Genomic DNA, 57,671 nt, shown 5'->3' with positions numbered 1-57,671 from the left:
AAAGCATTTTGTAAATTTTAAACGTGCATGGAAACGAACTCAACAAAAGGGTACTATTTATTTATGGGCAACAGATAGTCAGTATGCAAAATTCATCCGTGAATATGATTTATCAGTAAATGATTATGAGCAGGTGAATAAATCATATAATGCTATTTTCGATAGAGCTAGAAAAGAGAATATCACGCTTCCCATAGGGTTGATGGATATTCACATTCATGATATTCGCAGGACATTTGGTAGTTATCAGGCAATCACAGGAGCGAGCTTACAAATTATTGGAAAAAGCTTGGGGCATAAATCCTCTCAATCCACACAGGTATATGCTCGATTAAATCTTGATCCAATTAGGGCTTCCATTGAAAAAGCAACGCAGGCTATGTTTGATTATTAAAAATATTTTTTTCAATAGTTCAAGTAAAAACTATTAAAATTTAGCTTTATAATTTACTATATTTGAATATTATTAAGTAATTAGAATGATGTAAATCCTAAGGTGTAGAGATGGCTAAAAAGGTTTTGACTTTTAGTGGTATTGTTTGTTTTATTAATGACAGTAGAATTTCTCTTGAAGAATTTAAGACGGTTGTTCATGAAGGCACTTTTGATGAAGTTAATGGGAATAGTGTACAGATTTTTAAATTAGATTATGACAATGATTATTTAAAAGTTTGTTTTTCTGATGGTTCAGCAATGCCAAGAAATCCGAATGTTTATAATAAAACTAAACAAGAACTTGAACCTAATCCAAGAGAAAGTGATCAAATAGAACCAAAGGATTACTTTGCTATTTTTGATTTAAAAACCAGCTATTTATGGTTAAGTAATACGAAGAAAAAGTCGGTTATCCTTGATTATTTTCAGAAAAAATTTGGAAATAAAAAAATTGTATTTAAAGATGTTTATGAAGAGCAAAAATTTATAGACTCTTTAAAAACACTTGATCAAATTAAAATTAGTGCAGCTCCTAATATATTTACGCAAACCAATTCTCTTTCTCAAGCCTTAGTTGATGAAATGTATGGGGCTCACGAAGCTGTACTACATTTAAAATATCAAAATATTTTAGTTGGGGACACTTTATTAGAAAAAGTAAAAAGTATTTTTAAAAATCGTACAAATTTCCAAGGGGTAATGATTTCTGGTAGAGATGAAAAAAATCTCGGTATGCTTTTTAACAACAGTCTTTTTACAAGGAAAATTGATATTAAAGCGAATGTCGATGAGAATGAAATGTTCGACACTCCTGATGTTTTTACTCAAATGATTTCCAAATTAGAAGAAGAAGCTAATGCAAGTAATTAAAACAATAATATTTGAGAGTATGCTTGTAGGAACTTTGTTTATGTTTTCTACATATTGGTATTTTGACAATTCAAAGGCTTTTGGAGATATATTAGCCTTTTTGTCAATAGTTACAGGATTTGTTGTTACAGGTTTATCCATTATTGCAACATCAAGTTTTTCTAAAGAATTGTACAAGCAAGAAGATACAAAAGATAATTCAAAAACTTTATTACATATACTTGTTGAAAAATTTGTAAAATCAACAAAGGCATCGGTAATAACGATTGTTTTAATCTTACTTTATTTTTTTATTGATGGTGCCAAGTTAAAAGTATATGAGTTCTGGGAAACAGAGATTAGTTTTAAACATATTTTAAGTAGCATGATATGGCTCTCAACTGTCTTTTCTGTTATATATTTTGTTTGCTTAATTGATATTTTTGCAAAATTTGTTATTCAAACAGCTAAAAAATAATCTACGACGAAAACTTTTAGAAGAAAAAATAACATCAAAGTTGATCAATATTCTCTTTAATCCTTACTAGTAATTCCTCAAATTCAGGCTGTCCGTTATAATAAAGTGAAGCAGTAGCAACATATCTTGTTTTGAATGCTTCTCTCTGTTCAGGATCATTCAATAAAAATGCTTCATTTTCGGCAATAGGAATATCTAAATCAACCTTTGGAAAACGAGCTTTTTTATGAGCAAGGTATTCATCTGTTCCTATAAAGTCCTGAACCTCTTTATATGCCAATAAAGAATAAACATCATAATATTGTCGCATAAGATTTGCACGGGGTGCAGAACCGCTTTTTTCCTGTCGGTATTTTGTAGCTATAGTTTGCAGTTTTTCAACAAACGTATAACCCGTATGATAACAGGCTATATCAATTGCACGATTATCTATGATTGATATTTTAGGATTGCTAAAAGCTTTATCAAATGCCCAAGAACTGATTGTAATTTGTGTATTTGGTGTAACGGTATCAAATCCTGCTTCAAGTAATATGCCGTCCTTTAATCCGTCTATATGACCTGTTTTAGATTCGTAATGTAATCTGATACCGCCACTTCGATAATAATCTGTATCATCGAAATCATGATCTCTTACAACAGACACAATACCGTCAATTTTAATGTGATCTGCAAGCCAGTCATAATATTCTTTACGAGATTGAACACTTTTTTCTTTGGTGTTTTTAGGATTTTCATTAACCCCCAATTCGGCAGGAGGCTTAATATGAATATCTATATCCTCGGAAAAACGATTTATAATTTTATATCCTTTGGATAAAGATGTACCGCCTTTTAGTTCAAAATCAAATCCTTGTTGCTTCAAACCAAACAAGACGTGCATAATCCAGTAATCTTTTTCAATTAACTGGATTTGAATACCTGTTTCTTCTTCTAAAATACGTAACAGGTCAAGGAAATCAGGGCGGTCATGTAGATATTGCTTAGGCATAGTGTCTTTGCTCTAAAGTATTTAATAATGGGGTCAAAACTTTCTTTGCTCTTGCACCACCATAAGCTTTAACAGTCTTATGCAGTTTTTGAACATCCATCGTTTTAACCTTATTCCGAACTTTGGATAAAACTTCTTTAGTATCTTCTGCAAGGGTATCAAGGTTATTGACTAAATCGACCAATAAGAATTCTTGTGTTACTTCTTTAGGGAAACGAGGTTTAGCATGGAAGAAAAATTTCCTTCCTCCTAATTCAAACTCACCATGTCGTTTACGGTTATACACAACACGTTTGTTATATAGTTGGGTTGTGCCTACACCAAGCTTGTTATAATCATTAGGAGAGGTCAAAAGAAATTTATTATCTTTCAGAAAACTACGAACTAAAACTTTTTCATCTGGTGGTACAGCACCGAAAACAGTTTCTTTCGGGTAATAGTATAGCCCTTGCGAAAGCTTTTGAAGCGTTCCGTCATTCACAAGTTCTGTCAGGTGGCGATCAACTGCATTAGACCATTTCATAAGGTCACTTCTGCGATAGACACTACCACGCTTAAGATGTTTCTTTAATTCGTCTAACCGTTTCATATTATTTACCTTTACAATACAAGTATAGCAATTTATATGCCAATATGCAAGTATTTTAAATTAAAAATCCATGCAAATATAGCAATTAAATATATATGAATTAAGGTTTTATGTATTAATCTATTTTGTTGTTTTGTTTTTTTAATGGGGTGATATAGCATTTGAGACAGTACTGTTATTTTTGTTTTTATGTATGTTGTTTGGTAATACAGTAATGTTATAAATAGGTGATTTTAACCTATAACTATCACTATGATGTTATTTGTATCGTCAAAAAATCTGATAATTATATACGTAAATGAAGTTTGATAATGGAGCTTACCAAATAAGGATTAGCGACTTTAAGAAAACTTTAGTCAAAGGAGGCTTTTCTCTCAAGTCGTTTTAAAACAGTTTTGGCGTCGGTACATATCAGATTTTTAAAGTTAAAATCACTTCTTATCTTCCAACATACGCATCAATCGCTCTACCTGTTGTTTCAGGTATTTGTTTTCTTCTATCAAATGCTCAATATAGTCCTGTGACGAGATATAAACATTTCCGAAGTTCTTAACCTTGCTATAATTATTAAATGTGCTTGTTGCATTATCATCAAGTAAATTGATAAATTCTACTTCAAGAAGTTCTGCGATTGTTTTTAAGCGTTCTAAGTCAAGTTTTACCTGTCCACTTTCAATTTTACTATAAGTACGTTGTGAAATATCCAATTTCTCAGCCATAAACTCTTGACTGTATCCTTTGATTTCACGTAGCGAGCGAATTTTTTTTCGGGTTTCTACCATTTTTGTTCTTGTTTAGACCGTAAAGGTATAAAATATTCTTTTTTGTTCATACAAAAATCAACTGTTTTTGAAGAAGTTTGTATCCGTATTTAATATCCCTAAAACCGTTTTTATGTTTGGATTTTTAATCATTTTAATCGTTGCGGCTTTAATTGTTACAGGACTTTCCTATAACTCTTTGCAAAAATTATCGCAAGATATTAGAGAGAAAGCATCAAATGCTCAGGTCTCTGTTAGTAAAAAATTGGCATTAATTAATCAATTGATTGAAGTTGTCAAAAATTATCAGACAGGTGAACAAATGGTTCATCTCAAGGTGTCTCAAGATGCTACCCAAGGCAACTTAGAGGGAGCTTATCAGCAATCAGGAAGCGTATTTGCAACAATACAGGGAATGGCTGATCGTTTTCCAAACTTAAAGGCAGATTCACAATACCATCGTCTAGTAGATAGTATTCAAGAATGTGAAAAGGACATTCAGTATTGTAGAGAAAAATACAATCAGTCAGTAAAGCTTTATAATACTAAAAGATTGACTATTCCTACGGTTTTTATAGCTAAGCCACTAGGGTTTTCAGATGCACCTTACTTGGAATTTGATCAATCAGGTGTACAAGAAGTTTCTACGTTAAAAAACTTTACAACGGATGACGGAGAACGCTTGCAAAAGATTTTTACTGGTGCAGGAGATAAAATTAAAAATGCTGCAAAAGATATGGGTAAGGCGGGGAAAGACTTTGCTGATAAAATTAAAAAAGAGTCATAGCATAAACTAAATCTAAAAATTATGAGTACAGAAGTAAAAGCAAAGTATAATTTCGAGATAACGAAAGAACGGGATTACACTATAGTATCTTACAGAAAAACACCAATAAGCTATAAGTTAGCAACCTCACAACTTGCTTATGCAATGATAATTCCGGCAGCTATATTAGCTGTTATGATAGTCATACCAATGGGGAAAGACGGGATTTTTTGGGGATTTATGTTCTTTCTCATTTTTACGGTAGCATTTGGATTGATCTATACGTTCATTTTAAATTACTTCCGTACTAAAAAATTACATGAATTTAAAATTGGTGATAGAGATATAATTGTAGGTAAAAAAACTTACAATAGAGAGCATGTACATTCCTTTTTTATACAAAGAACACACATCACATATCAGAACGTTCAGACTGTTCATGAAATTATCGAAAAATCAAACAACAAAATATGCATTCGTTACGGTTCCAACGATGTCGTTTTAGCAAAAGGGTTGGGAGAAAGAGATGCTGAAATCATGTTTGATAGAATAAAAGAAATTACAAATTTGAAATAATCTCAATTAAATACAACAAATTTTAAATCCATATTTATTTAACTCTAACTTATTATGAAACATTACATCTTACTTGCGTTTATGTTCCTTATTGGGACAAGTGCTTTTGCACAAAAAACTCCAACTCCTGAATTTACGGGAAGACCGTATGCTTTAGAAAACAGCACACTATCTGAGCTGGAACGTGTTGATGCCCAACATGAACAAAAACATAAAATGTTAGGATATGCAGGTGTTGAAATTTATTATACGGCATTTACACCGTCTTCAACAGTACAATTTTCAAAATCTAAACTTCCTAAATTCGTGATAAGTGTTGAAAAAGGAGTTGATCCTTCGGATGCATTTACCCTCATCAAAGGCAAAGTAAAAAAAGGAAAGAGAAGTTTTCTTATTTCAACAATGCAGGGAACATTTACAAAAGCAAAATCTACAAATGACGTGCAGGTTACTTTAACCTACAAGAAGATCAAAGATAATTTATACGAAATTATTTTGCCTGATAATGTTGAAACAGGCGAGTACGCATTTGTGCCGAACGGAACAGATGAAATGAGTGCGGGAAATAAAATGAAAATTACCTGCTTTGGTATTGAGTAAATCATTTAAACAACAATTTGTATGAAAAAATCACTTTTACTATTGCTTTTAACGGTCATTTTTATTGGCTGTTCTTCTGATGATTCAGGAGACTCAAACACGAACGGTAATTCATTCAATCCGCCATCATGGATTTTAGGAAAATGGACAACAGACATTAGTTCTGCACCTAGTATTGCTAACAGAAACCTATCATCAACTGAATTAGGGTTTGAATTTAAAACCGATGATTTTTGTTATATTACATCAGGTGTAACAACATGCTTTAAAACTATGTTGGGAACAATTGACGGAACGATTACTGAAGAAAAATCAGACACCCATTATAAAGTCAGTGTTACGATGCAGGGAACAAGCTACAATTATCATTTTGTAAAAGTATCCGATACCGAAATTCAAGAGATTATTTCTGATCCGAACGGATATGTACCGTATTACAGTCAAGATCACGATGATGATGTAACTACTCCATCATTACCAATCACTTTAGATTTCACAAACTTGAATCTTCCCGATGGTGCAACTTCTTTTATTGATCAGGGAATAGAATTTAAAACAGGTAACAGTTACCAAATGGGATGGATTGATTGTATAGAACCTAGCAATTTAGTTATAGAAGTAGTTCCTACAACAAATAATTCACAAGGAGGAATTGGCTTATGGCCAAGTACTCTTATCGCAGATGTCAGCCAATTACCTCATATTGAAAAAGTAATCGTTTCTATTAGCTCATATGGTTTGGGCAGAATAAGTATTTGTGATGAAAATGGCTTGATTGCTGAGCAAGAAATACCAGAGAATGGAGAACTAAATACAATAACGTTAGAAGTAGGAAGCAATCCTAATAGATTATATATTGCCAGTTTGGAGGGTATTGTTCATTCCGTAAGAATTGAATAATTATCACTCATTAACAGGATAATATTCCTTGTATTTAGCATAATGATTATGATATAAGGTATCAATTCCTATTGATTCGAGCGAGTCAATAGGAATTCTTATTTATCAATATCAGTATATTAAAACGAGGATTCAATGAAATTTGATGATCACGATACGTTATTTGACCGAAAAACAGCCGCAAGATATTTGGGTCTAAAAAATCATAATACACTTGCAGTATGGGATTGTACCAAACGCTACAATCTACATCCGATTAAAATCGGCCGTTCTGTCCGTTACCGTAAATCCGTACTTGATGCCTTTATTTTAGGGCAAGAAACAAAATAGTTTCTGAACGGTTTTATTCCGTTCACCAATTTTATCACACATCATATTCTTAGGAGGCTTCGATGAATATCGAGAAAGCTAAAACCATTCCTATTGCCCGAATTTTGGAAAAATTCAATTTAAAACCCATCCGATCATCGGATAAAGAACACTGGTATCTATCGCCTTTCCGTACCGAAAAAACACCAAGCTTTCACGTTCATAATCATAAAAACCTTTGGTTTGATTTTGGCGAAGCAACAGGCGGTGATAGCATTAAACTTGTCCAGATACTTCTTAAACAGCAAGGCAATGATAATTCCGTTTCGGAAGCCCTTAAATGGTTAGACAATAATACCGATAGTAATATTCAATATCATCCATCACATTTACAAGACGAGGGGAGTCAATCTCCTGTCTTACAACTTAAATCTGTTTCATCAATCAAAAATATTGCTCTAAAGCATTACCTTGAAAAGCGAGGTATTCCACTTTCCGTAGCCGAAAAACTGCTCAAACAAATCTCCTTTACCAATGAAAAATCGGGTAAAACAATCTTTGCTTTGGGGCTGGAAAACGAGGAAGAAGCTTTTGAGATACGAAACAGTTTCTTCAAAGGTTGTATTGGACAAAAGAGCATTTCTTTTATTCGTGGTACTCAACCCAAACCGTCAGGCATCAATATTTTCGAGGGAATGTTTGACTATCTTTCTGTTATTACCCAACGGAACGGCAGGCTTTTAAAGAATGATACCATCATTCTGAATTCATTAAACTGCCTGAAACAGATTGTTCCCTATGTGAAAGATTACGGCTATAAATTCGGGTACACTTGGCTTGATAATGACCTTGCAGGTAAGAAAGCAACACCAAAATTGCTAGAGATTTTCAAATCCGAAAATATAGCATTCTGTCCGATGAATTCTTTATATCAACCATATAAAGACGTAAATGCGGCTCATATAGCCAAGTTGGAATTGTAACAATTCCTTTTTAAAAAATACGGTCAGATGATGGAGCAAGGTTCATAACCGAACCCACTCCGTCACCAACTATTATTTTCCTCTGCCTTACAGGCATTCACTCGCCCATCCAAAATAACAGCCGGCTTGTCGTTCAAGCTTCGGTTGGAATTCCCTTGTTCATCAACCTTAACAAAAAGGAATTTCAAAATGACAACTCAAACTTTACCAAAACCGCAAACGAAATACCGTGATATTCATCAAGAGGTCACAGACACAATCATTGCACAGCTTGAAAAAGGTACAATTCCTTGGCGACAGCCTTGGCACGGTCAAACAAGCAAAGGTTTCTTTGATCTGCCTTATAATGCAATCAGCAACAATCATTATCAGGGCATCAATATTCTTCTTCTGTGGGGTGCAACCATTGAAAAGAATTTTGATACTGCCGAATGGGGTACATTCAAACAATGGTCAGAACAAAAGCAAACAATCCGTAAAGGTGAAAAAGGCTCGATGATTGTTTATTACGACACCATCGAAAAAGAAGATGATAAGGGAGAAGTCCAGAAAATCCCATTTCTGAAAGCTTATCATGTATTCAATCGCTGTCAGCTTAACAGCTATACATCGCAAGAAAATGATACAACAAACGAAACTTTACCTTTGGTACAGCGGATTGATGTTGTGGACAGCTTTATAGAAAATACCCAAGCTGTTATCGAACACGGTGCAGATGGAGCTTTTTATCGTCCGAGTGAGGATAAAATTTATATGCCAAATGTTGAGGCTTTTCGTGACACAAAGACCTGTGCCGCAACCGAGGGTTATTATTCTACCTTGTTACATGAACTAGTACATTGGTCAGGTGCAGAAAAACGCATGAACCGTACAAAGGGTAAAAAGTTTGGTGATAATCAATATGCAGTCGAAGAACTGGTTGCCGAGCTTGGCTCTGCGTTTCTGTGTGCCGAATTTGATATTGCCACAGCAGAAAAGGGCGATCACGCAAGTTACATTGCTAATTGGCTGAAAGTTCTTAAAGATAACAAGCATTGCATTGTTACCGCAGCCAGCGAGGCATCAAAAGCGGTTAATTACATGAAGCAGTTAAATTATTAGACAAAAACAAAGCCCGATTTAGTCGGGCTTTGCTTTGAAAAATATAAATAGTAATCCTTTTTTTGTATATTATTTAAATTATTTTTTTTATGTTTTTGTTTTATATGATTAAATTTGCTATATTATTTACTTTCGCTAAGCAGGGATATTTTCTATATGGAAAATAGATGTTTAGGAATGACATTTAGATTGTGTAGATAAAATAATTTTTTATGGTACAATTTATTTGCTAAAATGAAGCGTATTCACTTTAAACAATTATGACGTATCAGAATTCTAAAAGAAAATGAAAAATATAAAAAAACATATAACGATATTAGGGTTCTTTCCAAAGGAAAACACTTCAGGAATTTTTCAAAAGAAATATTCCAAAGCAGATAACTATTCTATTGAAATTGATTTTGAACAACAGATTATAAATTTTGGAAAGAAGATAAAGGGAGAGAGCAAGACCACACAGAACTTTTCTCAGGCTGAAAATTGGGTTGTTTTGGAATGTGTTGATAGATTACTAGAAAAAGGCTATCAACCACAAAATATAACATTAGAGAAAACTTGGAAAACAGGACACGGGACAAGTGGAAGATTAGATATCTTAGTGTCTAAGGATGATGGTTCTGCTTACTTGATGATTGAATGTAAAAACTGGGGGACAGAATTCGAGAAAGAATTTAAAAACCTAGAAAAAAATGGTGGGCAACTTTTTACGTATTTTCAACAAGATAAGAATGCGGATGTTTTGATGCTATACACTTCTAAATTAGAAGGAAATAGTATCGAATATAAAAATATAATTGTAAAAATAGAAGAAGATTACCGACAAACAGGTAACGTAAAAGATTTTTATGAACGATGGAATAAGCTTCCTAAAACTAATGGAGTTTTTGAGAACTGGGTTGAACCTTATGAATTTCAGAGCAAGGCTTTAACTAGAAATGATTTAAAGGTTTTAAAACAAGAAGACAGCGGTTTTATTTTTAATCGTTTCTTGGAAATTCTCCGACACAATGTTGTTTCGGACAAACCCAATGCTTTCAATAAAATATTTACACTTTTCTTGTGTAAAATTGTCGATGAAAACAGGAACCCTGATGAACAGCTTCACTTTCAATGGTTAGAAGGAGAAGATGATCATATTTCTTTTCAGAAACGGTTGACTGACCTTTACAATAGAGGAATGTTAGAATTATTGGAAAAAAAGGTAACTGATGTCAGCGATACTGAATTTGATAAACAGTTTCAGCAAGTCGAAGATCAGTATAAAGATAAATTCAAGGAAATTCTGACAGAAATTCGTCTTAAAAAGAATAACGAATTTGCTATAAAAGAAGTGTATGACGATGTATCGTTTGAAGATAATGCAAAAGTTGTAAAAGAAGTTGTAGAACTTTTGCAAGTTTACCAAATCAGATATAATTATCGTCAACAGTTTTTAAGTGATTTCTTTGAATTACTTTTAACGACTGGATTAAAGCAAGAATCTGGACAGTTTTTTACACCTGTTCCGATCGCTCGTTTTATTATCAAAAGTTTGCCTATTCAGGAAATTGCATTGAATAAAATTGAACAAGGAAATAAAAACGATTTATTACCTACGATTATTGATTATGCGGCAGGAAGCGGGCATTTCATTACTGAATCAATGGAAATTGTACAGGAGTACATTGATAGATTAGATGAAAATCAATACACACCTACCACCAAAAGAGCCATAAAAAAATGGAAGGAAGACCAATTTGATTGGGCAGAAAACTATGTCTATGCAATTGAAAAGGACTATCGTTTAGTAAAAACAGCTAAGGTAAGCTGTTACTTACATGGTGATGGTTTAGCAAAGGTTATTCACGGAGATGGTTTGGGAGATTTTGCAACTTCAAATTATTTCAAAGATTTATTGAAGGTTAATGATAAAACTTATCCGCAAGATAACAAGCAATTTGACATCGTAATTTCAAATCCACCCTATTCTGTTTCTGCTTTCAAAGGAACAATGATGGAAGAGGAAAAAGCTAAACAAGCTTTTGACCTTTACAGTCGTTTGACTGACCAAAGCAGTGAAATTGAATGCTTGTTTATTGAAAGAACCAAACAGCTTTTAAAAGATGGTGGTGTAGCAGGTATTATTTTACCCAGCAGTATTTTAAATAATACTGGTATTTATACCCAAACTCGTGAAATCATTTTAAAATACTTTGATGTTTTAGGTATTACAGAGTTAGGGTCGAGCACTTTTATGGCTACTCAGGTAAATACTGTAACGTTATTTTTGAGACGAAGAAACAATGCAGATGCTATCAATATTGAAGAAGCCGTAAAGAAGCTCTTTACCAATCTTAAAGACGTAACCATAAATGGTATTGAAACTCCCGTTCATAAATATGTCTCTCACGTTTGGGAAGGATTAGTATATGAAGATTATCTTACGTTACTGAGAAAGAAGCCAAATGATGCAGTACGAAAACACGAAATATACCAAGAGTATAACCAAAAAATAAAAGCTAAAGATGAATCCGAAAAATGGAATACCATCTTGGCTTTGGAACAAGAAAAATTGTTGTATTTTATTATTGCGTATCCTCAAAAGCTTGTTTTAGTAAAAACGGGAGAAAAAAATGATGAAAAACGTTTCTTAGGTTATGAGTTTAGTAACCGTAGAGGTAATGAAGGGATTCATTCGGTACAGCGAGGAAGGACAATTGATGAATGCACTCAATTATATGATGCAGAAGTTTTTGATAATCCCGAAAAAGCAAGTACCTATATTTTCAAAGCTTTTCAAGGAGAGTTTGATTTAGATATTGCGGAAAACTTACTACAAAATGTAGGCTATCAAAATTTAGTAGATATGCTTGCTTTTGATAGAGTCACTTTTGAAAAAACCATATCGCTTTCTACTAAAAAAAAAGTAAAAATTGAAAGTAAATGGGAACAAAAACTAATCTCTAACAGCGTGCAAAAGATCGAAGGAAATACTACGAAAATTGAAAAATATAATATCCTTGAAAGTGGTAAATATCCTGTAATTACTCAAGAAAAAGAAAAATTTATTTCAGGATATACCAATCAAAATAATCCTGTTACGGATTTGCCAATAATTTTATTTGGAGACCATTCTTGTAGTTTAAAATATATTGATTTTGAATTTTTTAGAGGTGCAGATGGTACTGTATTATTAAAACCCACAAGTGAATTTATTCCTAAATATTTTTTCAATGTTCTATATTATTCTATATTCGACTTAATAGAGAATCGAGAAAAATATGAACGTCATTACAAGTATTTACAAAACTTATATATCCCACTACCGCCCCAAAATGTGCAAGAAAAAATTGTACAAGAAATAGAAATTTTAGAAAAAATAGATGCAAAATTAAATAAAGCTGTTGAGGAATTGAAAAAAGAAATTAAAAAGTGCCTTAATAAAACTGTTGGGGAAAATAAAAGACTTAAAGATGTTTGCCAATACTCAAATAAAAAAATTGAATCGTCCTTACTTACCCCAATGAATTACATTGGAGTAGATAATATGTTACAAAACATGAAAGGCAAAATTAATTCCAATTTTGTTCCTGATTCAGGCACATCAACAGAATACAAAACAGGAGACATTTTATTGTCGAATATTAGACCATATTTGCAAAAAATTTGGTTTGCAGAGAATGATGGCGGTAGTTCAAATGATGTTTTGGTTTTACAAAAAAAAGATAAAGGCGTTGATTCAAAGTACATTTATTACATATTGAAACAAAAAGAGTATTTTTACTATGTAATGGAAGAGCCTAGGGGAGTTAAAATGCCTCGTGGTGATAAACAACATATCATGGAGTATAAAATAACTCTCCCTAGTTTGCCTGAGCAACAGAAAATTGTTAAACAGATAGAAGAAATCGAAACTAAAATTGCCAAACTCGAAAAAGAAATTGCAGAAATTCCAAAACAAAAAGAAGCGATTTTAAAGAAGTATTTGAACTAACAAATTGCTCAGTTATGAGTAAACTTAATTCCTATAATAATCGGTATATTGTTTTTTGATAAATCATTATACCGATTATCAATTGCCATTATTGATTTAGGCGAGTGCTGCATAAAATCCTGAAACAGTTTTTCAAGATTATAACCCTGTAACATGATTGTGCTGGTTGTGAATTGCAGCGTTATTTTATTTTCTTCGGGCAAGTATTCACCCGAAACCAAATAATTGTAATTCAGAAATATCTGTTTGCCGTCCAGTAGGACGAAACACACATTCCGAACACCTATATAATTTTCATCGAAATAAGTAATATTTTCGGCTTCTTTTGAATCATTCTTTTTTGTCGGATCGCCTGATAAATAATCATCAAGGCGGCTTTTATAATCATAGCTCATAATCACGTGTATAGTTATTGCGGTTGTATTGTTTTGTTACTTCCTGTTTGTTCTGTTCCTTTTGCTGTTCTTTGGTAATCAGATTTTGCCTTACATAATCATGTTGTCTGTGTTCGACCAGTTCCATTGCCGATTGTCGATTACCAAATTCCGATGTGTATTCCAGTAATTGCTCTTTATCATCCGTGTAAATATGCACATCATCACGCCCACGTGATACAGATACATAAAATTGTTTTGCATCCGTAGCCGCAAAGGTTGCGGCAGGCTGATGAATAAAAATCTCATCCACCGTTTTACCTTGCGAGGCATAAGACGTAACACAATGGGCATGACTGATATGCCCAAAATCCTTATCAAGATGATAGGTGTGTTTGCTTTTCGGGTTGATAAGGGTAATACCGTTTTTCTTGGAAACAGATTTGATTTCTAAACTATCCCCATTGTTAAGCCGTTTGTTACCTGTATCAAATCCGTTTCTTGTCACATGAATTTTATCGCCTTTGGCAAGACGGATTTCTTTTTCCTCGAATACATCAAAATTCTTTGACGAGGAAATAGCGATGCTCATCTCTTTGTCTTCAGAATTTCGGATATACAAATTCTTTTCATCGGCATTTTCAACCATCCATGTACTACCACGTTTAACGCCTTTTATATTCTGATTGAACTGCAAAACGTGTCCTTGCTGGTAAGAACGATAATCCGATTTTTCGGCTTCGGTCATATTCAGATTTGAAAGTTTCTTTGCCGATATTTCACGCTTGCCGATTATTCCCTGTTGTTTCAGTTGTTCACGTACAAGACTGGTTACTTCTTCACCCTGTTTATGAGTAGGAGAAATAATCAAGGCTGATTTCCCCTTTTTTATTGTTGCCACATAATCATCGACCAGTTGCATATTGGGTTTTAAGGAATCAATTTCCTTTACGGCACCAAGATTGTCCAATTTATCAAAAGCCGTCTTTACATCACCGTTTGACAAATCCTGTACCGCTTCCCGATACGCTTCTTTGCGTTGACGGTATATTTTATTGACTTCGGCAGTTTTGATGCCGCCAACAGTATTCAGAATACGTAACGCATCACCACGCACCACGCTTGCGTGCTGTCTTGTATCGCCACCCAATATCAATCGGGCATTTTGCTTGTCCGTTATTTGTAACAGACGTTTCATATCGCCTGTACCTAATAATCCTGCCTCATCAACCCAAAGTACCTGGTCTTTGATGCTTTCCTGCATCTTGGTATCGACAAGGAACTTTGCGACCGTTTCAGCATTATCAAAACCCTCATCTTTCAAAACCCCACGTGAAGCCTGTGCCGTAGGGGCAATAACAGTTATTTCTTTTCCAGTAGCCCTGATTTTTTCAGCAGCTTCTTTCATCAACGTTGTTTTGCCCGAACCGGCAGCACCCCGAACAATCGACACACGATTACTGGTGGTCAAAATATGCTCAACCGCATTTTTTTGCTGTCCTGTCACATTCAGGGCAGGGGCTTGTTTATAAAGTGGTATAACTTTGCCAACCCCTTTTCGGGCAAGATTAACCATTTCTTTTTCTTCGGATAAAACCTCTTTGGTCGTACACATAATACGCCCTTTTTCCTTGACCCGAATAATATTCGGGTTTTGCCAAACAGAACGGTCAATTTGGGATATAAGAATATTCTCTTGTCCTGTGGTGTAGCGATAAGCTTCGGCTAATAACCGTCTTTCAGGCATAACAGATGATCGCTCAAAAGCATGATTCAAAGCATATGAAACGGCTTTATCAGGTTCAGGACTGGAATAATTACGTTCTTTTGGCTTTCGGATTGGGGCATTGTATTCGGGGTTATTATCGAGGTTCACGACCGTTTCCAGTTGCCGAATTTGTCTTTTCCATTCCTGCCGAAGTTCGGACATGGACATTCCTTGCTGTTTCCTGCTTCTTGTTCTTGCTCCAAGAGCATCAAGGACTTTGGCTGAATGGATGCCTTTTTCTTCCGCAATACGCCCGATTTCATCGGTACGTTTAGAAAAATAATCAATAACACGTTTAGGAACGCCTTTTATCTCGAATGAGTTTTTAGTCCGTTCAATCTCATACCCTGCCAGACTTAATTTATCGGCAAGGGTCTTGTGAAACCGTGCCTGATAATAGGGCATATCACGTTTTATATCCCGAAATTGGGCTGCCTTATAACTTTTTTCGTCCTCATCCCAAGTCGCATTGAAAACAAAGCAATGAGCGTGTAAATGCGGGTCAGGGGCGTAATGCTCAACAGGTCTTGCCGTCTGATGGGTAAATTCCGCCCAAACCAGCTCACTAGTCTTTCGGTCTTGATATTTACCACCCTTACGCACACGGGTCATAGCATCACGTTCGATTTCTTGCATGGTTTCCGAAACGCTTTGTTCAAACAAATCCATAATATGTCGATCACCACTTAAGGCGTGAACGATTGAAACGGATTTGGGGCAATGGAAATTTATATCATAGCCGACCGTTCGGTTTTCTTTGACACGTTGTGTCAATGTATCGCCATTCTTTGGATGCCTGTTTTCGCACAAGGCAAAAAAATCATCCTTACTCGCATCGATACCTAAACCAAGTCTGTTGACCAATTTGCCCTGAAATTTACCTTTCAGTTCTTGGTCATTGATATAATAATCAGCTTGACTTAAAGCAGAGGAAAAATAACTTTTTGCACCAGCAGCCGATTTGCTTTGTATCATTCTTATCATAAGAATGGTGTTTTATATTATTTCATATTGAAAACGTAAAAATTGATTATCTAATAAAGACAAATAACCGTTCTTAAATAAACCAACATAGCCCGGAAATTATCAGGGCTATGTTAGGGCAAGATATTGTTATTATGATAACGTCTATTAAATAATTTATATCAGACATCTTCCCTAAGCAGTGCTTAAGGGTTATTCGGCATCGGAAATATTGTCATCATCTTCATAAAATTTCTCATAAACTTTTTGTCTCCATTCTTTTGATTTTGGTTTATCCCCATAAAAACGAAAGCCGTCAGATGTCGGTTCGTCAGAAATAAAAGCATCAGATAATTGCTCATTACAGATAATTTCATCAATCTTATCGAGTATGAAATCATCCCCTTTTGCATAGGAAGCTGCATAGCCAATACTATAAGAGATAGAGCATATAATAAGAAACCAACCCAATAGATTTTGATTGATTATAATACAAAGTAGTCCGATTAAAAAAGCGGCAAGCGGTTCAATATAAATTTCAATTTGTCTAACTGAAAACGGTTTTCCTTTATATTTTAGAGATAGGAAAAAGGGTAAAATATCACCGTTTGAAAGGCTGAAATGCTTCATGTCAAATATGTCATTTATATGCTTTATATCTTTGTATCGTAAATACGAAAAGACACAAAATGCGACTATAAATAAATACCAAAGCCAGTATGATTTAATGGTGTCCCAAATTCCGTCTGGACGATCATATCCATAACGAGAAAAAGAAATTGCAATAGGTTGTACTATAAATGGTAGAAGTAGCATAAAAAAAGCAACAAGCGTTGCTGCGGAACGCTTAAAATAGCGTCTTCCCATATTTTTTCTGATAAACACCTCAATAACCAATCTTGGAAATGAGGCTATGCCTAAAAAGAAATCAAAAATCGCATCTTTGATGTCATTTTTTCTAAGTAATACCGATCGAAAGTAAAGGTTTTTTTTCATGAATAAGGGATTTAAAAGTTATATAACTAAGGTTCATATTCTTGATTGAATCGTATTCGGTGATGACTATATCCATCTTGAATGATAAGTCCTTGCACGTGAATATAGCCCGTAACTTTTTTGTCATTTTTATTGCCCCCTGTAAGAAGTACATTGAATGTTTCGGGACGTACAAGTTTAAGTAGTTTTAAAGATACGGTTCGGGTAATGCTAACTTTTCCGTCAACTGTATTCGTTGATTCATTCCAATCTTCTTTATAATCTTCGCCTATCAATTCAGAAGCATATTTATTTGTTTCAATATCCGCATTGGCATGGAATATTTTTGTTGCCAACGTTCCTAAAAAACTCTTGACCTTAAATTCCGCTTTTGCACCGCCCATATTGGCATAGTAGTTAGGTAGGTTCTGCGAGATATAAACTGTAGCAATGCGAGAGCTGCGGGCAGTCGCTTGATATTCGGGATCATATTCGTGCAGGAAATTCTGGGCTTCATCTGCCCAAAGAAAAACAGGACGACCGTTTTCTTTGACATTCCGTTTTTCCATTGCACGTTGCCAGATATATTTAAACATGATTTGTATATCACGCCCGACTTTGTGATAAATTTTGACGGGGAGATTGATGATGATAATTTTACCATTCAGACAATCGTCAGGTGTAAATGTTGATGGCTTATTAAAAAACAGGGAATATACAGGTTCTCTTAGCAAACGATAGAGAAAGCCTGTAAAGGTAAAATCAACAATAGAACGTGTTTTTTCATTTAAATCAGCATAAGTGTTCAAGAAAAATTCTTTGACTGATGCAAATATTCGTGCTTCAGGTACATTTTGTAAAATGGCTTCATGCTGTTCATCCTCAGTCATTTTGGATTGCTCATAAATTCCAATTGTTGAAGACCATCGCACATTTTTTTCTCTAACATGATCAATTGCAAGTAGCATTGCCTTATCAAATTCAACAATCTCATCAGTGTCATTCACTACAACATGATTATTTTTTGTTTTCTTTAAAAATGCAGATTTTAGAACGGTGCGAGCAATGTTATATAAAAGTTCAATAGAAACTTTTTGATATGCAAGCATGCATAAATCAATCGTATTGGAAATAAGCATATCCGAAGCATTTTCCCAAAAAGGATCGTCATTTTTTCCTGTATCTTTTTCTTCACTCGCTCGAATAACGGTTTTTAAAACCTGCATAATATTATCGGTATAAGAGTCTCCATGCTGATTGCTACTTTCGTAATCCATGATGTTGAAGTAATGCTTTCCTTTTGGTTCAGCAATAATCAAATCATTTTCACGATTAGCAATTTTGCAGTACTTTATCCATTCATCTTTTTCATCATGTTTAACGGTTAGAACCAAACCGCCATAACCTTTGGATAAATATTTAAGGGCAAAAAAACGTCCAGAACCAGAGGTTTTACCTGATCCGATACCGCCAAATATCTGCAATCCCTCAACGGAATTACCAATTGTCCAAGGAACTTTTTCTTTCCCAATAAAAAGTATTGGGTCATCTAAGCTATACGAATTCACAAGTAGTTAATTTTAAGACTAATATAAAAAGTAACTATCTCGCAAAGAATAAGTTTGAATCAAATTATTGTAAAGTAATCGTTAGCTAACTAGCGTTCCACAAATGTTCGGGGATTTGTGCTTCAGGATTCACATGTTTCAAACGTTCTGCATCATAGGGAATATCAATCTCTAATAATTCTCCGATAGCCATTTTGAAGAAATTATCTAAAAATTCCCAATCGTAAGTCAATTTGTATTTTACTTTAGCTTCGATAATACGAGCGATATACTCTCTTACTTCGAATTCTTTGGTTTTTTCTATTGTATGCGGATCATATGCATCTTTTGCATAGTGTCGTAACGCTTTTCTTGCTAATGGAGCAAATCTTCTGAACTCATATTTACCGACTAAAAATACAAGGTCACGCATAAACGAGCCATAAATAAATTCACCCGATACGTTATTTCTTTCTTCTGCAACGGCAAACAAATTTTTTTCGTAAGGCATTTTTACCTACCTTTAATGCGATGAATACGAATGAATTATAATGTAAAATTTTATTAAAATCAATTTGTTTTTATGTCTGAAAGACCAATGCCCGATTGGATGATGCAATATGTATCTCATATCGCAACAGAAGAGTGTTACAAAAATTTTCGTGAATTATCAAAGGACTATTATACAGAATTAGATAAGGAAAATATTATAGCAAAACCTGCTCTAAAATTGGAAATGCTTAATATTAATCGTGTAGCTAAACACGAAATATCTAAAGCTGAAGCAGAATACCAAAAATTTAGTATAACTGAAAAATATAAGGAAAAAGCTTCTTATCTAGCTCAAACTTATGGATGTCATAGACCAGACTATCAGGAAGCTATTTATTATAAAACTGATGAGATGAGAAATAATAATCCGCAAGGTCAGTATATTTCTCATGAAGATCCAATAGCAAAAAAAGCGATTGAAAATTATAGGCGAAGATTTCCTGAAAGAGCAGAAAAAAGCCAAGAGAATTTTACAAAGTTCAGAAATAAGGAATTAAAAGAAATTGATGCATCAAAATATAGCACGAATGAATTTAATAAATCCCAAGATAGGTTTGATGCTTTACGGAATTTTCAAAATAAATCATTCGATGATATAGCGGCAAATTTACGAGAAAAACTTAACGCAAATAACAGGGAAATTACTCAGCAACCTAAGGCTGAAGCATCTGAAAATAAAATCATAGATAATATAGTTGAATCAGTAAAAGATATTGAGGGTGCGTCAGATGATAAAAAAGATGATAAAGACAACATAGATAATAAAGATAAGTTAGCTGACGACGATAATGCTAAATATAAAATGTCAGATAGTTATTTTAAAAAAGAAGGTATTACAATTAATAGAAGTGATGGTGACAAAGCTAACCCTGTTGCATCTAAAAGCGTAAGTTATTCAGGAGGAAGACAACAAGAGAATACTCCTGATAAAAGTAAATCACTTAGTAAAGAATAAAATTATTTTATCATGCAGGTAATTTGTCTTGAAGAAAAAGCATTTTATGAACTTGTGGAACAAGTCGTAGAACGGTTGAAAGAAAAAAATAATGTAACACGTGATAAGTGGGTATCGAATGAAGAGGCAATGCGATTATTAAACATCAAATCTAAAACGACATTACAAAAACTACGTGATGAAGGGAAAATTAGATTTACGAAACCAGAAAAGAAGATCATTCTTTATGATCGAGACTCTATAGATGTATATTTAGAAAAATACTCAAAAAACACATTTTAATATGAATGCACATTATGAACATGATGAGGTGACTCCCTCACAAGAATATATAAAAGCATTTAATGAGGGATATTTTATTGCCAAATATAATTCTGAACTATCTTCAAAAACTGTATCAATCAATAATTCTTCAGAGAAAGGAAAAGCTTTTACATTAGGGATGATGCAGGTTGAAATAGAAAAGAAACTAGATAAAAATAACTTTTCTATGTTTAAAACCCAATCAAAATCCAACACAGGTCAGCAAAAAGACAAAGGAAAGGATTATATTGATTTGGAAAAAGAGTAGTAAAAAGTTGTACCTATGTTGTACCAAATGTAAAAGGGCTGAAAGAAAATTTCTTTCAGCCCTTGATTTTACTTGTAGCGAAGACGGGATTTGAACCCGTGACCTCAGGGTTATGAATCCTGCGCTCTAACCAACTGAGCTACCTCGCCAAATGTTGGTTTTTATTCTATTTCTAGAATGCGAGTGCAAAGTTACTATTATTTTCATATAAAGCAAACGGTAAGCTTCTTAAAAAATATTTTTTTATTACCAAAATATGTTTATATTCGAGGAATTATAACTTTTTTAAGTACAGCTATGAAAGAAAAATATGAATTAGAATTTTCAATAAATTCGTCCCCTCAATTGTTATATCAATACGTGTCAGATCCTTCAGGATTAAGCGAATGGTTCGCTGATAACGTAAACTCAAGAGGAGAAGTTTATTCTTTTATATGGGGAGATTCGGAAGAAAAAGCAAGAGTAGTAACGCGAAAAGCAGACGAAAGAGTTCGTTATAGATGGCTGGATGAAGAGGGAGATGATACCGAATATTACTTTGAAATAAAAATAATACGCGATGAATTGACCAAAGATGTAACCATCATCGTGACTGATTTTGCAGAAGTAGACGAAATAGATGAATCAAAACAGTTGTGGGAAAATCAAATCATGGATTTAAAACAAGTGTTGGGTTCTGCCTAATTTCCATAAAATATAACTTATATTTGCCGTTAATAGTAATCACAAATTCAACCTATGATTAATGTTAACGGCAAACTTGTTTCTACTACAGTCCTAGCAATAGAAAGTAACCGCGGTTTCTTATATGGAGATGCTGTTTTTGAAACAGTACGCGTGCTTGATAAAAAAGTACTATTCGCTGAAGATCACTACTTCCGATTGATGTCTTCTATGCGAATCATGCGTATGGAAATTCCCATGCACTTTACCTTAGAAAATTTTCAAGAAGAAATTATACAAACAGCAAACGCGATGCAAGTAGAAGCAAAAGCTTTCCGCGTGCGCTTTACGGTCTATCGAGACGCAGAAGGAAAATACTTACCGAAAGAAAATAAAAGCATCGGATTCGTCGCTACAGCTGAAGCATTAACCGAAGCGGTCTATACCTTCCAAGAACAACCCTATGAAGTGGAACTGTACAAAGATTTCTACGTAGCAGCTAATTTACTGTCAACCGTAAAAACCACTAATCGTGCAGTCAATGTACTAGCGAGTATTTTCGCTGCTGAAAACGACTACCAAAACTGCTTGTTAGTCAATGACAAGAAGAATATTATTGAAGCAGTGAACGGTAATTTGTTTGTAGTGAATCAAAACGTCATTAAAACCCCTCCATTGGACGAAGGTTGTATAAAAGGAGTAATGCGCAAGCAAATCATAGAACTCCTTGCAAAACACCCAGAATACACCTTAGAGGAAGGAGCAATCTCTCCATTCGAATTGCAAAAGGCAGATGAAATCTTTATCAGCAATGTAATTGTAGGAATACAACCTGTAACCAAATACAGAAAAAAAACTTTCACTACCCAAGTTTCTAAAGACTTAATCGATCGCTTAAATGCAAAAATTCGATTAATGTAGATTTTTTTTGGTGCTGAGAGAAGAGAATGGGAGAAGAGTAAAATTTTGAATATAACAAGAGAAGGCTTGCAATTGCAAGCCTTCTCTTGTTATATTAGTTTACAGTAATCAGTTTAAAAAAGAAAGTTAATTTAATGATTGAAAAAATCACCCATTTCTCTTTTCTCTTTTCCAAAAAAATCAATTTAAATTCGGGTTTTCTGGTGCATTGGACCAAATACTAAAATCCTTTCCCAGTGTTTGCATGGCTTGTTTCCAATACGACTTTGTTGCTTGTTCAAAGAGGTTGAAAGGAAGTGTTATCGTCTTTACCCAATGTTGGTTGGAGAGTTCCATTTCCAATTGTCCATTATCCCAGCCAGCATAACCCATAAAGAAACGCACATCCAGATGGGTGAGTAGTCCCAATTCAATATGATGAAAGATAGCGTTAAAATCACCACCCCAATACAACTGATCGGTAATGGCAATGCTATCAGGTATTAAATCTGGACATTGGTGAATGCAAAACAAGCGATCCGACTCAACAGGACCTCCGTGATAAACAGTAAAAGCACCCGTACTCTCTGGCACGAGTTCACTCAACAAATAAGGGGTTGGTTTATTCAAGATAAAACCCATGCAACCATCGAGGTTGTGATCGGTTAATAAAATCACAGATTGGTTGAATTCGAGGTCTGTCGGATTGTAAGCAGAGGGAAGTGCAACCAAGTAATCTCCTTTGTTAATCTCGTGTCTTGTCATAGCAATAAGGCATAAAAAAAAGTCTCATTATACAATATAATAAGACTTTTTTAATTTTTTACTATTTAGATATGTTTATATTACATAAACAAAGTCAGTAACTACTTGTTTACAGATCCTTCTAATTCAGATCCAGCTTTAAATTTAACTACTTTTTTAGCAGCAATTTTAATTGTTTTTCCAGTTTGAGGGTTTCTTCCTTCTCTAGCAGCTCTCTCAGATACTGACCATGAACCGAAACCTACCAATGAAATTTTGTCTCCTTTAGCTAATGTAGATTCAACGTTAGATAAGAAAGATTCTAAAGCTTTTTTAGCTGCAACTTTACTGATCTCTGCATCTTTTGCGATAGCATCAATTAATTCTGTTTTGTTCATAATAATTTTTTTTAAAGGTTAACTTTATTAACGTTCTTATTACAAATTTAGGGTTATAAAGTTATAAAACAAGCTTTTTGTAAAAAAAAAACGCCGTATAATATCTTTTTTTGTGTTAAGGTTCTATATGAAGTATGTCTTTGTAATAGAATGAGTTATAAAACGATAGTGTTTTCGCTAAATTTTTGTCCATTTAATACTTCGTTTACCAGCATCATTTTCTTGCCTGGGAGCTGTAATTTTATCACCTGCAAGAAGCCCTTTTGAACGGCTATTTGTATCGTTTTTTTAGCTGTAATGACTTGACCAATAGGTAGTTGGTGTTGTTCTTCTTCGAAATAAGCTTCGTGTATTTTAATGCTCCATTCTTGCTGTGTATCGCGGTCTTCAAGCATACACCAAGCTGCTGGATAAGGGCTTAGCCCGCGAATAAGCTGTTCAATCTCTGGTCCTGGTTTGGAAAAGTCGATTTTGCAGTTGTCTCGGTTTAATTTATAAGCTGTTTTCGTATCTTCTGCGGGTTGATGTACCACTTTTACCTCACCTTGTTGGATTAATTCCAGGGTTTCAACTACGGTTTCAGCGCCCAAGACCATTAAGCGATCGTGAAGTTCTCCTGCTGTTTCTTTTTCGCCAATTGTCGTTTCTTTCTTTAAGATAATAGCTCCAGTATCAATTTTCTCATCAATGAAGAAGGTCGTAACGCCTGTTTTCTTTTCTCCATTGATAATGGCCCAGTTAATCGGTGCTGCTCCTCGGTAATCGGGTAATAAAGAGGCGTGTAGATTGAAGGTTCCATATTCTGGCATTTGCCACACCACAGCGGGTAACATTCTGAAAGCTACTACTACTTGTAAATTGGCCTGATACGAAGCTAATTCACGTAAAAAATCCTCGTCTTTTAAATTCGTCGGTTGTAAAATAGGTAAGTTTTTTTCTAGTGCATATTCTTTTACCGCAGAAAACTTTAATTTTTGACCTCTTCCTGCTGGTCGATCAGGGGCTGTAATCACAGCTACAATAGTGAAGTTATGTTGATATATCGCATCGAGAATGCCAACCGCAAAATCAGGGGTTCCCATAAATAGGATACGTAAGTCTTTCATCAGAGTAAAGTATATTGATTTTTGTTATTTAATTTAATTTTTTGCTGTTCAGATAATTGCTGAATCACGGTGATAATATCTTGTATATCGAGTGATAGATCTGCTTCCATTTCTTTGGTAGTGGCTGCTTCTTTGCGCTGTAAGTACAAGATTAAACGCTCTCTTTTTTTCGCTAAATCATCCGTAGGTTGCTTTCGATTGGCCTGTATACAGGTAGAACAACTGCCGCAATTGTGCTCCATCGTTTCATTGAAATAGTGCAGGATGATTTTGTTCTTACAAATATCGTCATTTTGTGCGTAAAAATAAATAGCGCGATACTGTTCGAGTTTGAGTTTATTCTGCTGATCCAAAAAGGGAAAAGTGCGGTAAATCGTTTTATCCTCCTCCCATGCTTCGAGAAAGGTAAGCTCCAAATCGTGTTCTTCGGGTGTGAAAATACAAAGCTCTTCTTGATGCCAGGTTTGCAAACACTCCTGCACAAATAAAATTGGTTCCTGAACCTGTTCACTGATGAAAGCCAAGTTAATTGGCGTGTTGTATTCGTGTATACCTGGATAGTGGCGGATAATCTGTAGTAAAACATTTTCTTGTCGTTCATTGTCATACACATAATCCAGCAATTCACTACTACTTACTGTAAATTGAACTTGCGTCTTGTTATTCGAATTGGGAGTTAGTTTACAAATCCCTTGACGATCTAAGAATTGCAAGGCATTATAGGTCAGGGAATAGGGAAATTGATAGTGCACACAAAACTGATTGAAACTAAAAGAGTAGGAGGTATTGTACCCTTCCCCTAAACCAATACTTAAATAGTTGTTGAGTTTGCGATAAACCAGCTTTAAAAAGGCTTTGTCAAACAAATTGTCTTTGGTCCAGTCTTCGACGGATTTAGGTTCATTTGGAGCAAGTAGTAAAGATGCAAATGCCCTAGATTCATCGCGCCCTGCACGTCCTGCCTCTTGGTAGTAATTTTCTAAGTTGTCTGGCAGTTGCAAGTGAATGACATTGTGGACATTCTTTTTGTCAATCCCCATGCCAAAAGCATTGGTTGCTACCATAATCGGTGTTTTTTCTGCCACCCAATCGTCTAGCCTTTTTTTCTTCTCAAACGTGTTTAACCCCCCGTGAAAAAAATTCGCCTTGAAGTTTTTCTGGTTCAATTGCTGGGCTAATACCTGGGTTTCTTTTCTATTGCGGACGTAAATAATCGTGGGAAAAGGATTTTTCTGTAGCATGCGCTCCACAATAATTTCTTTATTTTCCACGGGATATACCCCATAGATGAGGTTACTTCTATAAAAGCTCTTCTTGAATAAGGCCACCTCTTTTAGCTCGAGATTGGTACAGATATCGTCGATTACCCGTTGATTGGCTGATCCCGTTAATGCAATAAGAGGGACAGTAGGAAATAGCTTGCGCAACTGGTTAATCTTGAGGTAGGCAGGGCGAAAATCGTGCCCCCATTGTGAAATACAATGCGCTTCATCTACTGCGATTAAGCTGATTTTGAGATGTTCTATACGCTCTAATAACCAGGTCTGTTCCAATCGTTCTGGAGAGATATACAACAATTTATATTCACCATAGCGACAATTGTCTAGAATAGCATCTATATCAGTCAAAGAAGCTCCACCCATAATCGCCGTTGCTTTGATTCCCAAAGCATTTAGATTATTGACCTGATCTTGCATCAAGGCAACCAAAGGGGATATAACCAAACAAGTACCCGGTAGAAGTAGTGCTGGAATCTGAAAGCAGATGCTTTTTCCTCCCCCTGTAGGCAATAACGCAAAGGTATCCTTGCCTGCTAAAACAGCGGTGATAATGGCTTCTTGCGGCTCTCGAAAAGAACTGTGTTTCCAATAGTGCTGAAGGATATCGAGGGGCTTTTTCGTCATTGAAACAAAGGTTTTGGCTTTCGACTAAGGTAGTCAAAAATGTAAAAAGGATTGTAACAACAATCCTTTTTTTATATTATATACGCTCTAAGATAAAATCGACTCTTTTGGCAATGGTTTCTCGGGGAACTTCGATCAAATCATAGCCATACCCCTTATAGGTGTCAACCAAATAACGGTGAATGAGATTTGCTTGTTCAAATGATTCATAGCGCTGTTCATCACTAATGTAAATGTTTTCCCAAGGAGGTAATAAGAAAATCTGATGATACAAGTGATTTTTACATGCCATATCAAAGCTCTCTGGATAGGCATCTCCTTTGTAATGCATATACGCCAATACATCTGGAATTCCACGGTCAATAAAAACTACAGGGGCATCCTCTTCTGCCGCACTTCTATGTTGATCAATTCTACCTTCTAGTAAAAGTTGACTAAATAACAGAGGTTCCGTTAAAAAAAGCTGATCAATTCCTTTTTCTTGCGCCTTTTTGGTCACTTCTCTTGATATTTCAGGATAACAGGTATAACCTTTTGCAGTTAATTCATTGATTATAGTTGTTTTACCAGATCCTGGGCCACCGATTATTAAAACGAGTTTTGTATTCATTGCTACCTAAAAATAAAGAAGGGGCAAAAGTAAGGTAAAAAGTCGGGATAACCTGCCTTTTGTCTGTTGCTTTTTTGTTATTTGTGAAGGTTGGGGTGGGTTTGGTGGGGGTTTGGTGGGGGGGTGGTGGGGGGTAGGTGAGGGTTTGGTGAGGGTTTGGTGGGGATTTGGTGAGGGTTTGGTGAGATTTCCTACTCTATGCCTTAGAACGTTGTTACTCTGGCTTACTCTAATCAAACACCAAAGAACAAACACCGAAGAACAAACACCGAAGAACAAAAAAGCAAAAATACTTTTCAGAAGAGATTTGGTAGGGGGTTATTCGATATTCCTTCGACCCTCCTTGGAGAATACTAGGAAAACACAGCTTTTTGTTGGAGGAATGTCGAATGAATGTCGAAGCGAAATCGAAGGGGGATTGAAGCATTCGTATTGAATGCAACAAACTGGACAAAGAACAAATCGTACAAAGAACAAAAAAGCAACTACAAAAAAAGCAAAAAGTAAAAATCAAACACCAAAGAACGAACAACAAAAAATCAACCAAAAATCAACCAAAAATCCGTATATTTGTATCAAAATAATGTATGGATACTAAAACGAAAGAATTTTACGAAAGCTTAAAGGAAAAGTTAGAGTTTGAAAGAAGTTGGCCAAATGAATATTTATTCAAATTTATTGTGCCTGCAGACGAGCAAAAAATTGCTCAAATTGAACGCGCTTTTGACGGAATGAACCCCGTGATTAACTTCCGTAATTCAAGTAAAGGTACCTTTACCAGTGTCTCGATAAAAGTGCATATGGCGAGTGCACAAGCCATTGTTGATAAATATATTGAGTTATCGACAATTGAAGGGCTTTTATCGCTGTAAAAAATTGATTTATCCTAGAAAGTTTCCTACTTTTATAGCTCAGGCTAATCGCCAAATTTTGTAAACACCAATTAGATGAAATTTAACTCCGCAGAAGCAGTAGCGCATTTAGGCTACAATACAGCCACAAATAAATTAGTAATTCCAGATTACGGTCGTCACCTTCAGATTATGATTGAGCAAATTGCTCAAATGGAAAATCAAGAGGAACGCAATAAAGCCGCTAATTACGCCATTCGCGTCATGGGGGATATGAACCCGCATTTGCGTGATGTGCCTGATTTTCAGCATAAATTATGGGATCAGCTTTTTATGATTTCTGACTTTAAACTAGAGGTTGATTGTCCTTTTCCTATTGCGACGAGAGAAACGGTGTATGCAAAACCAGAAGTTTTACCTTATCCCAAAAAACAATTGAATTATCGCTATTACGGTAATAATATCAAGAGTATGATTGCGGAAGCGTTGAAGTTTGAAGAAGGTGAAATGCGAGATGCCTTGATTATTGTGATTGCCAATCACATGAAAAAAAGTTACCTCAGTTGGAATAAAGACAATGTGAAGGATGAAGTGATTTTTGAACACCTCCGTGAACTTTCAGGGGGACAAATTAATTTATCTAAACAAGAAGAAGAGCTGTCAACAACAGCTAACTTGATTCAGGTAAATCGCAAGCAATCTAACAAAAGCAATTATTCGAATAGCAATAATACCAACAACAATGCGAATAATGCCAATAATCAAAAAGGAAACAACAATAACAACAAGAAGTATAGCAAGCACAATTATCAAGCAAAAGGTAAAAAGCAATGAGTACATTTAGAATTGAAGGAGGTCACCAATTAAAAGGTGAAGTACATGCGCAAGGGGCTAAAAATGAAGCTTTACAAGTACTTTGTGCGGTGTTGTTAACAAATGAAAAAGTAGTAATTTCCAATATCCCCGATATTATTGATGTCAATAAACTAATTGAATTATTGGAATCATTAGGGGTGAAAATTGAGCGATTAGCACCCAATAAAATGTCGTTTCAAGCAGATCATCTAAATTTGGATTATCTAACGTCAGAAGACTTTAAAGCAGGAGGAAAGGCGTTACGAGGTTCTATTATGATGGTAGGGCCACTTTTAGGTCGTTTTGGTAAAGGGTATATTCCAAAACCAGGAGGAGATAAAATCGGAAGACGTCGTTTAGATACGCATTTTGAAGGATTTATCAAATTAGGGGCTACCTTTAGATACAACCGAGAGGAGTATTTTTATGGGGTGGAAGCAGAGCAACTGATTGGAGCTGATATGCTCCTAGAAGAAGCTTCTGTTACTGGAACAGCCAACATCATCATGGCTGCCGTTTTAGCTAAAGGAACGACAACCATTTACAATGCAGCTTGTGAACCCTATTTGCAACAGCTTTGCAAAATGCTGAATAGCATGGGAGCTAAAATTACTGGGGTTGGATCGAATTTCCTAACCATTGAAGGGGTAGAGAAATTAACGGGTTGTGAACACCGTATCTTACCGGATATGATTGAAATTGGTTCTTGGATTGGATTAGCGGCTATGACTAAAAGTGAATTAACCATCAAAAATGTTGGATGGGAACACTTAGGGGTGATTCCGAATACTTTTAAGCGTTTGGGAATTCAGTTAGAAAAAAGAGGAGACGATATCTATATTCCTGCTCACGCGCAAGGATACGAAATACAGAGTTTTATCGATGGGTCAATCTTGACTATTGCCGATGCACCTTGGCCAGGATTAACGCCTGATTTACTAAGTGTAATCTTAGTGGTGGCTACGCAAGCAAGAGGAGAAGTATTGATTCACCAGAAGATGTTTGAAAGCCGTTTGTTCTTCGTCGATAAATTAATCGATATGGGCGCTAAAATTATCTTATGTGATCCACACCGAGCGGTGGTGATTGGACATGATTTTAAATCCCAATTAAAAGCCACACGCATGTCTTCACCGGATATTCGCGCAGGAATTTCCTTGTTAATTGCAGCTTTATCCGCACAAGGAACTAGTGTGATTCAGAATATTGATCAGATTGACCGTGGGTATGAACGAATTGATGAGCGCTTACGCGCTTTAGGCGCAAGGATAGAACGTGTCGACGAGTAAGAGCGAATGACAATTCGTCCTTTGATTAGTATATAGCAGTTCAATGAATAGCAAATACATAAAAAAAGCTTGCGTTTTTTAACGCAAGCTTTTTTTATTTGTTGTTTGTTTGGCTTTTGTTCTTTGGTTGGTTTATTGTATTCTAAAAGACAAAACATCCATTACGCATCACCCATTTCCAAAAAAAAGACCCCGAAGGGTCTTTTCTTATTTATTCTTAAGGTATTTTTCCAAGAACTGATCTTGTTCCCATAGTAAATGTAAAATGTTTTCTTTAGCAACATAACCGTGGCTTTCTTTTGGTAGAATCACCATACGCACTGGTGCACCTAATCCTTTTAATGCTTGGAAATAGCGCTCTGTTTGTAAGGTAAACGTCCCCGGGTTGTTATCTGCTTCTCCGTGTACCAATAACATAGGAGTTTTCATTTTGTCTGCATTCATAAAGGGAGACATGGTGTTGTACACTTGAGGAACTTCCCAATAGTTACGTTGTTCCGTTTGGAATCCAAAAGGTGTCAAGGTACGGTTATAGGCTCCACTTCTTGCAATTCCCACCGCAAATAGATCAGAATGCGTTAATAAGTTTGCAGTCATGAATGCACCATAAGAATGGCCTCCCACGCCAACTTTAGTGCGATCGATATAGCCTAATGCATCAACAGCGTCAATGGCTGCTTTACCATTGGCAACTAATTGCTCAATATAGGTGTCGTTAGGCTCTTCTGTTCCTTCTCCAACAATAGGGAAAGCCGCATCATCTAAAACGGCATATCCTTTTGTTACCCAATATACAAAAGACCCGTAGTAAGGGAAGGTGAATTCATTAGAATTCGAAGTAACCTGTCCTGCACTATGCTTATCCTTGTATTCCGTTGGATAGGCCCAGATTAACAAAGGTAATTTCTCAGTTTTGTTCTTTTTATCGTAGTTCGCAGGTAGATATAATGTTCCTGATAATTCTAAACCATCCGCTCTTTTATAGGTGATTACCTCTTTGTGTACACCATGTAAGCTTTCAAATGGGTTTTGGAACGTCGTAATGGGTTTAATATCGTTTTTCTTCTTGATATTTCTGAAATAGTAGTTTGGATATTCTGTTGGGGATTGAATCGAAACTAAGACCAAGCCTTTTTTGATGTCCTCGATGGACTGAATACTCTCTTTTTTTGTTGTATAAGTTGATTGATATAGACGTTTTGTCTTTAGCGTGGCTAAATCAAATTCATCAATAAATGGGAATTGCCCTTTTGGAGTGTATCCTTCGCCAATTAAATACATTTTATTGTTGTCAATCGCTAAGGTATAACGACCATATTCGTTGCGCTTGGTTTCAAAAGTCCCTGGGTCGCTGTAAACGTCTTGCTCGTTGCGGTCCTCAATTTTGGTCGGCTGATCATTAAAAGTTGAAGGATTAATCAGAAACTGTCTGAAGTTACGTGTATCGTACCACTGATCTGCTACAAGCGCTACTTGGTCATTCCCCCAAGTAATACCCGCATAGCGTTGTGACAATTTGACGATCGATTTTGGAGCAGTCGTAAACGGAGCTTCCCACGTAAATACTTCATCTCTGTAGGTTACTTCCTTTGCTGGATCTCCACCATCTAAAGCTTCTACATAAGACAAGGTTGCTGGTTGATCCCCACGCCACTGCATACTTCTTTTTCCTTCTCTAACGGCCATAAACCCTTTGGGCATAATTTCGTTTAAAGCAATGTCATTTACTTCTTTAACCAATGTTCCATCTAGGGTATAGACTGAGGTCTTCATTGGAAAGCGATTCAGCGGTACCAAGTAGGAGAACGGTTTTTCTAAGGTTGTAAGCATTAGGTAAGTACCATCAGGCGAAATCGACTCACTTGCATACATTGCTGCTTCTTTGAATATTTTTTTATTTCCTTGTAAATCAATTAAATATAGCTCGGATGTTACTAGCGTTTCAAAGTTAGCTTCATCCGTTTTATTTTTCAAAAGATCTTGATAGGTTCTGTTTTGAGAAACAACCCCTTCTTCACTAATCGATACAATAGGGCCTGTGGGTAGATTTTTTTTCGTATCTATTAAAGCAGGGCGGTTGGCAGGAATAACATTCACCAACAATTGTTGGTTGTCTTTTAACCAAGTAATAGGATTGCCTAAATTAGCGTTGAGGTTCCCTTCCGTTAGCTTTTTCGCTGTTGCCGTTTTAAAATCCAATACCCAAAGTTCTACTCCTGTTGCGATGGTATTAGTGAAGGCTATTTTTGTTTGATCAGGAGAAACCGTTACATTGGAAATTCGAGGATTGGCAGGTAATCCTTTTACTTGAATTTCCGATTTGTCTTTTACTTTTCTAACTTTTAGGTTGTTGATGTACGTTAGTGTACTGGAAATATTGGTGTTCACATCGATTCGTAAACCACCTAATCGCATCTCTTCTACATTTAAATCATCTAAGGTTTTGTACGTACTGCGATAGCTCAAAAGCATGTATTCCATTTGACTGTCAATAAAGATGGAAGGTGCTCGTTCAAATTCAGCCAATTGCAAAATTTCTTGAGACGGTTTTTGATACGTTACATTTTCTTGTGCGTACATAGATGTAATTAGAAATAGAGATAATAAAGACGTTTTTAAACCCTTCATTTTTTTGTTTGTTTTAGTTTATCCAAGCAATATACGTGGAATATTTATAAAAAAAGTCGTTTTTGTAGTTGATGTTTTTTAAAATACACAAAAAACTTACCTTTGCTTCAACAAATTAAACCAGATAAACATGTTTAGATCAAAGATTTCGGGTCTAGGTTACTATGTGCCTGATAACGTAGTAACCAATGACGATTTGTCAAAAATAATGGATACCAATCACGAATGGATTGTCGAAAGAACAGGAATCCACGAGCGTAGACATAAGAATTTAGAAGAAGACACTACTTCGGGAATGGGAGTGAAGGCTGCAAAAATTGCCATGGAACGCGCTGGAGTAGAAGCTAAAGATATTGATTTTGTTGTATTTGCAACGTTGAGTCCAGATTACTATTTTCCAGGCCCTGGCGTGATGTTACAAAAAGCATTAGGATTAAATACGGTAGCGGCTCTTGATATTCGCGCTCAGTGTTCCGGTTTTATTTATGCCTTATCGGTAGCGGATCAATACATCAAAACAGGGATGTATAAAACCGTTTTAGTCGTTGGCTCCGAAGTACATTCAGCTGGATTGGATATGACCACCCGAGGAAGAGCTGTATCTGTGATTTTTGGAGATGGAGCAGGAGCAGCCATTTTAACGCGTTCGGAAGACGAAACAGGAATTTTATCTACACATATTCATTCCCAAGGAGAACATGCAGAAGAATTAGCGCTAATTGCCCCAGGAATGGGTGGACGATGGGTATCTGATATTTTAAAAGACAACAATCCGGATGACTTGAGCTATATGCCGTATATGAATGGTCAATTTGTATTTAAAAATGCAGTGGTTCGTTTCAGTGAGGTGATCATGGAAGGATTGGAAGCCAATCAGCTACAAGTATCCGATATCGATATGTTGATTCCACATCAAGCCAATTTGAGAATCTCTCAATTTATCCAACAAAAATTTGGTTTGTCAGACGATCAAGTGTACAACAACATTCAAAAATATGGAAATACAACCGCAGCATCTGTGCCAATTGCGCTAACAGAAGCTTGGGAACAAGGAAAAATTAAATCAGGTGATTTAGTTGTTTTAGCTGCTTTTGGCAGTGGTTTTACCTGGGGAAGTGTTGTGGTAAGATGGTAAAATTTTTTTATCTTAGCTAGAAAAAGAGCTAAGATATATGAAATTTGACAAGATAAATAACAAAGGACAAGCGAGATTATTTGAGAATCCCTATTTAGAAATGTTGACAAAAGGGCATCCTGCCATAATATGGGGGATGTACATTCCGATACTATCTTACATTGTTTATTTGGGGTATACGAATTATAATTTATCTATCCAGAACCTCATTCTGCTCTTTTTAGGAGGGATGTTGTTCTGGACTTTTTTTGAATATTTAGCCCATCGCTATTTGTTTCATCTAATTAGCGAAAAACCAAAATTACAGCGTTTTGCCTATATTATGCATGGCAATCACCATCATTATCCTCGAGATAGACAACGCTTGTTTATGCCTCCAGTGCCAAGTATTATTTTGGCTTCTGTGCTGTTTGGTTTACACTATCTATTTTTAGGTCGATACACTTTTGGGTTTTATCCTGGATTTATCATTGGTTATTTGCTCTATGCTTCTATGCATTATGCTATACACGCATTTGCACCCCCTTTTAAGTTTATGAAACCGCTGTGGCGAAATCACCACCTACATCATTATAAAGATGAGGAATTGGGTTTTGGTGTGAGTAATACGTTTTGGGACAGGGTGTTTGGTACTATGTTCGATTTATCCAAAGAAAAAGAAGACAAGGAGAAAGTAAAAGAACTGATGTTTGAAAAGAAAAAAAATAATAAAAAAAGGACTCAGAATTAATTCGAGTCCTTTTTCTTTATCGTCTTTCCCAAGTATTTTCAGAAACCTTTACGCGATCATAGTTGGTTCCCCAAATTAAATTCGCTAAGTAGGGATTATCAATAAATGGATTTCTATTTCCTTGTGAATAGGTATTAGTTGGATTACCATGGTATTCATTTCGTTTTCTCTCTATTGGAGATACTGGGTCTTCAGCATTCCATTTTAAGAAAAGTTCAATCATTTCATCTCGATCGCCACTGTAAACAATCATGCCATCTCCAACATCACCAGGTTTACACTGCTTGTCATATCTCAAATACATATACATCATCATTCGAGCAACATCTCCTTTCCATTCATCTCCAGGATACCAAAAAGAGCCTCTTCTTCCTGAATTTCCTTGACCGTCTGTAAATTTTAGGTTACTGCGCGTATTGTTCCACTCTCCATTAATCGGGCGTAAGTTGTGTGCATCTGTACCTGCAATATGAGCAATATTATTTAATAAGTTTGAACTGTTAGTTATCAATTTTGGATTGGCTAAGGATTTGGCAAAAACGTGTTCACGTTCCCAAAGCGATTGACGTCTTTCATCACTGTATCCTCCATGGTTTCTCGCATTCTTATCCATGCTTCTCGCTTGTATAATACTGCTTTCCGTCCCTTTGGGCCAACCGTAAACCAATAAAACATTATTTGGGTTTTCTGGATCGCGATCTGTTTCTATCGAAGCATACCAAACATTCGGACTGTAATTCTGAGGTTTATGCGTACGGGTTACGACTGTACGTAAGGCACTTTTTAATTCGTCTCCTCTTAATTTGAAATTTACACCATTGTAGTATTCTACTTCTGCTGTATGGGTAGGGATATAATTATAGGTATCTGTTTTTACAATATCGGATCCAGGCGTAGTAGGGACCGTAGGACCTTCAGGGTCCGGTTTCTTAGGAGTAGGACTGTCGTCTTTGCTGCATCCTACGAACAAAGCAAATACAAGCGTTGTAACTAGTAAATAATATTTTCTCATAGTAAATAAATAATTCCTGTCTAGTACAGGCTAATAATAAAGATATAAGGTGTATTTCCTGCAAAGATAGTGTACCCTGATAGAAATATAAAATTAGGGAAGATAACTGGTGATAATTTTACGTTTAATTGGTAAAAAAAGGGATTAGCTTTTTAGGCTAATCCCTTTATATTGTGGAATTTAATAAATATTATTTCTTCCATTTATTTTCAGCCGTTGGACCGCCCCAAATTTTGGTAGCTAGATTTGGATTGTCAATAAAAGGATTTCTATTTCCTTGACCAAATTCGTTGTCTTTATTTCCTAAATACTCATTTCGTTGTATTTCTAGTGGAGATACTGGATCTTCCGCATTCCATTGTAATAACAATTGAATCATATTGCGGTCAATCGTATTGGTAGCACCTATAGCTACATTCGAAGGTAAACAACGATCTTCATAGCGAATGTACATATACATCATCATACGAGCCACATCTCCTTTCCATTCATCTCCAGGATACCAACCATTGCCAACCGCTCCAGATACACCTGAACCGCTGATAAATAGTTTATTTCCTCTTGTGCTATTCCAAGCTGGGTCAGCTGGACGTAAATGATGAGCATCCGATCCAGGACCTGTTTCTCCTAAATTTGGAGTCCCTAAAGATTTTGCATACGTATGCTCTCTATTCCAATCCGTACTTGCTCCTCCGTGTGTGTTTTTACCTCTTGTGTAAGCTGTTTTACCTGTTAAAACTCCTGCATGCCCATATACCAAATAAACTTCGTTTTTCGCAGGTGTTAAATCTGTTTCTTTTAACGCATCCCAAACTTTAGCATACGTTAAAAATTTAACGTGTTTTGCTTTTGTTAGCGTGGTTAATTCAGCTTTTAATGCCATACCGTCTTTAGAGAAATCAACAGTTTTATAGTAATCCGAAATAGCCGTAGGTATGTTGTAATCTCCGTTATCTTCTCCTCCAGGAACTTCTGGATCTGTACCACTTGTTTCGAAAACAATACTATCGATGTATAAATTATATAACGCATTTGAGCCAACTTTTAAGGCAAAAACACTTCCTTTACCTGATTTGTTGTAGTCAACATTTGTCAAGTCTAAGCTAACTTTAATCCATTGTCCTGGACTATTAACCGTTAAATTGGTATAGTCGTTATTTCCATTTTGTGGATTAGAGGCCTGCATTCTAGCCGTTTTTTGCAAAACAACAGATGAAGAAATGACCACCGGTTTTTTATCATTAATATCAGCATCACTCTTTAGGTTGAAAACATCATAGCTTCCATCTTGTTTGAAAACATTGAAAGAAAGAGATTTAGCTGAAGTTCCTTTCATCCAAAAACTAATGAATTTAGCATTTGGATTCACCGTTTGATTCTCTACTGTAAATACATAATCATTTTTATCTGGAGTTCCATTTAAGTGCAAGGCACTTCCAGTTTTTCCTTGACCGTTAGCCTCAATGGCATAGCTTACAAGTTTGTATTTATTCAGTGAGTTTACAAATCCAGACCAATTATTGAAATTAGCAACAAAGTTTGGTTCGTTTTTGTCGATACCCGCTTCCCCATCAACAGGTGGTGTACCGCCATCGTCATCGTCATCATTCCCTCCGTCCTCTGGTTTTTCTACTCCAGGTTTTGTAGGTTTTTCTAAATCATCTAGCGATAAAACAGAATCTCTTGTACATCCAAATCCTAGAATAAGGGAAGCTAAGAGCGCAAATAGAAATTGTTTTCTCATAATGTGTGTATGTTTTGTTTTATAAGTGTGTTTTTTATTTGATTCTTTCTAATAACGCCATGTAGAATCCATCAAAACCTGATTGGTGCGCCAATACTTTGTGGTCTTTGATGAATTTAAACCCTTGACCTTGTTCAGAAGCTAAGAATTTTTCAATTTGTTTTTCGTTTTCAGACGGTAAAATGGAACAAGTTGCATAGACTACATTTCCACCTACTTTAACTATTTTCGTATAATCTTGTAAAATTTGCTGTTGTACCTGTTTGATTTCTTCTACAAATTCAGGTTGTAATTTCCATTTTGTATCTGGATTACGCTTGATTACCCCTAAACCGCTACAAGGAGCATCAATTAAAACACAATCTGCTTTTTCGTGTAGTTTTTTAATGGTTTTAGTTCCTTCAATAATGCGGTATTCAATATTAAAAGCACTATTTCTTTTGGCTCTGATTTTTAGTTGTTTTTGTTTGCTTTCGTAGATATCCATGGCAATGATTTGCCCTTTGTTCTCCATTAGAGCAGCCATATGAAGTGTTTTCCCTCCCGCACCTGCACAGGTATCTACAACACGCATACCTGGTTTAACCCCTAAGAAGGGAGCAACTAATTGAGAAGAAGCATCTTGTACCTCAAATAACCCTTCTTTAAAAGCATCTGTTAAAAAAACATTTGCTCGTTCTTTCAAGATTAAAGCATCGGGATAATCTTCAGGTTGAATAGTTTCAATATCTAAATCCATCAAGATGGCATGTAATTTCTTGCGTGTAGTTTTTAACGTATTCACGCGTAAAATTACTTGTGCTTGTTGATTTTGTGCTGCAATTTCTTTAGACCAAACTTCTTCGCCTAATTCCTTTACACCCAATTCATCCATCCAGTCTGGAATAGCTTCTTTGAATTTTCTGATTTTACTTAGTTCATCAAATCTACCTTTAATACGGCGAATTGGGGCATTTTCAAAATACTTCCAATCCGGTAAATTATACCCTCTTAATACAGCCCAAACAGTAAAAATGCGCCAAGCATCATCGCGAGTAAACGGTTCTTTTACTTCTGCGATTTCAGTATAAAGCCTTTTCCAACGCACAATTTCATAAATAGTCTCAGCAACGAATTTACGGTCTGCACTTCCCCAACGTTTGTCTTTTTTCAAGGCTTTTGCAACAACTTTGTCTGCATATTCCCCTTCGTTGAAAATTAATAAGATAGAATCAATAACGGTAAAAACTAAGTTTCTGTGTAATCTCATTATATATATAAATAAATAGCCTACAAATATAGTTCTTTTGTAGGCTAGGTGTAATAGGTTTTGCTATTTTTATTTGATAGCTTAATTTTTGTCCTTGTATTTTTTGAGTAACTTTCTATTGAAATCATCTTCTGCTTTCTTGAGTAAGAGAATTTTTTTGTTGGAAAGAATCTTTTTACTGTCTTGAATGAACTTGCTTCTCAGGGTACAGTATTCACTTTCAAAATCGAGTAAATCTTGTACTTTTTCTTTGGCTTGGTTTTCAGATAAACGCTCAATATCTTCGATGTCTGTTGATTTGGTATACTTAATAATCTCACTATGTCTCAATTTAATTAATTGATTGTCATAGGTGTTGTAGATGGGCCAGAATTTTTCTGCTTCCTCAGTGGTTAAGTTTAATACAGTGGTTAAATGCGCTATTTTTAAAGCCTTTATTTTATCCGAATCCCCGTGTTGCGCAAAGCTAAGAAGGGTGCAACCGAAAAAGATAAATAGATAGACGAATCTTTTCATAGTATATTAATAATTTAGGTAGTAATCAAGATCAATATTCGTTTGCACGTAGTCATTGATTTCCTTTTGATTGACATTAATTTGATATTCTAAGTCTTTGATATCATTTTCATCAAAAGATTGTATCAATTCAGAAGACCAAGTATAAGCAGGATCATATGCTAAATGTAGTTCTAGTGCTTCTGTGCTAATTGCTGGCGTACTTTGGCTTCTTATTACTAGACCTACGCCTAATAAAAGAACTACAGCCGCCGCAAGAGTAAGGTATCCTTTAGCTTGACTCAGTCTGAAAATGGTTCCTCTAGACTGCTTGTTTTGCTTGTCTAGGCGTTCAAAAAGACGTGTATCCAACGTTTCAAAATATCCTTCTGGTATTTTGAACCCATCTTTTCTCGTGTGCTGCGCGTGGTTATTTGTCATCATTTTCATGTACTTCTACTAATTAGACTGATTTTTGATAGAAAGGTTTAATTCGATTTTAAAAAAAGCTCTATTTTTTTCATGGCATGATGATACGATGCTTTTAAGGCTCCTACTGACGTCTCTAAAATAGCAGATATACTTTGGTAGTCTAGTTCTTGAAAATAGCGCATCTTAAAGACGAGTTGTTGTCTCTCTGGGAGTGTTGCTATGGCTTTATGGAGCAGAAGGGTAGCTTCATCTCCATTGAAAAAAGGATCGGTTTCTAGCTGGTCGAGTATCTGTTGATTATAGTCCTCCAAACTCACTTTTTGCATCTTGCTTTTTTGTTTTACAAAGTCTAAGGCATGATTGGTTGCTATACGAAAGAGCCAGGAAGATAATTTACTATTTCCCTTGAATCGGTGTATATTTTCATAGGCTTTGATAAAGGTTTCTTGTAGAACATCATCTGCATCTTCGTGATCTAGAACAATCGAGCGAATATGGTAATATAATATCGATTGATTTTGCGCAATGAGCTCGCGAAAAGCAGAATCTTTAGTTTGACTATGTTGCAGTTGTTGCACGAATTGTTCTTCTTCCGATGCTGACAAGATGAATAAATATTTGAATTGAAGATCAGGTGTAAATGTAAAAATACTAAAAAGACTCGAGCAGACATCTACATTTTATCGATAATTTGTTTGTACCACCCCAAAACAACTTTTATGGACTATAACGGATAGCGAAAAACCTCTTACCTTTACACCAAAATAGAAGTTATGTTACGTACGGTTATTTTTGATATGGATGGCGTGATTGTGGACACAGAACCTGTGCACCGTTATGCATATTATCAGCATTTTAATGAATTGGGAATCGAAGTTCCAGAAGAAATGTATACTTCATTCACAGGATTTTCAACGAAAAACACCTATCAAAAAGTAAAAGAACACTACGAAATACCTCAGGAAGTTGACGATTTGGTGTTACGTAAACGCACGTTGTTCAATGAAGCTTTCGATACGAAACCTGATTTGGAGTTGATTGAAGGTGTACGTGATTTAATTGTGCACCTACATCAGCAGGATATTGAACTTATTTTAGGATCGTCGGCATCAAAAAGTACGATTCACCGCGTGTTTAATCGCTTTGAACTATTTCCGTATTTTACTCATATTGTTAGTGGAGAAGATTTTCCTCAATCAAAACCAGACCCTGCTATTTTTATTGAGGCGGCCTCTTTAGCAAAAATCAAGGCAAAAGAACACTGTTTAGTCATCGAAGATAGTACCAATGGAATAAAAGCAGCTAATGCAGCTGGAATCAAAGTATTGGGGTATCAAAGTCTAAACTCCAAACAACAGGATTACCGCACAGCTGACTTTGTGATTAAATCGTTTCTAGATATAGATGCAAAGCATTTAGCGCAGCTGTTTGTGTAAATGTTTTTCTCCTTTTTTGCTTGTGCTTTGAGTTTTCTGAATCAACTCGAATTTCGTATTGTAGAATATTCTCACACAATGTATCCTGTATGTTCAAAAAACAAAAACAATCAAGAGGAATAATTTTTATCCTCCGCTTATTTTTTTAATTTTGCATTCTTAATGAAGTTAATTATCGCATATGTTTCATAGGTATATTAAATTAGGTATCGCAGCCCTATTATTAGCCATGGCTGTTTGGCAATTTTCAGAATCGAATATTGGAAATGGAATTTTCCTATTGTTCTTGATGGGGCTTGTAATACTCTTGTATTTTAAAAATGAATTCATTCTTTTGTCTTTTTTAAAATTGAGAAAACAAGATTTTGAAGGCGCTGAAAAGTGGTTGAAAAAAATTAAAAATCCTGAAACAGCTTTAGTGAGAAAGCAAAACGGATATTATAATTACTTAATGGGAATTATGACGTCTCAAACCAATTTGAACGCTTCAGAGAAATACATGAAGAAAGCCATCGAATTGGGATTGAATATGGATCAAGATTTGGCTATGGCTAAATTGCAATTAGCAGGTATTTCCATGACAAAGCGCCGTAAAATTGAAGCGACAAAATTATTGAGTGAAGCGCAAAAATTGGATAAGCAAGGCATGTTGAAAGATCAAATCAAGATGATGAAAGAACAAATGAAACGCTTGTAAATTGAAGCAGATAAAATAAATAGAAACCACATGTTTAAGCGTGTGGTTTTTTTTTGGGGTTTGGTGAGGGGGTGGTGAGGGTTTGATGAGGGTTTGATGAGGGTTTGGTGAGTATTTGATGAGGGTTTGATGAGGGTTTGGTGAGTATTTGGTGAGGGTTTGGTGAATGTTTGGTGAATGTTTGGTGAGTGTTTGGTGAGTGTTTGGTGAGTGTTTGGTGAGTGTTTGGTGAGTGTTTGGTGAGTGTTTGGTGAGGGTTTGGTGAGGGGGGATGAAATTAGGTTAAGAGAGAGTTTTTAAAAAAGAAAAAAATCAACCAAGGAAAAAGCAAAAAAACAAAAAAACAAAAAACCAGTAAATCTATAAAAAGTTTTATATTTTTGATTTCTTAATGAAATATTAATAAGATGAAATTATATCTGTCGGTCATTTTACTTTTCTTAAGTATTGTTCAAGTTCAAGCACAATGTTTAGATAATAATAAGGTAAAAATAGGAGGAAGTTATCAAAGTGATTTATTTATAGATGCTTGTCCGTATTACAATTACTTTGTTGATGCTGAGAAGGCTTCAACGGGATATCACTATAGCAATCGACCGATAGCGTTAGTTCCACAGGGTTTTGATGCGGTCAAAAAAAATTTAGAAGATCTCTTGGTTACAAAGGTAGGGCAAGAGATGGCGAGTAAGTTGACGTTTAAGGGAGTTAGTATTAGCGCCTATGACAGTATTCGCAAATTTGAATCGCGCTATCCTGTGGTAGACATGAGTAAATGTTTGACAAAGTATTTCTTTTACTATGATTTTGAACCATCACCAGGAGTCAATTATTGTGTCGGAATTGCTTTAAACGATTACCAGCAGATTATTTCTCCTTTGCAATTGCCAGAAACACAAGAAAAATTAGCTCTAGATTATTCCTTAGACGTGTGTAAAATATTGCAAATAGCCAAAGAAACTGGAACGAAGTTTGAGCCTGTTGATTTTGTGTCTTTTGAATTTGATCCCGATAAGAAAGAGTTTTTTTGGGTAGTGCGTCAGCAAATTGTCAAGCCTAAAAAAGGAGTGAATGAATACAATCAAATATTAATAGAGGCGAGAGATGCGACACAAGTAGTATCGTATCGACGAACAGTTTATATTGAATAATGAGTTTTACTATACAAAATACAAGTTGGAATACAATCTTACAAAGTGAATTTGAGCAGCCGTATTTCAAAGTGCTAGAAGCTTTTGTAGCGAAAGAAAGAGCAACAAAAATCATTTATCCACCCCAAGAACAAGTATTTGCAGCTTTTGAGGCCTTAGATTTTAACGATGTCAAGGTCGTGATTTTAGGACAAGACCCGTATCACGGCGAATTTCAGGCTAATGGTTTAGCTTTTTCTGTGCATCAAGGAGTGAAGTTTCCGCCAAGTTTAAAGAATATCTTTAAGGAGTTAGAAGATGATTTAGGCATTAAGAATCTGCATAACGGCGATTTATCTCATTGGGCAAAACAAGGAGTATTGTTGTTGAATGCAACCTTAACAGTAGAGGGAGGTAAAGCAGGCTCTCACCAAAAGAAAGGATGGGAAACCTTTACGGATAAAGTGATTGAAGCAGTGGCTACACAAAGGGAACAGGTGGTTTTTGTTTTATGGGGGAGCTATGCCCAAAAGAAAGGGAAGATGATTGATCGTACGAAACATTTCGTGATAGAAACGGCTCATCCATCGCCTTTATCTGTTTATAGAGGATTTTATGGTAGTAAACCCTTTTCAAAAATCAATACATATTTAGAACAAGTAGGGCAAAAGCCTATCGATTGGAAAATTTAATGCAACCCATCATAAAAAAAACCTATCTGTCTTAGATAGGTTTTTTTGTTTTTATTTGGATGGAATTAAATCGCTTGTGTTTTAGTTCTTAGCCAAGAAGCTTCTTCTGTAGTTAATAGATCTTTCAAGCTGTTGTATACCCATTCATTATATTGGTTTAACCAATCAATATGGGTTTGTTCTAACCATTTTTTATCTACTAAATCCGTAGCAATATAACAAATTGTCAATGTTTCAAAATCCATGAAGTCTCCAAATTGATTGGAATCTAAGTCTTTTGCTAGTACTAAGTTTTCAATTCGAATTCCGTGTTTCCCTTCGCGGTACAATCCTGGTTCGATAGAGGTAATCATTCCTTTTTCAATCGCAATATCGGTGGCTGTAGGATTAAATACATGTGGTCCTTCATGCACATTTAAGAAGAAACCTACGCCATGCCCCGTACCATGCCCATAGTTTCTAAGCGTTGCCCAAATAGGTCTTCGTGTAATGGCATCAATTTGGTACCCACGAGTTCCTTTGGTATAGATAGCCATAGAACCTTCGATTGTTCCACGTAACACGATGGTATAGTCGTCTTTTTCCTCCTGTGTAGGTGTTCCTAAAGTAACCACACGTGTGATATCGGTAGTCCCGGTTTCATATTGACCTCCAGAATCTACTAATAATAAACCTTCTGGTTTTAGGGTGTAGTTGCTCTTTTCATCCGCAGAATAGTGCGGTAAAGCACCGTGATCTTTATAACCCGAGATGGTAGTAAAACTAATATCTTTAAAACCTGGTTGAGCAGCACGTAAACCAAGAAGGTGTTCCGCAATACTCAATTCCGTTAAGGTTTCCGTTGCAACATTTTCCTCAATCCACTTGAAAAATTTCGTCATGGCTACCCCATCATGAATCATCGCTTGACGTTCGTGTGCAATCTCTACCTCATTTTTTACTGCTTTTAACAGCGTAGAAGGATTCATATCTTCTTTGATGGTTACGGTAGTGGGTACACTGTCATAAGTAGCAAAGCAGGTGCGTTTTGGATCTAGTAAAATTGTACTTCCTGCAGGAATAGCTGTAATTGTTTGAGGCAAGCTGTTGTAAGGAGCAATAGATACACCAAAACTGCTTAACTCTTGTTTGGTTGTTTCATCCAGTTTAGTAGCGTCAATAAACAAAGTTGCTTTTTCTGCATCTAAATAAACAAAGCTCAAAGTCACAGGGTTACAAGGAACATCCGTTCCTCTAATATTCAATAGCCACGCAATATCATCTAACGAAGAAATGATGTGGCATGTTGCCCTTTTTTGTTTCAGTATAGCTCTGACTTTTACTAACTTATCTGCTGTACTTTCTCCTGTTGTAGAAACAGGTAAAGTATACGCTTTTTCAGTCGGTAAAGCAGGTCTATTGTTCCAAATTGATGTCAGTAAATCCACATGACCATTGATAGTGAAACCAATAGAGGCTAAGGTTGATTGAATAGCGTTAGCAACTGCTAAAGAAGCTAAGTTCCCATCAAAAGCCACTATGCCACCGTCCGTAAATTGATCTGCAATCCAGTTGACATATTCTGGCATGTGTTGCACGTTTAACTTCACCAATTCGAAACCACTGTTAGCCAATTGGTCATTCGCCTGAACGAAATAGCGTGAATCCGTCCACAAGCCAGCAAATTGTTGGGTAATAACTAAGGTACCCGCAGACCCTGTAAATCCAGAAGTCCAGGCAATACACTTGTAATATTCAGGTAAGTATTCACTAATATGCGGATCAGAAGAAGGAATAATATAGGCGTCTATATGTTGTTCTTTCATCTGAGCGCGTATAGCTGTTAGCTTTTCTATATGTGTCATAGTATTGAGTAATTTCAGTTAAAGGTACGAAATGCAATTTTTATACCGACTATAATTCATGCGTTTATTGTGAAAAATGCCTGTCTGAGGATAAGCTGTTTATTGAAACGACTTGATATTCGCTGGTTTTTTTCCTCTGTGTTTCCAGCGCTTATGTGTCCAAAAATAGTAAGCAGGTGCTTGGTGAATTTGCTTTTCCAATGCTTGTAAAAAGCGATTGGTCAATTCGTAATTTGGGATGTCCTTTGAGGTTTCCCCCTCTTCTAGAAGAGGAACGAAAGTCGCTTGATAATGCCCGCGTTTCACATAGTCTACTTTAAGGTAAAACGGAACCATATCAAACTTTTTACACAAGGCTTCTCCACCTGTGAAAACAGGAACTTCAATACCCATAAAATCTTGCCAATAGTTGGCGTTTCCAATCATAGGAGATTGGTCGCTAATAAAGGCATAAATGCCGTGATTGTTGTTTACCTCATTTTGGCGGATAATGCGAATAGTTTCTTTCATTTCGATCAAGCGTGTATTGAATCGCGTGCGTATTTTATAAAACAATTGATCAAAATATGGATTGCCAAGTTTTTTGTATACTGCATAGCCTTGGAAGCTGATGAATTTATCTAAAATAATTAGCCATTCCCAATTGGCGTAATGTGCACAGAAAAGCAGCGCGCTTTTCCCTTGTTTTTCAACGCCTAAGATGGTATCTAAATTGGTAAATTGAAAGCGGTTTTTTAGTTCTTTTTCAGGAATCGTAAAAGTTTTAATCATTTCCAAAAAGATATCACATAGGTGTTTATAGAACTGCTTAACGATTTCTTGTGTTTCCTCATCCGATAAATGAGGCATCGTTAACTTGATATTCGCCGTTACAGCTTTACGTCTGTATCGCACGATGTAAAAAAGCAATACAAAAAAGCAATCGGATACAAAGTAAAAGATTGGAAAAGGTAATTTAGAAATAAGCCATAAAATAGGATAGGCGATATAGTAAATGAGTAACTTCATTATTTTGGATTAATTTACTAGCAAAGATACTGGATTTAGACTATTTTTAGCCCGTAAATCAACACATAAATTCCACAATAGAAGGAGTTTTGAAAATTTAGACGATGGAAATAGCCCCTGCAATTTTAGTACTTTTGATTTTGTCCGGACTTGCAACCTACAAAGGATTACAAGATTACGCTTTTTTTGGAAAGTACAATTTCAATTTAGACCGTATTCGAAAAGGAGAAGTATATCGATTGCTTACTTCGGGTTTTTTACATGTGGATTGGATGCATTTTGCCTTTAATATGTTTACCCTTTATATGTTTGCAGGTATTGTTGTGGCGATTAGCGGTAGTTTTTATTTTTTGATTATCTATTTAGTAAGCATACTAATCGGTAATATATTAACGTATCAATTATATCACAAACGCAGTCAATACTTGGCTGTGGGAGCTTCTGGAGGAGTGACGGGAATTGTCTATGCCTCGATCTTGTTGTACCCTGATTTAAAGCTATATCTGTTTTTTATACCTATTGGAATTAAGGGCTATATTTTCGCCCTTGCTTATTTGTTGTACAGCTTGTATGGCATGAAAAAAAATAGAGATAATATTGGACATGCAGCCCATTTTGGTGGTGCTATTGGCGGATTGGTATTTACCTTAGTTCGATACCCCAGTCTTTTTCAAACGCAAACTTTCTTAATAGGACTCTTGTTGATTCCTCTTGTTTTACTTTTTGTTTTGGCTCAACGAAATAAATTGTGATTTTTTTTCTCACGAAGTGTTCAAGCTCTGCTTGTACCTTTATCTTAGTCTTGTTTGACAAACAGGAAGTAAGTATAAAATACGCATTGCTTAACGACAATTTTGCATTGATGCAGCGGTAGAATCGATTGCTTAGCGCTTTTTTTGATTTTTTCCTATCGAGCTTCAATAATTTCGAGCTCTTTATTGGATAGAAATAGGTCTACATTGTATGTTTTTTTGTTAAAAAAAACATAAAGTTGCTGTAGAAAATATTGATTTAGCGCGTATAAAAATTATTTTGAGGTTACGCTTCTTGATTTTTACTTGTATTGCAATTCTATAAAAGTCATATTTGAGAGATCTCTTTGTCTTATTTTCTCAAAATAGGATTTTTTTATTTCTTATTTAAGCTGTGTTTTTTTGTTGTAAATACTTGGTAATATAGTAGTTGTGTTCTGTTTTCATAATTTTAAATTAAAAAAAGTACTAATTTTGTCTTTGAAAAAGTAAAGTGTGTTTTAATAAAAAATTAATATGAAAAAGAAATTATCAACTTTCTTAGGTGGGATTTTTTTTGTTGCGCTAGTATTTCAGGGTATAAGTAGTTATGCACAAGAAATGCAAGGCACATTGGTCGTGATTCCTCAGGCTTCGAATCAGCTTAGCTATTCGCTAGTAGAGAGGCAAAAAGAAATTGATTTAGCTAAAATAAGAGCATTAAGCGAAAGAGACTTAGCTCATCTGTACGCAACAAGCTCCAATCGTTCACTGGATGAGAATCACAGCCGTACCATGACCAATGAAGTACAAAGAGCTTGTAGTGAGGTAGAACGTCAGTATACGGTTAATTTTGAATCGGTATCTGCCAGTTCTATATTAACTCTTTGGGATTTTGGTGATAATACGGAAGAAACAGTCATCCCTATTACAAGGTTCCAAACTTCGATGACGACTCCTTATACCTATACGACTCCAGGAACCTATACCATAGTAGTGCAGTTTGTTGATAGTTCGTTTAATCCTACCAGTGATCCAACTCAGAGAATTCAAGTCATGGTGGAGGTTTGTTTACCACCAGCTGCTCCAGGAATACCTGTGAATCCAAATGTTCACTTAATCAATCAACAATAGGAAAATAACTATAATGGGATCTTCCTTTGTTTCTCTTTTTGATGGTGAATGGGGTAGAAGTACATTTTACTATCAGAATAAATAGACCAAGAAAACAAACAACACTTGTAAAAGTGAAAAGTTAGGAGCCCAGAATTGACTTCAGGTAGTATGACCGCTACGACAGGGAGTTTCCGCTTATGTCGAGTAGCGTTGGTCGTTGTTTAAGCCTTTAAAGCTCTGTATAAGTTAATGAATTGTTTTCCCTTACCCATCTGATTGATCCCATAAAATTTAGTGTATATACGCTTAGAACTGGATTTGCTCCACATGTATGCTGTTCTTAGGCGAGTGAATAATTTTAACGCTAATAGGGAAGGTAGTTTGGACTTAATTGGGAATAAGTACTACCAAGATAATCTATTGGGTTTAATAGTTGCTCCATATAAAAAGAAGCTATTAACCATTCACAGTAGTAACAAAGCGGAGGTACCGTGCACAACATCCATCCATATTTTAGGTCCTTTCTCAATGTGTACGTCGTGGTTCGTAAAGGACAAGAAAGAAATTAAACATAACCGATAACAAATAATAATGATGCAATTAGTTAGAAATCTATATTTAGTTTTAGCCCTTGTAGTATTAGGAGGGAGCTCTATGCAGATAAAAGCACAGGTAACGATTGGCTCGAATGCTCAACCCAATCGAGCAGCCCTTTTAGATATTAAGGATAAAGAAATGCCTGGAATAAATAATGAAACGGCTACAACAGGTGGTTTGTTGTTACCACGAGTATCACTCGTTAATTCCACAACCCTTGAACCTTTTGTTGCACTCACAGATGCCAACTGGGTTAATGCGAGTACGAGTAAAATAAAAGAAAAACACGTGGGATTACAAGTATATAATTTAAGTACCTCAAATGACTTTGTAAGAGGAATATACGTTTGGAATGGAACCCATTGGCAAAAACAAGATAAGGCTGTGGATGCCTATCCACAAGAAGAAAACTTCTTTTTCTATTTGCCTTCTTTTAATATTGATATTGAAGTGGGAACCAATCAAGAAATTGATTTATATGACGTGTATGAAAAACAATTTACACGTGACTTGAATGAAAACTTTGTGTCTAATTCAAATTTTACATTACCTATTTTACCGCTAGTGGGGGCGGAAGATCGCTTGTACCGAAGAGATGAGCTAGATTATGTCCTAACCAATTATGATGAAACTATTATAGATGCGACTACCATAGCAATTTCCAATGATGGTAAATTGACTTTTGATGTTATTAGTACAGACACGTCTGAAAAATCATATTTCAATATTTTATTTGTTATCAAAAAACAGCAATAAAATATTGCTAAGGAATTAGCCGAATTAAGTTAATAGAGCTTTCATCGTAATAAATTAACAATACGGTGATCTTGAAATTTTTTAAGACCTATGAAAATAATTTTACAATTACTCCTTTGCAGTATGGCAGTTGGAGCAAATGCACAAGATTATACAACCACTAAACATGAAGAAAACTCGGTAACGAAATCGAGTATCTCCCCTATGCTTTCAGCAAGTCGAATAGAAAAACAAAAAGAATTAGAGCTCGCAAAATTAATTGCTTTAGATCCAGCAATGTACGAAAATGTATATGATGAATTACCTGATCGTACAAGTAGTAATGGGATTCAAGGAAGAACGATGACTTTAAATCTGCAAAAAGCATGCAGAGGTATAGAAAAAGAATACGAAATAAGAATGCATGGTATCGAGTTAGAAGTATTGAATGCACGTTGGGATTTTGGTAATGGATATAGTCATATGGATGATATTCCTGAGTATGCGGGCTATGCTACAACAAACTATACCTATATGAGACCTGGGCACTATTTTATAACAATAAGTTTTTATGATGGACAGATGCGCCCAGTGAATGTGCCTAATAAAACGATAGAAGTAATGGTGGAAGAGTGTACAACTGGTTCAGATCCTCAGATTGTTGTGAACCCTAATATTCACACAACAATTTTATAATAAAAGACAAAAAAAGAATGAATAAAATCTATCGATATAGTAGTGTTGTTTTTCTTGTAGTAAGTAGCATGGCTTATGCTACAAACGGGGATATACCAGTGAAAATAGAACAAGGAGTTCGTACTACAGTGACACAGGAGGGAGTAGTGGATGCTAAAGCTGAACATGCTGGACAAATTACTGAAGAAGAAAATTCAGATTCAAAGAAGAAAAACAAAACACGAACGAGTATAGTAGAATATAGCGAAGAGGATACAGTGTTGCATCAAGTAATAGAGGAAAATGTACCAGCTGTACTTGCTTCAACACCCATACCGTTCAATGACGATCTGCTCGTACTTTGTGTTGGTGAGGAAGCGACCTATACCATTTCAACGACAGAATCGAGAGTTCTTGTTGATTTTGACGATGGCTCTCAACCAACTCTCATCAATTTAAGAGATGGAATAAAAATTTTATTTAAGAAGCCAGGAAATTATTATGTCATGATGACGCCCATGAATACTTCAGGTCAACTTATAGAATATCAAAAAAAAGCAGTCTATACAACAGTATATCGTTGCTATTTGCCTGTAAATCACAATTTGAAAAATGTAGAATAGTATGAGCTTAAATAAAACAAAAAGAAAGATGAAAAAATATAAAGGATTTTTATTTTGTTTATCTTTTTTGATGGTGAATTTAGTGCAAGCACAAGTTACCATCGGAACAGACAAACCTAGTGAACAAGCAGCGCTTTTAGATGTGAAAAGCCAAGAACCGACTTCGGATAATATAACTTCTACGACAGGGGGAGTGCTTTTACCTCGAGTACAATTGGTCGATGTGGAAACACTAGAACCTTTTATCCATACCACCGATGCAGCATGGATTGATGCAACAAGTAAAGAAACACTTTCTAAAGAACACACTGGATTAGAAGTGTATAATCTAACGGATAATACTAGTTTTAAACCAGGTAGTTATGTTTGGAATGGAAAGCAATGGGAATCGTTGTTTAAACCTTTGAAACCCCGTGTAAATCACCGAATTGTTTTCCCTATGCCTGCCTTTAATTTGCCTTTAATAGATCCAGAAGATCCAGATAATATGCGTTTAAAAGTGGATTTACACCAAATGTATATGTCTAATAGAAGGGTTAATCATTTTAGAACGAATATGGAGGATGTAACAACCTTTATTGTAAATAATTATTACAGAGCTAATCAATTGGATTATGTGGTTACCCATTATGATAAAGCAATAATTACTATTCACGGTATTGATAATGATGGTGTTATGGATTATACCGTGCACAATGTTAATCCAGACGCTACGGCCTTCCTCAATATATATTTGGTCGTTCATAAAGGACAAGAAAGAAATTAAGCATAACCGATAACAAATGATAATGATGCAATTAATTAGAAATCTATATTTAGTTTTCACCCTCTTACTAGTAGGTGGAACCGCTATACAGGTTAAAGCACAAGTGACAATTGGCTCGAGTGCTCAACCGAATCGAGCAGCCCTTTTAGATATTAAAGATAAAGAAACACCTGGAATAAATAATGAAACGGCTACAACAGGAGGTTTATTGTTACCGCGAGTATTACTTGTTAATTCTACAACCCTTGAACCTTTTATTCCGCTAACAGATGCCGATTGGGTTAATGCGAGTACCAGTAAAATAAAAGAAAAACATGTAGGATTGCAAGTGTATAATTTAAGTACATCAAATGATTTTGTACAAGGAGTGTATGTTTGGAATGGTACAACGTGGGAAACACAGGAACAAGCCAATCAAAATTTTGAACAAAAGGTAAATTATTTTTTCTATTTGCCTTCTTTCACTATTGAAGTTGAAATGGGAAACAATCGAGAAATTGATTTATATGCAGAATATGAAAAACAATTTACGCGTAGCTTAAATACAAAGTTTGTTTCCAATTCCAATTATACTGCTGATGTATTACCAAAGGCTGGAACAGACCGCTTATATCGTCGCGATGAATTATATTATGTGATTACCGATTTTGATAGTGATGTTATTGACTATCTCACACTTCAACTTACGGATGATGGGAAGTTTATTTATGACGTTATCGGTACTGCTACGATGAAAAAGTCGTATATGAATGTATTTTTTGTCGTTAAAAGATAAAAAAGGAAAGAAGTATACGCCATAAAAAACAAAGAGGAAGACCTAAAAGACAATTTCCTTTTTGGAGTTTATAGGACTTGTTTTTTATATTAAACTTACGTTAATGTAAAGAGAGAACGAATTTTAATAAAATGAATCAATATATTTGTTTGTAAAGTTAAAAAACAATCAGATGAAAAAGAGTATCGTTCTAGCAAGTGCAGTTGTCGCGATGAGTGCATCAACCTATGCACAAAATACCCCAGGTAGTAATATACCTCAAATTCAAGTACAAGGAGAAGGTAAGGTGAATGCAATACCTGATCAAGTAATTGTTCGTTTGGGGATTGAAAATAAAGGAAAAACAGCAGATGAAGTCAAAAAAACAAATGATGCCATTGTCTCAAGTGTGTTGAAATATTTAAAAGACACTAAAATACCAGAAAAAAATATTCAAACCCAACGAGTAAGCTTTTATTCGTATAAAGATTATACCGATAAAAAAGACTATTATCAAGCGAGTCAGACTATTACACTTACAATAGAAGATTTGTCGAAGTACGAAACAATTATTGCAGGTGTAATGGCAAAAGGAGTTAATCGCATTGATGGAGTAGAATATAAGTCCTCTCAATTGGCTATGTATCAAACAGAAGCTCGAAAACTAGCTGTACAAGAAGCGAAGAAAAAAGCAGAAGATTATGCTGGAGCTTTAGGACAAACCGTAGGTAAAGTATTAGTGGTTACTGATGGAGGTGGATCAATGCCACCTCCTGTATTCAGACCAATGTATGCTTTAAAATCAACGGCTGCTGATGCTGAAATGGATCAAACATTAGCCGCAGGCGAAATAGAAATAAATACTTCTGTTTCAATTAGTTTTGAATTAAAATAAGAAATAATTTCCCATAAAACACCTTGCCCATCAAGGTGTTTTATGTTTTTTACCCGAAAGGATTCTTTACTCTTTCGATTTCATTTAGTCTCACTGCTTAGTAGGGACTCGTTTTCACTGCAACGGATACACAACTTTCAAATTTGAAATGATTGAGGAGGTACTCGCCTTTTTTATGTGTATTTTGTCTGAAGTAGTCCTATTTCTTTCTTTTATGGACTAGTTATTATTCAAAAAAAATAAGTGTAATCAATTTCTCACATTTCGAGATTTTCGAAAGAAAGTTTGAGGTGTATGAATATGAATATCACAATACGAGAAGAGATTAGGTAAAAACACTTCCTTTCTAGGGTTTTTAGATTGATTTTAAATTAATTTTTTGCTATTTTTTTACTAAAAAGTATTTAATTATTAAATATTATTTTGGTAAATATTTGTTTAATAGTAAAAATTTTACTGATGTTACATTTTGTTTGCGAATTGTTTAAATTTGTTTGTTTCGCTAAAAAAGTGAGAACAACTAGTTGGTTAAGCCTTTGAGATTGCTCTAAGAGGTTGCTATTACTGCGTTGGGAATTCTCAATTTAGAAAAAAAAATCTCCCTTAGTCCTGTGAAAAAAAAAGGTGTGCTTGTTTTTCACATACATTTCGCGAATTAAGCTTTCTTTTTATAGTTTAAATTATAGTAAAAAGGCTTATTTGTGTGTATAGTTAATTTTTATTTCTTAAATAAAAGTTAAATATAAAAATCAAATATAAAATTTAATTTACTGATTATAAGCCTTTTATATTTTGTTAGGTTGCTTTTTTATGGTTTTTTTAGTTTAAAAATAAAGGATGCGATTTTTTTGGCAAGATAGTTGAATATTAGAGAATAGAACAAGATTCTCTTTTGTGTAAAAAGAAAAAAAAGAGAAGAAAAAAGAAAAAAGTTATGTTACAAGCAAATGAAGTAATTAAGAGATTAAAGCAATTACTCGGATACAAAAATGATTTAGAGTTAGCTAATTTATTGGGAATTAAACCCAATACGCTTTCTTCTTGGAAAGTAAGAGAAACTTTACGTTATGATAAAATCATTGAGATATGTAAAAAACACAAAATTGATTTAAATGATTTGTTTTTAGCACATCCTAACTCTGTATTAAATGTTGATTTAGAAGACAGAAGGGTAAAAATGATTTCAGTAGATCATCATATAGAATATTTTCTAAATGCTGAAAAATGTTGTGGTACTTCACCGAGTTGTGTTTTTCCAACAGAAGAAGAAATAGATATGGCTTTCCAAATTGGCGTTGAGAATATGTATCCAACAATTAAGGTGAGTTCCTATGTTTTAACAAAAAAAATCGATTTAAAGGAGATTAAACCTTGGCATATTTATTTGCTAGTTGTAGAAGGTAAAGGAATTTTATGCTACCGTTTCAAACGTTATACGGTAGAAGGTGAATTACTTTTTGTTAGTGATAATCCTGCCTTTGATACGTTTACGGTAAGTCCGAAAGATATTCGAGAAATTTTTTGCATTCGAGGGGCTTTCTTACCTAATATTAAAAATTTAACCGATTATTAGGAGTACTACGTGCACAAGCATCCGTGTATCTATACTATAGGATGGGTAGTAGGATGTTTGTGTGAACAAAGGAAATTGTCTTTTTGCTAGACGTAGCAAAATAAATCTTCCTTTCTCTTTTCTCACCGCAATGAACACTACATAATACTGTAAAACAAGGAGTCTAAATTCAGAAATGATCTTTTTTTATTATAAATACCTGAAAAATAGATTTGATTTTCCTCTCCATTCGTCTGAAAAAGATTGTTTTACTTCAAATTTTGGCTCAAGCTGACGTTTATTTTGAAAAAAACGAAAAAGTTTGAGTCTAAATCTAAAAAAGAGGGTTGAGAAAAATTTAATTTTTTTTCACAGAAAAAAATCTGCATTTCGAGATTGTTTTAATTCTTAGCATCACAATTGGTTTACCATATTCTAAAGGGTAGAATTTCTCCAGGTAGAAAGGTGAAAATATGCGAATTTTTAAACTAAATCGATTTTTGATTTAATTTCTAATTTAATATAAATACTTAAATAATTTCTTACAAAATTTACTATTTAGTATTATTATCTATAATAATTATACTATGTTATTAAATATAATTCAATCGTTGTATTTTTGTGTAGTAAAATTTTAAGAATTGTATAATTCAAAAAGGATATGATAAAAAGAATAATTCCATTAGTAGCACTTGTTTTAAGTGGGTCAGCCATGGCGCAAATAGGTATAGGAACCAAAAAGGCAGCTAATGCTGCACAATTAGATGTGGTAGCGTCTGATAAAGGGATTCTTTTACCGAGAATTGAATTGAACGGAATCCAAGATCGCTCTGCAATCAAAGGAGATTTGGTAGAGAGTTTATTACTCTATCACATTGGAAATGCAGCTTTAGAAGCGGGATTTTATTATTGGAAAGATAATGCTTGGACTCCATTACTCTCTGGAGATACCTTTGTGGATAGAAAGAATAATGTCTTTACAATTGGTGCAAATCCAACCAAAAATGGAGAAGAATCGCTAATTATTACAGATACAGAAAATCACAGTGTCTATTTAGCGATAGCAGATATTGCTAATAACAGTACATTTGTCACAAACTTAATAGATAACCAAGAATTCATTACAAAACTTGGAGATAACATTGATTTTGTTAATCACATTACCAATAACAACGAGTTCATTGAGAATATCATCAATAAATTAACGAAGAAATACGGAAATGTAAACTACGATCCAATAAATAATTCATTCTTCTATTACGATGAAAATGGTACAAAACAAGAGATCGATTGGTCAGCGTTAAACACGGTAAACGTAAGTTTTACGTTGGTTAATGATCATTTAATCGTAACGGATTCAGAAGGAAATTCAGTTTCTTTAGCGGTAACGGAAATTGCCAACAACAAAACCTTTGTTGAAAATATCGCCATGAACCAAGACTTCATTACGAAGTTAGGAGATAACATTGAGTTTGTTAACCACATTACTAATAATGAAGAGTTCATCGAGAACATCATCAATAAATTAACGAAGAAATACGGAAACGTAAACTACGATCCAATAAATAATTCGTTTTTCTACTACGATGAAAATGAAGAAAAGCAAGAGATTGATTGGGCTGCATTAAACACGGTAAACGTGAGCTTTACGTTGGAAAATGATCATTTAATCGTAACGGATTCAGAAGGAAATTCAGTTTCTTTAGCGGTAACGGAAATTGCCAACAACAAAACCTTTGTTGAAAATATCGCCATGAACCAGGACTTCATTACGAAGTTAGGAGATAACATTGAATTTGTTAATCACATTACCAATAACAACGAGTTCATCGAAAACATCATTAATAAATTAACGAAGAAATACGGAAACGTAAACTACGATCCAATAAATAATTCGTTTTTCTACTACGATGAAAATGAAGAAAAGCAAGAGATTGATTGGGCTGCATTAAACACGGTAAACGTGAGCTTTACATTGGCTAATGATCATTTAATCGTAACGGATTCAGAAGGAAATTCAGTTTCTTTAGCGGTAACGGAAATTGCCAACAACAAAACTTTTGTTGAGAATATTGCGATGAACCAAGACTTCATTACGAAGTTAGGAGATAACATTGAGTTTGTTAACCAGATTACTAATAATGAAGAGTTCATCGAGAACATCATCAATAAATTAACGAAGAAATACGGAAACGTAAACTACGATTCAGTAAACAATACGTTCTTCTACTACGATGAAAATGAAGAAAAGCAAGAGATTGACTGGTCAGCGTTAAACACGGTAAACGTGAGCTTTACGTTGGAAAATGATCAATTGGTTGTGACAGATTCAAACAACAACAGTGTTTCTTTAGCGGTTACAGAAATTGCAAACAACAAAACTTTTGTTGAGAATATTGCGATGAACCAAGACTTCATTACGAAGTTAGGAGATAACATTGAGTTTGTTAACCACATTACTAATAATGAAGAGTTCATCGAGAACATCATCAATAAATTAACGAAGAAGTACGGAAACGTAAACTACGATTCAGTAAACAATACGTTCTTCTACTACGATGAAAATGAAGAAAAGCAAGAGATTGACTGGTCAGCGTTAAACACGGTAAACGTGAGCTTTACGTTGGAAAATGATCAATTGGTTGTGACAGATTCAAACAAC

57 protein-coding genes and 1 tRNA gene (1 of these 58 running past the window's edge) are annotated in these 57,671 nt (G+C 35.1%); 35 read left to right on the top strand and 23 right to left on the bottom strand.

Translation table 11 applies throughout. The features are described 5' to 3' along the window. From ACLJX0_RS07335 to ACLJX0_RS07325, 3 genes are all read left to right on the top strand, one after another. Positions 1 to 394: the 3' portion of a tyrosine-type recombinase/integrase gene (locus tag ACLJX0_RS07335; protein ID WP_410879492.1), read on the top strand. Its footprint begins 896 nt before the window's first position; 394 of the gene's 1,290 nt are visible here — the last part of the coding sequence; its start codon lies beyond the left edge, outside the window; it ends in the stop codon at positions 392 to 394. Between the two features lie 110 nt (positions 395 to 504). Beyond that, a complete protein-coding gene (locus tag ACLJX0_RS07330; protein ID WP_410879491.1) occupies positions 505 to 1,305 on the top strand; it encodes a hypothetical protein in 801 nt (266 codons plus the stop codon). Beyond that, positions 1,292 to 1,762 (top strand): hypothetical protein, encoded by a 471-nt coding sequence (locus ACLJX0_RS07325; protein WP_410879489.1) that lies wholly within the window; start codon positions 1,292 to 1,294, stop codon positions 1,760 to 1,762. The genes ACLJX0_RS07330 and ACLJX0_RS07325 overlap by 14 nt, the downstream gene beginning before the upstream one ends. A 34-nt stretch (positions 1,763 to 1,796) precedes the next feature. On the opposite strand, the gene ACLJX0_RS07320 is transcribed toward ACLJX0_RS07325, so the two are convergent. From ACLJX0_RS07320 to ACLJX0_RS07310, 3 genes are all read right to left on the bottom strand, one after another. Next, on the bottom strand, positions 1,797 to 2,753 hold the full coding sequence (locus tag ACLJX0_RS07320) for a nucleotidyl transferase AbiEii/AbiGii toxin family protein (protein ID WP_410879487.1): 957 nt from the start codon (positions 2,751 to 2,753) through the stop codon (positions 1,797 to 1,799). Further along, positions 2,746 to 3,342, bottom strand: a complete 597-nt coding sequence (locus tag ACLJX0_RS07315) for a DUF6088 family protein (RefSeq protein ID WP_410879485.1) — start codon at positions 3,340 to 3,342, stop codon at positions 2,746 to 2,748. Before ACLJX0_RS07315 ends, ACLJX0_RS07320 begins: the two co-directional genes overlap by 8 nt. A 431-nt stretch (positions 3,343 to 3,773) precedes the next feature. Then, on the bottom strand, positions 3,774 to 4,124 hold the full coding sequence (locus tag ACLJX0_RS07310; protein ID WP_410879483.1) for a helix-turn-helix domain-containing protein: 351 nt from the start codon (positions 4,122 to 4,124) through the stop codon (positions 3,774 to 3,776). 67 nt (positions 4,125 to 4,191) lie between these two features. Between ACLJX0_RS07310 and ACLJX0_RS07305 the strand changes: the two genes are divergently transcribed. From ACLJX0_RS07305 to ACLJX0_RS07270, 8 genes are all read left to right on the top strand, one after another. Then, entirely contained in the window at positions 4,192 to 4,890 is a 699-nt protein-coding gene (locus tag ACLJX0_RS07305; protein WP_410879481.1) for a LemA family protein, read from the top strand. Positions 4,891 to 4,911: 21 nt separating this feature from the next. Then, the gene (locus ACLJX0_RS07300) at positions 4,912 to 5,445 is read left to right on the top strand and encodes a hypothetical protein (RefSeq protein ID WP_410879479.1); all 534 of its coding nucleotides are present in this window, start codon (positions 4,912 to 4,914) and stop codon (positions 5,443 to 5,445) included. Between the two features lie 54 nt (positions 5,446 to 5,499). Next, a complete protein-coding gene (locus ACLJX0_RS07295) occupies positions 5,500 to 6,045 on the top strand; it encodes a hypothetical protein (protein ID WP_410879477.1) in 546 nt (181 codons plus the stop codon). 21 nt (positions 6,046 to 6,066) lie between these two features. Continuing rightward, entirely contained in the window at positions 6,067 to 6,945 is an 879-nt protein-coding gene (locus ACLJX0_RS07290; protein WP_410879476.1) for a hypothetical protein, read from the top strand. A 135-nt stretch (positions 6,946 to 7,080) separates the two neighbouring features. Next, the gene (locus tag ACLJX0_RS07285; protein WP_410879475.1) at positions 7,081 to 7,275 is read left to right on the top strand and encodes a hypothetical protein; all 195 of its coding nucleotides are present in this window, start codon (positions 7,081 to 7,083) and stop codon (positions 7,273 to 7,275) included. 62 nt (positions 7,276 to 7,337) lie between these two features. Next, positions 7,338 to 8,237: a toprim domain-containing protein gene (locus ACLJX0_RS07280; RefSeq protein ID WP_410879473.1), complete on the top strand. Its 900-nt coding sequence runs from the start codon at positions 7,338 to 7,340 to the stop codon at positions 8,235 to 8,237. Positions 8,238 to 8,426: 189 nt separating this feature from the next. Then, entirely contained in the window at positions 8,427 to 9,338 is a 912-nt protein-coding gene (locus tag ACLJX0_RS07275; RefSeq protein ID WP_410879471.1) for an ArdC family protein, read from the top strand. 286 nt (positions 9,339 to 9,624) lie between these two features. Further along, positions 9,625 to 13,311 carry an N-6 DNA methylase gene (locus tag ACLJX0_RS07270; RefSeq protein WP_410879470.1) on the top strand — a complete coding sequence of 1,229 codons (3,687 nt, stop codon included), beginning with the start codon at positions 9,625 to 9,627 and terminating at the stop codon, positions 13,309 to 13,311. Positions 13,312 to 13,319: 8 nt separating this feature from the next. Here ACLJX0_RS07270 and ACLJX0_RS07265 read toward each other — a convergent pair whose 3' ends face one another. From ACLJX0_RS07265 to ACLJX0_RS07245, 5 genes are all read right to left on the bottom strand, one after another. Continuing rightward, positions 13,320 to 13,706 carry a hypothetical protein gene (locus tag ACLJX0_RS07265; RefSeq protein WP_410879468.1) on the bottom strand — a complete coding sequence of 129 codons (387 nt, stop codon included), beginning with the start codon at positions 13,704 to 13,706 and terminating at the stop codon, positions 13,320 to 13,322. After that, positions 13,696 to 16,437: a MobF family relaxase gene (gene mobF, locus ACLJX0_RS07260; protein ID WP_410879466.1), complete on the bottom strand. Its 2,742-nt coding sequence runs from the start codon at positions 16,435 to 16,437 to the stop codon at positions 13,696 to 13,698. Before mobF ends, ACLJX0_RS07265 begins: the two co-directional genes overlap by 11 nt. A 192-nt stretch (positions 16,438 to 16,629) precedes the next feature. Continuing rightward, on the bottom strand, positions 16,630 to 17,412 hold the full coding sequence (locus ACLJX0_RS07255) for a hypothetical protein (protein WP_410879465.1): 783 nt from the start codon (positions 17,410 to 17,412) through the stop codon (positions 16,630 to 16,632). A 26-nt stretch (positions 17,413 to 17,438) separates the two neighbouring features. After that, the gene (locus ACLJX0_RS07250) at positions 17,439 to 18,959 is read right to left on the bottom strand and encodes a type IV secretory system conjugative DNA transfer family protein (RefSeq protein WP_410879463.1); all 1,521 of its coding nucleotides are present in this window, start codon (positions 18,957 to 18,959) and stop codon (positions 17,439 to 17,441) included. 85 nt (positions 18,960 to 19,044) lie between these two features. Continuing rightward, the gene (locus tag ACLJX0_RS07245) at positions 19,045 to 19,449 is read right to left on the bottom strand and encodes a hypothetical protein (protein WP_410879461.1); all 405 of its coding nucleotides are present in this window, start codon (positions 19,447 to 19,449) and stop codon (positions 19,045 to 19,047) included. A gap of 72 nt (positions 19,450 to 19,521) precedes the next feature. Between ACLJX0_RS07245 and ACLJX0_RS07240 the strand changes: the two genes are divergently transcribed. Genes ACLJX0_RS07240 through ACLJX0_RS07230 form a run of 3 tightly spaced genes read left to right on the top strand, consistent with a single transcriptional unit; the run spans position 19,522 to position 21,016 of the window. Beyond that, positions 19,522 to 20,445 (top strand): hypothetical protein, encoded by a 924-nt coding sequence (locus ACLJX0_RS07240; RefSeq protein ID WP_410879459.1) that lies wholly within the window; start codon positions 19,522 to 19,524, stop codon positions 20,443 to 20,445. A 12-nt stretch (positions 20,446 to 20,457) separates the two neighbouring features. Next, complete coding sequence (locus ACLJX0_RS07235) at positions 20,458 to 20,727, top strand: helix-turn-helix domain-containing protein (RefSeq protein ID WP_410879457.1); 270 nt, start codon at positions 20,458 to 20,460, stop codon at positions 20,725 to 20,727. A 1-nt stretch (position 20,728) separates the two neighbouring features. After that, positions 20,729 to 21,016, top strand: a complete 288-nt coding sequence (locus ACLJX0_RS07230; RefSeq protein ID WP_410879455.1) for a hypothetical protein — start codon at positions 20,729 to 20,731, stop codon at positions 21,014 to 21,016. Between the two features lie 75 nt (positions 21,017 to 21,091). Here the strand turns inward: ACLJX0_RS07230 and ACLJX0_RS07225 are convergent. Then, positions 21,092 to 21,165: transfer RNA gene (locus tag ACLJX0_RS07225), tRNA-Met, on the bottom strand. A gap of 148 nt (positions 21,166 to 21,313) precedes the next feature. Between ACLJX0_RS07225 and ACLJX0_RS07220 the strand changes: the two genes are divergently transcribed. After that, positions 21,314 to 21,700, top strand: a complete 387-nt coding sequence (locus ACLJX0_RS07220; RefSeq protein WP_410879453.1) for an START-like domain-containing protein — start codon at positions 21,314 to 21,316, stop codon at positions 21,698 to 21,700. A 54-nt stretch (positions 21,701 to 21,754) separates the two neighbouring features. Then, positions 21,755 to 22,600 (top strand): aminotransferase class IV, encoded by an 846-nt coding sequence (locus tag ACLJX0_RS07215; protein WP_410879452.1) that lies wholly within the window; start codon positions 21,755 to 21,757, stop codon positions 22,598 to 22,600. 180 nt (positions 22,601 to 22,780) lie between these two features. Here ACLJX0_RS07215 and ACLJX0_RS07210 read toward each other — a convergent pair whose 3' ends face one another. The 5 genes from ACLJX0_RS07210 to ACLJX0_RS07190 all read right to left on the bottom strand — a co-directional run bounded on the left by ACLJX0_RS07210 (position 22,781) and on the right by ACLJX0_RS07190 (position 27,341). Beyond that, positions 22,781 to 23,344: a YqgE/AlgH family protein gene (locus ACLJX0_RS07210; RefSeq protein WP_410879451.1), complete on the bottom strand. Its 564-nt coding sequence runs from the start codon at positions 23,342 to 23,344 to the stop codon at positions 22,781 to 22,783. A 101-nt stretch (positions 23,345 to 23,445) separates the two neighbouring features. Beyond that, a complete protein-coding gene (locus ACLJX0_RS07205) occupies positions 23,446 to 23,721 on the bottom strand; it encodes an HU family DNA-binding protein (RefSeq protein ID WP_002986040.1) in 276 nt (91 codons plus the stop codon). Positions 23,722 to 23,876: 155 nt separating this feature from the next. Continuing rightward, complete coding sequence (fmt, locus tag ACLJX0_RS07200) at positions 23,877 to 24,827, bottom strand: methionyl-tRNA formyltransferase (RefSeq protein ID WP_410879450.1); 951 nt, start codon at positions 24,825 to 24,827, stop codon at positions 23,877 to 23,879. Further along, positions 24,827 to 26,731, bottom strand: a complete 1,905-nt coding sequence (locus ACLJX0_RS07195; RefSeq protein WP_410879449.1) for an ATP-dependent DNA helicase RecQ — start codon at positions 26,729 to 26,731, stop codon at positions 24,827 to 24,829. Before ACLJX0_RS07195 ends, fmt begins: the two co-directional genes overlap by 1 nt. A 76-nt stretch (positions 26,732 to 26,807) precedes the next feature. Continuing rightward, a complete protein-coding gene (locus ACLJX0_RS07190; RefSeq protein WP_410879448.1) occupies positions 26,808 to 27,341 on the bottom strand; it encodes an AAA family ATPase in 534 nt (177 codons plus the stop codon). A gap of 587 nt (positions 27,342 to 27,928) precedes the next feature. On the opposite strand from ACLJX0_RS07190, the gene ACLJX0_RS07185 reads away from it, so the two are divergent. The 3 genes from ACLJX0_RS07185 (at position 27,929) to murA (ending at position 30,336) form a co-directional block, all read left to right on the top strand. Then, the gene (locus ACLJX0_RS07185; protein ID WP_410879447.1) at positions 27,929 to 28,213 is read left to right on the top strand and encodes a DUF493 family protein; all 285 of its coding nucleotides are present in this window, start codon (positions 27,929 to 27,931) and stop codon (positions 28,211 to 28,213) included. A 75-nt stretch (positions 28,214 to 28,288) separates the two neighbouring features. After that, positions 28,289 to 29,026 carry a DUF4290 domain-containing protein gene (locus ACLJX0_RS07180; RefSeq protein WP_410879446.1) on the top strand — a complete coding sequence of 246 codons (738 nt, stop codon included), beginning with the start codon at positions 28,289 to 28,291 and terminating at the stop codon, positions 29,024 to 29,026. Next, on the top strand, positions 29,023 to 30,336 hold the full coding sequence (gene murA, locus ACLJX0_RS07175) for a UDP-N-acetylglucosamine 1-carboxyvinyltransferase (protein WP_410879445.1): 1,314 nt from the start codon (positions 29,023 to 29,025) through the stop codon (positions 30,334 to 30,336). Before ACLJX0_RS07180 ends, murA begins: the two co-directional genes overlap by 4 nt. Before the next feature lie 207 nt (positions 30,337 to 30,543). Here murA and ACLJX0_RS07170 read toward each other — a convergent pair whose 3' ends face one another. Next, positions 30,544 to 32,964: a prolyl oligopeptidase family serine peptidase gene (locus ACLJX0_RS07170; RefSeq protein ID WP_410879444.1), complete on the bottom strand. Its 2,421-nt coding sequence runs from the start codon at positions 32,962 to 32,964 to the stop codon at positions 30,544 to 30,546. A 130-nt stretch (positions 32,965 to 33,094) separates the two neighbouring features. Here ACLJX0_RS07170 and ACLJX0_RS07165 point away from each other — a divergent pair, with 130 nt between their 5' ends. Further along, positions 33,095 to 34,099: a 3-oxoacyl-ACP synthase III family protein gene (locus tag ACLJX0_RS07165; protein WP_410879443.1), complete on the top strand. Its 1,005-nt coding sequence runs from the start codon at positions 33,095 to 33,097 to the stop codon at positions 34,097 to 34,099. A 37-nt stretch (positions 34,100 to 34,136) separates the two neighbouring features. Next, the gene (locus ACLJX0_RS07160) at positions 34,137 to 34,829 is read left to right on the top strand and encodes a sterol desaturase family protein (RefSeq protein ID WP_410879442.1); all 693 of its coding nucleotides are present in this window, start codon (positions 34,137 to 34,139) and stop codon (positions 34,827 to 34,829) included. 16 nt (positions 34,830 to 34,845) lie between these two features. Here the strand turns inward: ACLJX0_RS07160 and ACLJX0_RS07155 are convergent, their stop codons facing one another. The 6 genes from ACLJX0_RS07155 to ACLJX0_RS07130 form a co-directional block, all read right to left on the bottom strand. Continuing rightward, positions 34,846 to 35,841 (bottom strand): endonuclease I family protein, encoded by a 996-nt coding sequence (locus tag ACLJX0_RS07155; protein ID WP_410879441.1) that lies wholly within the window; start codon positions 35,839 to 35,841, stop codon positions 34,846 to 34,848. Positions 35,842 to 36,031: 190 nt separating this feature from the next. Continuing rightward, positions 36,032 to 37,585: an endonuclease I family protein gene (locus ACLJX0_RS07150; protein WP_410879440.1), complete on the bottom strand. Its 1,554-nt coding sequence runs from the start codon at positions 37,583 to 37,585 to the stop codon at positions 36,032 to 36,034. Between the two features lie 34 nt (positions 37,586 to 37,619). Beyond that, positions 37,620 to 38,834 carry an RsmB/NOP family class I SAM-dependent RNA methyltransferase gene (locus ACLJX0_RS07145; protein WP_410879439.1) on the bottom strand — a complete coding sequence of 405 codons (1,215 nt, stop codon included), beginning with the start codon at positions 38,832 to 38,834 and terminating at the stop codon, positions 37,620 to 37,622. A gap of 81 nt (positions 38,835 to 38,915) precedes the next feature. Further along, positions 38,916 to 39,350, bottom strand: a complete 435-nt coding sequence (locus ACLJX0_RS07140) for a hypothetical protein (RefSeq protein ID WP_410879438.1) — start codon at positions 39,348 to 39,350, stop codon at positions 38,916 to 38,918. A 6-nt stretch (positions 39,351 to 39,356) separates the two neighbouring features. Next, positions 39,357 to 39,773, bottom strand: a complete 417-nt coding sequence (locus ACLJX0_RS07135; protein ID WP_410879437.1) for a hypothetical protein — start codon at positions 39,771 to 39,773, stop codon at positions 39,357 to 39,359. A gap of 44 nt (positions 39,774 to 39,817) precedes the next feature. Then, a complete protein-coding gene (locus ACLJX0_RS07130) occupies positions 39,818 to 40,366 on the bottom strand; it encodes an RNA polymerase sigma factor (RefSeq protein ID WP_410879436.1) in 549 nt (182 codons plus the stop codon). Between the two features lie 168 nt (positions 40,367 to 40,534). On the opposite strand from ACLJX0_RS07130, the gene ACLJX0_RS07125 reads away from it, so the two are divergent. From ACLJX0_RS07125 to ung, 4 genes are all read left to right on the top strand, one after another. Then, positions 40,535 to 41,197: an HAD family hydrolase gene (locus ACLJX0_RS07125; protein WP_410879435.1), complete on the top strand. Its 663-nt coding sequence runs from the start codon at positions 40,535 to 40,537 to the stop codon at positions 41,195 to 41,197. Between the two features lie 181 nt (positions 41,198 to 41,378). After that, positions 41,379 to 41,894 (top strand): DUF2892 domain-containing protein, encoded by a 516-nt coding sequence (locus tag ACLJX0_RS07120; RefSeq protein WP_410879434.1) that lies wholly within the window; start codon positions 41,379 to 41,381, stop codon positions 41,892 to 41,894. A 407-nt stretch (positions 41,895 to 42,301) separates the two neighbouring features. Beyond that, the gene (locus tag ACLJX0_RS07115) at positions 42,302 to 43,042 is read left to right on the top strand and encodes a hypothetical protein (protein ID WP_410879433.1); all 741 of its coding nucleotides are present in this window, start codon (positions 42,302 to 42,304) and stop codon (positions 43,040 to 43,042) included. After that, positions 43,042 to 43,713 carry a uracil-DNA glycosylase gene (gene ung / locus ACLJX0_RS07110; protein ID WP_410879432.1) on the top strand — a complete coding sequence of 224 codons (672 nt, stop codon included), beginning with the start codon at positions 43,042 to 43,044 and terminating at the stop codon, positions 43,711 to 43,713. Before ACLJX0_RS07115 ends, ung begins: the two co-directional genes overlap by 1 nt. 65 nt (positions 43,714 to 43,778) lie before the next feature. Here ung and ACLJX0_RS07105 read toward each other — a convergent pair whose 3' ends face one another. Continuing rightward, positions 43,779 to 45,557, bottom strand: a complete 1,779-nt coding sequence (locus ACLJX0_RS07105) for an aminopeptidase P family protein (RefSeq protein ID WP_410879431.1) — start codon at positions 45,555 to 45,557, stop codon at positions 43,779 to 43,781. 99 nt (positions 45,558 to 45,656) lie between these two features. Continuing rightward, positions 45,657 to 46,565, bottom strand: a complete 909-nt coding sequence (locus tag ACLJX0_RS07100; RefSeq protein WP_410879430.1) for a lysophospholipid acyltransferase family protein — start codon at positions 46,563 to 46,565, stop codon at positions 45,657 to 45,659. A 104-nt stretch (positions 46,566 to 46,669) separates the two neighbouring features. On the opposite strand from ACLJX0_RS07100, the gene ACLJX0_RS07095 reads away from it, so the two are divergent. The 10 genes from ACLJX0_RS07095 to ACLJX0_RS07050 all read left to right on the top strand — a co-directional run. Further along, the gene (locus ACLJX0_RS07095; protein WP_410879429.1) at positions 46,670 to 47,317 is read left to right on the top strand and encodes a rhomboid family intramembrane serine protease; all 648 of its coding nucleotides are present in this window, start codon (positions 46,670 to 46,672) and stop codon (positions 47,315 to 47,317) included. A 516-nt stretch (positions 47,318 to 47,833) separates the two neighbouring features. Beyond that, the gene (locus ACLJX0_RS07090) at positions 47,834 to 48,430 is read left to right on the top strand and encodes a PKD domain-containing protein (protein WP_410879428.1); all 597 of its coding nucleotides are present in this window, start codon (positions 47,834 to 47,836) and stop codon (positions 48,428 to 48,430) included. A gap of 573 nt (positions 48,431 to 49,003) precedes the next feature. After that, positions 49,004 to 49,765, top strand: coding sequence for a hypothetical protein (locus tag ACLJX0_RS07085; RefSeq protein WP_410879427.1), 762 nt, complete (start codon positions 49,004 to 49,006; stop codon positions 49,763 to 49,765). A 90-nt stretch (positions 49,766 to 49,855) separates the two neighbouring features. Continuing rightward, entirely contained in the window at positions 49,856 to 50,440 is a 585-nt protein-coding gene (locus ACLJX0_RS07080) for a hypothetical protein (RefSeq protein ID WP_410879426.1), read from the top strand. A 17-nt stretch (positions 50,441 to 50,457) separates the two neighbouring features. After that, positions 50,458 to 51,042: a hypothetical protein gene (locus ACLJX0_RS07075; protein ID WP_410879425.1), complete on the top strand. Its 585-nt coding sequence runs from the start codon at positions 50,458 to 50,460 to the stop codon at positions 51,040 to 51,042. A 28-nt stretch (positions 51,043 to 51,070) separates the two neighbouring features. Beyond that, positions 51,071 to 51,808, top strand: a complete 738-nt coding sequence (locus tag ACLJX0_RS07070) for a hypothetical protein (RefSeq protein WP_410879424.1) — start codon at positions 51,071 to 51,073, stop codon at positions 51,806 to 51,808. Positions 51,809 to 51,830: 22 nt separating this feature from the next. Further along, a complete protein-coding gene (locus ACLJX0_RS07065; protein WP_410879423.1) occupies positions 51,831 to 52,583 on the top strand; it encodes a hypothetical protein in 753 nt (250 codons plus the stop codon). A 172-nt stretch (positions 52,584 to 52,755) separates the two neighbouring features. Continuing rightward, positions 52,756 to 53,457: an SIMPL domain-containing protein gene (locus tag ACLJX0_RS07060; RefSeq protein WP_410879422.1), complete on the top strand. Its 702-nt coding sequence runs from the start codon at positions 52,756 to 52,758 to the stop codon at positions 53,455 to 53,457. Positions 53,458 to 54,391: 934 nt separating this feature from the next. After that, entirely contained in the window at positions 54,392 to 55,030 is a 639-nt protein-coding gene (locus tag ACLJX0_RS07055; RefSeq protein WP_410879421.1) for a helix-turn-helix domain-containing protein, read from the top strand. A 640-nt stretch (positions 55,031 to 55,670) separates the two neighbouring features. Beyond that, positions 55,671 to 57,671 (top strand): hypothetical protein (locus tag ACLJX0_RS07050; protein ID WP_410879420.1); only part of this gene is annotated, 2,001 nt, incomplete at its 3' end.

The organism is Myroides sp. DW712, from assembly GCF_046557355.1.
Classification (GTDB): domain Bacteria; phylum Bacteroidota; class Bacteroidia; order Flavobacteriales; family Flavobacteriaceae; genus Flavobacterium.
The sequence above is the reverse complement of the archived record's forward strand: the minus strand, read 5'-3'. Positions and strand labels throughout refer to the sequence as shown.

Excerpts from the sequence above, each read along its gene's own strand:
- ACLJX0_RS07330 (WP_410879491.1), top strand. The coding sequence starts at position 505 with ATGGCTAAAAAGGTTTTGACTTTTAGTGGTATTGTTTGTTTTATTAAT.
- ACLJX0_RS07325 (WP_410879489.1), top strand. The coding sequence starts at position 1,292 with ATGCAAGTAATTAAAACAATAATATTTGAGAGTATGCTTGTAGGAACT.
- ACLJX0_RS07320 (WP_410879487.1), bottom strand. The coding sequence starts at position 2,753 with ATGCCTAAGCAATATCTACATGACCGCCCTGATTTCCTTGACCTGTTA.
- ACLJX0_RS07315 (WP_410879485.1), bottom strand. The coding sequence starts at position 3,342 with ATGAAACGGTTAGACGAATTAAAGAAACATCTTAAGCGTGGTAGTGTC.
- ACLJX0_RS07310 (WP_410879483.1), bottom strand. The coding sequence starts at position 4,124 with ATGGTAGAAACCCGAAAAAAAATTCGCTCGCTACGTGAAATCAAAGGA.
- ACLJX0_RS07300 (WP_410879479.1), top strand. The coding sequence starts at position 4,912 with ATGAGTACAGAAGTAAAAGCAAAGTATAATTTCGAGATAACGAAAGAA.
- ACLJX0_RS07295 (WP_410879477.1), top strand. The coding sequence starts at position 5,500 with ATGAAACATTACATCTTACTTGCGTTTATGTTCCTTATTGGGACAAGT.
- ACLJX0_RS07290 (WP_410879476.1), top strand. The coding sequence starts at position 6,067 with ATGAAAAAATCACTTTTACTATTGCTTTTAACGGTCATTTTTATTGGC.
- ACLJX0_RS07285 (WP_410879475.1), top strand. The coding sequence starts at position 7,081 with ATGAAATTTGATGATCACGATACGTTATTTGACCGAAAAACAGCCGCA.
- ACLJX0_RS07280 (WP_410879473.1), top strand. The coding sequence starts at position 7,338 with ATGAATATCGAGAAAGCTAAAACCATTCCTATTGCCCGAATTTTGGAA.
- ACLJX0_RS07275 (WP_410879471.1), top strand. The coding sequence starts at position 8,427 with ATGACAACTCAAACTTTACCAAAACCGCAAACGAAATACCGTGATATT.
- ACLJX0_RS07270 (WP_410879470.1), top strand. The coding sequence starts at position 9,625 with ATGAAAAATATAAAAAAACATATAACGATATTAGGGTTCTTTCCAAAG.
- ACLJX0_RS07265 (WP_410879468.1), bottom strand. The coding sequence starts at position 13,706 with ATGAGCTATGATTATAAAAGCCGCCTTGATGATTATTTATCAGGCGAT.
- mobF (WP_410879466.1), bottom strand. The coding sequence starts at position 16,437 with ATGATAAGAATGATACAAAGCAAATCGGCTGCTGGTGCAAAAAGTTAT.
- ACLJX0_RS07255 (WP_410879465.1), bottom strand. The coding sequence starts at position 17,412 with ATGAAAAAAAACCTTTACTTTCGATCGGTATTACTTAGAAAAAATGAC.
- ACLJX0_RS07245 (WP_410879461.1), bottom strand. The coding sequence starts at position 19,449 with ATGCCTTACGAAAAAAATTTGTTTGCCGTTGCAGAAGAAAGAAATAAC.
- ACLJX0_RS07240 (WP_410879459.1), top strand. The coding sequence starts at position 19,522 with ATGTCTGAAAGACCAATGCCCGATTGGATGATGCAATATGTATCTCAT.
- ACLJX0_RS07235 (WP_410879457.1), top strand. The coding sequence starts at position 20,458 with ATGCAGGTAATTTGTCTTGAAGAAAAAGCATTTTATGAACTTGTGGAA.
- ACLJX0_RS07230 (WP_410879455.1), top strand. The coding sequence starts at position 20,729 with ATGAATGCACATTATGAACATGATGAGGTGACTCCCTCACAAGAATAT.
- ACLJX0_RS07220 (WP_410879453.1), top strand. The coding sequence starts at position 21,314 with ATGAAAGAAAAATATGAATTAGAATTTTCAATAAATTCGTCCCCTCAA.
- ACLJX0_RS07215 (WP_410879452.1), top strand. The coding sequence starts at position 21,755 with ATGATTAATGTTAACGGCAAACTTGTTTCTACTACAGTCCTAGCAATA.
- ACLJX0_RS07210 (WP_410879451.1), bottom strand. The coding sequence starts at position 23,344 with ATGACAAGACACGAGATTAACAAAGGAGATTACTTGGTTGCACTTCCC.
- ACLJX0_RS07205 (WP_002986040.1), bottom strand. The coding sequence starts at position 23,721 with ATGAACAAAACAGAATTAATTGATGCTATCGCAAAAGATGCAGAGATC.
- fmt (WP_410879450.1), bottom strand. The coding sequence starts at position 24,827 with ATGAAAGACTTACGTATCCTATTTATGGGAACCCCTGATTTTGCGGTT.
- ACLJX0_RS07195 (WP_410879449.1), bottom strand. The coding sequence starts at position 26,731 with ATGACGAAAAAGCCCCTCGATATCCTTCAGCACTATTGGAAACACAGT.
- ACLJX0_RS07190 (WP_410879448.1), bottom strand. The coding sequence starts at position 27,341 with ATGAATACAAAACTCGTTTTAATAATCGGTGGCCCAGGATCTGGTAAA.
- ACLJX0_RS07185 (WP_410879447.1), top strand. The coding sequence starts at position 27,929 with ATGGATACTAAAACGAAAGAATTTTACGAAAGCTTAAAGGAAAAGTTA.
- ACLJX0_RS07180 (WP_410879446.1), top strand. The coding sequence starts at position 28,289 with ATGAAATTTAACTCCGCAGAAGCAGTAGCGCATTTAGGCTACAATACA.
- murA (WP_410879445.1), top strand. The coding sequence starts at position 29,023 with ATGAGTACATTTAGAATTGAAGGAGGTCACCAATTAAAAGGTGAAGTA.
- ACLJX0_RS07170 (WP_410879444.1), bottom strand. The coding sequence starts at position 32,964 with ATGAAGGGTTTAAAAACGTCTTTATTATCTCTATTTCTAATTACATCT.
- ACLJX0_RS07165 (WP_410879443.1), top strand. The coding sequence starts at position 33,095 with ATGTTTAGATCAAAGATTTCGGGTCTAGGTTACTATGTGCCTGATAAC.
- ACLJX0_RS07160 (WP_410879442.1), top strand. The coding sequence starts at position 34,137 with ATGAAATTTGACAAGATAAATAACAAAGGACAAGCGAGATTATTTGAG.
- ACLJX0_RS07155 (WP_410879441.1), bottom strand. The coding sequence starts at position 35,841 with ATGAGAAAATATTATTTACTAGTTACAACGCTTGTATTTGCTTTGTTC.
- ACLJX0_RS07150 (WP_410879440.1), bottom strand. The coding sequence starts at position 37,585 with ATGAGAAAACAATTTCTATTTGCGCTCTTAGCTTCCCTTATTCTAGGA.
- ACLJX0_RS07145 (WP_410879439.1), bottom strand. The coding sequence starts at position 38,834 with ATGAGATTACACAGAAACTTAGTTTTTACCGTTATTGATTCTATCTTA.
- ACLJX0_RS07140 (WP_410879438.1), bottom strand. The coding sequence starts at position 39,350 with ATGAAAAGATTCGTCTATCTATTTATCTTTTTCGGTTGCACCCTTCTT.
- ACLJX0_RS07135 (WP_410879437.1), bottom strand. The coding sequence starts at position 39,773 with ATGATGACAAATAACCACGCGCAGCACACGAGAAAAGATGGGTTCAAA.
- ACLJX0_RS07125 (WP_410879435.1), top strand. The coding sequence starts at position 40,535 with ATGTTACGTACGGTTATTTTTGATATGGATGGCGTGATTGTGGACACA.
- ACLJX0_RS07120 (WP_410879434.1), top strand. The coding sequence starts at position 41,379 with ATGTTTCATAGGTATATTAAATTAGGTATCGCAGCCCTATTATTAGCC.
- ACLJX0_RS07115 (WP_410879433.1), top strand. The coding sequence starts at position 42,302 with ATGAAATTATATCTGTCGGTCATTTTACTTTTCTTAAGTATTGTTCAA.
- ung (WP_410879432.1), top strand. The coding sequence starts at position 43,042 with ATGAGTTTTACTATACAAAATACAAGTTGGAATACAATCTTACAAAGT.
- ACLJX0_RS07105 (WP_410879431.1), bottom strand. The coding sequence starts at position 45,557 with ATGACACATATAGAAAAGCTAACAGCTATACGCGCTCAGATGAAAGAA.
- ACLJX0_RS07100 (WP_410879430.1), bottom strand. The coding sequence starts at position 46,565 with ATGAAGTTACTCATTTACTATATCGCCTATCCTATTTTATGGCTTATT.
- ACLJX0_RS07095 (WP_410879429.1), top strand. The coding sequence starts at position 46,670 with ATGGAAATAGCCCCTGCAATTTTAGTACTTTTGATTTTGTCCGGACTT.
- ACLJX0_RS07090 (WP_410879428.1), top strand. The coding sequence starts at position 47,834 with ATGAAAAAGAAATTATCAACTTTCTTAGGTGGGATTTTTTTTGTTGCG.
- ACLJX0_RS07085 (WP_410879427.1), top strand. The coding sequence starts at position 49,004 with ATGATGCAATTAGTTAGAAATCTATATTTAGTTTTAGCCCTTGTAGTA.
- ACLJX0_RS07080 (WP_410879426.1), top strand. The coding sequence starts at position 49,856 with ATGAAAATAATTTTACAATTACTCCTTTGCAGTATGGCAGTTGGAGCA.
- ACLJX0_RS07075 (WP_410879425.1), top strand. The coding sequence starts at position 50,458 with ATGAATAAAATCTATCGATATAGTAGTGTTGTTTTTCTTGTAGTAAGT.
- ACLJX0_RS07070 (WP_410879424.1), top strand. The coding sequence starts at position 51,071 with ATGAAAAAATATAAAGGATTTTTATTTTGTTTATCTTTTTTGATGGTG.
- ACLJX0_RS07065 (WP_410879423.1), top strand. The coding sequence starts at position 51,831 with ATGATGCAATTAATTAGAAATCTATATTTAGTTTTCACCCTCTTACTA.
- ACLJX0_RS07060 (WP_410879422.1), top strand. The coding sequence starts at position 52,756 with ATGAAAAAGAGTATCGTTCTAGCAAGTGCAGTTGTCGCGATGAGTGCA.
- ACLJX0_RS07055 (WP_410879421.1), top strand. The coding sequence starts at position 54,392 with ATGTTACAAGCAAATGAAGTAATTAAGAGATTAAAGCAATTACTCGGA.